Below are 57,671 nucleotides of genomic sequence, written 5' to 3'. Positions count from 1 at the left end.
GTCAATTAAGCCTTTTATCGATAAGATTCCCTTCTTGCAATCGTCCAGTGAGTTTATTTCGGTATTTCTGGTTGTGATCGGAATTTCCTACTTCTCCCTTGTTCTGGGTGAACTGGTCCCAAAGTCCCTGGCCCTGAAATATCCTGACCAGATTGCCTTGGCGCTTGCAAAACCAGTGAACCTTCTTGCCAAGATATTGCGCCCCTTTGTCCGCGTGCTGACGGCTTCAACTCGGATTTTTTTAGGCTCGGAGGGAGGGAGGATTGTTTCTGGAAGTTATATCTCAGAAGATGAAATCAAGCTGATGTTAAAAGAGGGGAGGGAAAAAGGGGTCTTTGACGAGACGGAACAGGAGTTGATCCACAGTGTATTTGAGTTTACGGATACCTCGGTCAAGGAAGTCATGGTTCCGAGACCGAAGATTCTTTCCATCCAGATCGACACCCCTTCTCAGGAAGTTCTGGAATACGTCACCGAGAATAACTTTTCCAGATACCCTGTGTTTAAAACCAACCTGAATGAAATTTCCGGGATCCTTTATTTTAAGGACTTACTCGATATCCTGCACCGCGGCAAACCGGTGGTTGTGAAAGACCTTCTTCACCCGCCCTATTTTGTTCCGGAGACAATGCAGGTCAGCGTCCTTCTTAAAGAGATGCAGCGGAGGAGAACTCAGCTCGCGATTGTCGTTAATGAGTATGGCAGTGTCGAGGGATTGGTCACGATGGAAGACATCATCGAAGAGATTGTTGGGGAGATTCAGGACGAGTTTGATACGGAAGACCGCCCTGTAGAGCGTATGAAAGACGGGTCATGGGTTGTCGATGCTTCTCTGAATGTAAGAGATTTGAGAGGCGAATATGGTTTTCCCGTCCCGGAGTCTGCTGACTACGAGACCTTGGGTGGATTTGTTCTTTCTCAGCTTCAGGGCATGCCAAAGGGGGGAGAGAATATTCGCTATGGGGAGTACAAATTTACCGTTGTCGACATAGACGGTCGGCGTATCTCGAAATTGAAGGTCGAAAAAAAGCCTGTCAGGGAGAAGGCCTCCCCCAAGGCTTAGGAGCCTGTCGGACTTAGGTGATCGTAGCGAGAGAAAGCCATTTTGAGTCCATTTTTTTGATCATTTGAGGCGAATATCTGGCATATTTAACGAAAATGATCTGGAAAATGGGCCACAAAGGCTTTTTCGTAGTAGATTCATTCTAAGTCCGACAGGCTCCTAAGCCAACCACCTCCTTGAATGCCTGATGGAGCCTGCGTGTCATCCCGCCTGGTAAGCCTGTCCCGATCTTTTTCCCGTTGACCTTTGTCAAGGGCATCAGTTCCAGACCGGTGTTCGTTAAGAAAGCCTCCTCGGCGCCGAGAAGCTCTTCAGGGAGGTAACAGCCTTTTTTTAGGGAAATCCCCGTCTTTTTTGCCAGACCAAGAACCACACCGCGCGTGATTCCCTCTAAAATAGACGCCCTGGCCGCGGGGGTTTTGATCACGCCATCCTGAAGCCAAAAGAGATTGCTCGTTGTTCCTTCCGAAAGGCGTCCTTTCAGGTCGAGGAAGATCCCTTCAAAAGCCCCCTTCTTAGTTGCCTCTATTTTTGCCATGACGTTGTTTAGAAAACTCAAGGATTTTAGTGCGGGGTCCAATGCATCGGGTGAATTCCGGCGCACTGAGACGATGGCCGCGCTGACTCCATTTTTATAGTATTCAGCAGCATATCCGTCAAACAGGCGGGGTGTAATCACCAGGGTTGTTTTGGCCTTAGGCCTGGAATTCGGGGCGAGGCCTATGCCCGCTTCGCCCCGAGTGATCGTGAGGCGGAGCATGGCATTGTTGAGTTGGTTTTGTCTGAGTGTTTCATACAGAAGGGTCTCGAGCGATGCGCGAGGGGGAAGTAAAATTTCCAGGCGGTCTGCGGAGTGCGATAGCCTGTCCAGATGTTCTGAGAGGGCAAAGATTCGCCCAGAGTAAGCCCGGACCGTCTCAAACAGACCATCTCCATAGAGAAAGCCATGATCGAAAATGGAGACCTTTGCCTCTTCTTCAGGGACAAAGCGATCGTTCAGGTAAATCCACATCGTCAGTTGGTCCCTAAGGCCTTCATCAAGGCTGCTGCTTTCTGAAGCGTTTCTTGATATTCCAGTTCGGGAATGGAATCAGCGACAATTCCCGCACCGACCTGCATGGAGATCTGATCTTTCGTCCGCACCCAGGTACGAATTGCAATGTTCAGATCCATCTCTCCTCCAAATCCGATATAGCCGATCGCGCCGGTATAGATTCCTCTCGCGCGTTTTTCCAACTCTGCAATGATTTCCATACACCGGATTTTTGGGACCCCTGTAATGGTGCCTCCCGGGAAAAGGGCTTTCAGGACTTGAAGCGGCGTGGTTCCTGGAACCAGAGTCCCGGTGATATTGGAAACGAGATGAAAGACATGGGAGTATTTTTCCAGGGTCATCATGGTGTCGACAGTGACCGAGCCATATCGGCAGATCTTTCCGAGATCGTTCCGCGCCAGGTCGATGAGCATCAAGTGTTCCGCCCGTTCCTTTTCACTGCCGTAAAGCGCCTTGATCATTTGTTGGTCCTGAAGAGAGGTCCGACCTCGGGGCCGCGTCCCTGCAATGGGCCGCGTCTCGACGATATCACCATGGAGGGATTTCCTGACCCGTACCAGTCTTTCCGGAGATCCTGAGGCGATCTGGATTATTCCCAGATCAAGGTAGGCTGAAAAAGGGGAGGGATTAATCTTCCAGAGTTGTCTGTATACCTCTAAGAGGGAGGTGTGGGAGTCCTGAAAACTAAGGCAATGAGAGAGATTGGCCTGAAAAATGTCGCCTGCCGAAATATAGGCCTTTGCTTGCCGGACCATCTCCATGTATCTTTCCGGAGAACAGCCCGTTCTGCCCTGTGAGGGGAAGGTGGGGCCTTCAAGCTTGTCCTGTGGTGTCGGCCCGGCCAGACCCTCACAGACCCTGTCTATTTTCTCCCGGCCTTCCTGATAAACTTTTTCACGGGTTTGTCCTAGGATCATCTCTGGGGCCGGATTGTATATCACGTGAAGAGAATCCTGTGCATGATCGAAGATGACGAATAGATTTAAGAAAAGGAGGTCGATATCCGGGAGATCCGGATCTTCCGCTTCCGGCGGCGGGAGGGTTTCAAACTGCCGGACGAGTTCATAGCTAAAAAAGCCAACGACCCCTCCATCGAGAAAGGGGATTTCTGAAAAAGGGCGATCTGCTTCCACTCTGGGTCTAAATTGGTCAAGCCAGTGCTGTAGGTGAAGCAAGGGATTTTCATTGGAGGATGTCGACTCCTTTTTTTCGGGATGGAGTGTGGTGAAGCGGCTGGAATCTCCCTTGCTTTGAAAGCGGGCAAAAGGGGAGCCCCCCAAAAGAGAGTATCGGCCGTCAAACCAACCCCCCGCGGAGCCATCAAGGAGAAAGAAAGCCTCTTCCCATCTTCCCTTTTGAAGAGTGTCGACCGGATGAAGACCCTGGGCTTGAACTGTTCTGACAAGTGGGAGGGGCCAGTGCTTCAACGACTCCAATTTGCTCTTTGATTTAATGGGGGAACGATCAAAATCGGTTCGGGTGTGATTTAACTGGGTCGAACGCATCGAAAGCCGACGTCGTTAATGGTTGCATCTGGGGGCGCAAAGAGTCGAAAGGTGACCGTGGAGTGATGTTTAACCAGCTCGCTATGGATTTCTTCCGGAAAGTGTCCAATGCTCGACCAGGAATTTCCCCGGAGTACCTTGATTCGTCTTCCATAGTCCTTGCTCTTGTGCTTGCTTCCGGGGTAAGGCTGATACCAGTCGGCGGTCCATTCCCACGCGTTTCCGATCATGTCAAAGACCTCATAAGGGCTCTTTCCTGCAACATAGCTCCCGACGGGCTTGAGATCTTGTGACGACCCCCCGACATTCACTTTTTGAATATCGAATTCCGTTCCCCAGGGATAGGGTCTTCCATCTACCCCTCTCGCGGCTTTTTCCCATTCGGCTTCGCTCGGAAGGTGTCCCTCTTTTGAACGACAGTAGTCTTGTGCCTCTCCCCAGCTGACCATGACCACGGGGAAGTGATCACCCCCTTGCGGGTAGCGTCCCTTTTCCCAGTAGGGCGGAGGGTCAACTTTCTCGGCAAGGACATATTCGGCATATTCCGCGTTCGTCACCTCATGTTGGTCGATATAGTAAAGGGGAAGAAATATTTTGTGGGAGGGGCCTTCGTCGACAAACCAGGGTTTGACAATGCCTTGCTCTGCCGCAAAGTTCGATTCATCTACCTCATCGGTCCCCATGATGAATTCTCCGGCCGGAATGGCGACCATCCCCTCCGGCGGGCGGCTGAAACAGGCCCCCAGCAGGGCGAAGAGGACAATGATGAGGAATATTCTCGGTTTCAATTTCTGCCTCTGTTCTTCCCAGTCAATGGCGCGACCAAAACGCTTCAGCATGCTCATATTTTTCTCGGGGTAAGGCGCGAGGAACGGAGAACCGGAGCGTAGTGTTACTACGCGAGGATTCGAGCACCACAGCAACGCCGCCATGGAGGAAAAGATGGGTGTGCTGAAGCGTTACGGGTGATTCTACTTAATTGCCGATACAGAGTCAAATTCAAATCAATAACCATGAAAATTCCATGATTAGTGAATCAGAACCTTTGAACCCGGGTCATTTTGACTTTTATCGCAAAGGTGTGGTAGTGTGCATACCAGATTGGCAGTTACCGCCAATGTATTATATGTTAAACATCAAATTGATACGTTTATCCTGCCATAAGGGCACCCGAAAGGTGCTTCAGTATCCCTTTGAGGCGAAGCGGGGCCTGTCTCCGTATACGGTATCGAAGGGGGTATGGAATGCAGGGGTTCATAATGTCCGATCAACCGATGTACGCTTCAGGGCGAGACGAGGCGAAGCTTTCAGGTCCCGCCGTATACGAAAAGATTCAGCCGATTCTGCAGGTGTTTTCGGAGCATGCGGAATCGCTACACCCTTCTTCCGATTTTCTTGACCGCCTCTTAAATCAGATAAAAACGTCGATGGGAGCAGACCTTCTCCTTCTCTTCGGACGCGAAGAAAAGGGGGAAGAGTGGCGTCTTGTTTCCCACCAGGGGATGCCGAAAGGCTTTGGCGAGGATGGTCCCATCCTTCGAGCCTGGCAATCCCTTCCGAGTATTGTTCTTCAGGAAGCCCAGGGTCTTTTTTCGGATGATATTTCAAAAGATCGCAAATTTGTAGGTCAGGTCATCCGAGGATTGGGCGTCCAGAGCTTTGCGGGGGCGACGCTTTGTTCGGAAGAAAAAGTGTTTGGCTCGCTCTCGATTGCTTATTCAAGGCCGAATGCCCTGACCCCGGCAGATCAAGAAACCTTCCTCCTGATTTCAAATCTAATCTGTCCTTTCCTCCTCCAGAGAATGCGCGGAAAAGAAAAACAACAAAAAGAACAAGTTCAAAAAGAACAAGAAGAGGATCCGCTTCTCAAGGTATCGCTTGATCGTTATGGTCGTATCCTTGAATTAAACTCCCCATTTTCAGATTATTTAGGGTATGGGGTGGAAAATATTTCAAATCTTCCCCTTTCCCGGTTCCTGACACCCAACGGAATGGCATCTTATTCCGATCAGGTCAAGCGATTGAAATCAGGAAAGAAAAGCCAAGTGTCCTTCGATCTGGAGGTTTTAAAAAAGGGTGCCTTGAAAGGGGTCTTGTCGGTAGAGCTCACATCGATACAGAAGGGGAAAAATCCTCTTGTATTTGAGTTGAGCGGACGGGATGCGACAAGCATTCAGACCTTGGAGAAGGAGCTTGTCCGTAAAAATATCGAGCATGGGATCGTTGAATCGACCCTTTCCATATTAAGCCAATGTGTAAAGGAGGAGGAGGTCCTCCAGAGGGCACTGGAAGAGATGCTCACCTCCGTGGATATGGATGGGGGCTACCTCTTGAAACTGGAGGAGAAAAGCCATCGACTCTTTCTGGCAGCGCATCATCATATTTCGGAAGAGACAGCGGAACGCTTGGAGAAACATGGAATAAAAGTCGGAGATGCGGGTATCGGAAAAGTCATCATCCGGAAAGCGCCGACCTTGATGGTTGCGGAGGAAGCGAAAACGCCCTTGAAAGAAAAGCTGGTCGGAGAAGAGGGGCTTCGTTCCTACATGGGGACTCCGATAAAGCTATCCGGAAGTTCCTGGGGAATCCTTTGCCTTTTTAGCCGGAGCAGAATTTTTACAAAAGATGATGTCGTCGTCCTGGGTCGGGCGGCAAATGCCTTTGCCTTCTCACTTGACAGCATAAAGATGTTTGCTGACATGGGAAAACAGGTTTCTGACCTCAAGATTATCAATGAGGTTGGACAATCGATTGCGAAGAGCCTCCATCTGGAACAACTTCTTCCTTCGATTGCGAATAGTCTTAAGCAGATGGTCGGGGCCAGCAACTGCTACATCTTTTCAGTAGAGGATAAAAGAAGTCTTCTTCTGGGGGTTGCCGGGTCAGACCATTGTAGTGAAGCCATTCGGAAGATCGAGTATAAGATGAATGAGAATACACTCATCCCGCTTACTGCGAGAGATCGGCATCCGATCGTTGTCGATAATGCTCCTCATGACGCGCGGGTCGGTAAAAAGTGGATCAAGACCTTTAAATCGCGCTCACTCTTTTCGATCCCCTTGATCAAGAAGGAACGGACGGTCGGTATTGTTCTTCTCGATGAAACGCGCTACTTCCGGAATTTTTCTAAAGAGGAGGTTGAAAGAATTGAGAGTATGGCGGGCCAGATTGCGCACGCCTTCGAAAATGCAGTAATACACCAGGCCGTGCAGAAACATATGGAACGGTTACAATCCCTCTCGTTTGCGATGGCGAATATCCAGGAAGAGGAACGCCGACGTATCGCAAAAAAATTAAGAGACGAGTCGGGAAAAAACATGAAAAACATTAAAAACACACTGGAATGTATGAAGAAAGAGCTTGGAAACCCCGAAGAAGCACTTCGTGCCCGTCTTGACCAGATCATTGAGCAGACCGGGAAAACCCTCGAAGGGGTTCAGAAAATCTCCCATGATTTACGCCCTGCGATTCTTGATGAATCCGGGCTCATCGCGACGCTTCAGTGGACGGCCGATACGTTTTCAAAACAGACTGGAATAGGAGTACATCTCCAGCTCTCAGGGTCTAAAAAGAGATTTTCTGCCAGGCTTGAAACCCTCCTTTACCGCATTGTACAGGAAGCGATGAACAACGTTTCCAGACATGCCAATGCAGAGTCGGTGGTGATCTCTCTGGAGAAAAAAGAGATCCATTTACATCTGTATATGACCGATGATGGAAGAGGCTTTAATGTAAAGCGTTATTTTGCCTCTCCTCCGATGTCCCGGAGGGGCATCGGCATCCTGGGAATGAAGGAACGCGTGGAACTCTCCGGCGGGACCTTCTTTATTGATTCAAGTCCGGGACATGGGACGAGGATATCGATCAAGCTTCCTCTAGTAAAACGAGGCTCATAGATAAACCGCCGATTCTCCTGAAATACTGCGTTATCGGCCTCTTTGTCTCCTCAACGTACAAAAGTACGTCTCGATCCCCAAAAAGGCCTCTGGCCTTGTCTTTCAGAAGACTTGACGGTGTCCCTTAAGTTCCAATCTAAGACATTGAGACATCTTGCCCGATCTTTCTACTTTGGCCTTTTCAGGTAGCCTTCTACGAAGATGTCGATGTCACCGTCCATGACGGACGTCACGTTTCCTTTTTCGATTCCGGTTCGATGGTCTTTGACCATCTGGTAGGGCTGGAAGACATAGGATCGAATTTGGTTTCCCCATCCGATTTCTTTTTTCTCTCCTGTTATTTTTGCCATGTCCTCCTGCTTCTTTTCCTGTTGTAGCTCATAGAGGCGCGATTTCAAAACCGTCATGGCAACCGCCTTGTTTTGAAGTTGAGACCGCTCATTCTGGCATTGTGTTACGATTTTGCTCGGAAGATGTGTAATGCGAACCGCAGAAGAAGTTTTGTTGACATGCTGTCCCCCGGCCCCGCTTGCACGGTAGATATCGATGCGAAGGTCTTTTTCATCGATGACGACATCCGGATCATCCTCAATTTCAGGAGAGACAAAAACGGAGGCAAACGAGGTATGCCGCCGTTTGTTGGCATCAAAGGGAGAGATGCGGACAAGACGATGGACGCCTGCCTCCGCCTTGAAATAGCCATAGGCGTAGGACCCCTTTGCGGCAAAGGTTACACTCTTTATCCCCGCTTCATCCCCGGGCTGGAGATCGAAGGTCTCTACACTGTACCCTTTTCTCTCGCTCCAGCGAAGATACATCCGCATCAGCATCTGAGCCCAATCCTGCGACTCGGTCCCCCCCGCGCCCGGATGAATCGTGACGATGGCATTATTGAGATCCTTGGGACCCTTGAAGAGGGTTTCTATTGTGAGCCGGTCCGTCTTCCGGCGAAGGTCATCGATCGCTGTTTCAATCTCTTTTTCAACGGAGGCATCATTCTCCTCTTTGCTCAGTTCAATCAGGAGGGCTGTTTCTTCCCAACTATCGTCAATCTGGTGCCACTGCTTTGAGACCTTTTCAAGTCTTGCCTTGAGGGCGATCTTTTTTTGTGCCGACTCCGGATCACTCCAAAAATCAGGCTCGGAAGCCGCTGCGTCCAGTTCCTTAATCTGATTCTCTATTGAGGCCAGGTCAAAGATGCCCCCTGAGTTGGTCTAGTTCAGATCGAAGGGCGTCAAGTTGTTGCTGGAGTTCATAGAGCATTGGCTTTTCTCCTTTTGCGTTGTTCAAAAATACAAAAAATGAGTGTGATTATAGCACAGGCCATCACAAAAAAATCTCCATACAGGGTATAAAGCGTCCTGCGATTTCCGGGGAGAAGTTCTTCGGAAAGGCTTGTTTCAACAAAAAGAGGGGACTGCTGTGTAATCTTCCCGGTCGCGTCGATGAATCCTGAGATGCCGGTGTTTGCGGCCCGCGCGAAGGGAACGCGGTTTTCAATTGCCCGAAAGACCACCATCGAAAAGTGCTGATAAGGGGCGGCAGATCTTCCGAACCACGCATCGTTCGTGATCGTGGTCATCAGGACCGCCCCTTTTTTAACAAATTGGCGGACCATTTCCGGGAAAATAACCTCGAAGCAGATGACCGTTCCGATCCGGGTTTCTCCAACCGCCATGAGCTTTGCCTCGCGGCCCGGGACAAAATCACCAAGTCCCTCGACCATTTTGTTAACAAAAGAAAGAAGGGAAGAGAGCGGGACATATTCCCCGAAAGGGACGAGATGCATCTTGTCATAACGGGAAAATAGGCGGTTTTCCGGTGAAAGCAGGTAAGCGCTGTTCGACAAAGAGATCCTCCCAGAGGGGAGGGTACTGTACGCCGGGCTTCCGAAGAGGAGGTGGAAGTTCCCTTTTCTGGAGAGGTCCAGCAGCGCGCTTCGATAATCTGGCTCGTCTTCAAAGAAGAAAGGGAGGGCCGCCTCTGGCCAGATCACCAATTCAGGTCTTGTTGCGCTTTTTCCCTCAAGGTTCATCAAGGAAAGGCGTTTGTAGGTCTGGAAGGTTTCCTCCCGGAATGGTGTATCCCATTTCTGAGCTTGGTCAATGTTTCCCTGGACGACTGAAACGGAAAGGGAAGGTCCGTCTCCCATGGGCTGAGATAGGCGAAACATACCGTAAAAGAGTGTAAAGGCAAGGACGCCGAAGGCTGTAGTGACCTGGGCAACAGCGATCCTTTTTTCTTTCCATCCTATATGGAGGATCTTGAAGAGTGCGAAGTTGACGAGGACGAGGACAAACCCGACTGCGTAGACACTTCCAAAATCGGCGATCTGAATCACCGGGAGAAATCTATATTGTGAATAACCAAGAAGTGCCCAGGGAAATCCGGTAAAAAGCTGTCCCCGGATGAACTCTGTTGTTGCCCAGGCGGCAGGAGCCAGGAAGAGGGCAGAGAGACGCCTGTCCGGTACGTATCGGAGTAGCGCCGTAAAGAGGCCGAAATAGACCGAGAGATACGCGAGGAGGAAGAAGGTCAGGAGAAGACTTATTCCATGGGAAATGCCGCCGTATTGGTTCAGGGTGAACGAGATCCAGGAAAGAGATCCAGAAAAGAAGATGATCCCGGTGATCCATCCCAGAAAAAAAGCCCTGGAAACGCTCTGGTCAAGGATGGCAAAAAAGAGAGGGATCAATGCGACCCATGCGAGGAGAGAGAACTCCCAGCGGGGAAAACTCAAGCAGAGAAGGCAACCCGACAAGGCGGAAAGCCCATAGGAGCCTGTCTGAGAAATAAAGGATCTACTGCGGTGATGGTAAATAAGCCCATTTTTCAGGTTATTTTCGTTAAATAGCGGGGCTATTCGCCTCAAATCACCCGCAAACTTGGCTCTATTTTCCATTCACCTCGCGACGATCCTATTTCTCAGACAGATTCCTAGGAGCGTATCTGTTTACTCATTGCGGGTTGCGTCTGTTTCGTCCCGAAATCTGTAGAGTCGATGCAGATTTATTTCGCACCGCTTGGATGGTGATCCACCCCGATATACGCCTCAATAAACCGTTTAATGCGTGCTTCATCAAAATCGTCCAGCTTGTCGATCCTTGTCCAGGCCGTCAAGGCGATGCGGGTTTCCAATCCGGCATAGGGGGCTGCAAGCAGGTGTCCGTAGCGACTGCTTTCTCCTCCCTTTTTGCTTTTCTTGAGATAGCTCCATGCCAGTTTCTCAATCTGTTTGATCAGGTCCTTGCAGTCTTTGCAATCATACTGGATCAGGACCCCGCCATCCTCAAGGTTGTGGACCTGAAGCTCGTTTGGAATCTGCTGCCGATAGACCCCCCATTTGGCAACATTATGCGTATGCGGCCCGGAAGTCGGCGGCTTGCTGTTGTAGGGCGGATGAGTCGCCCGGATCGAGGAGATATGGCGGTTTCCGAGAGAGGGAACGCTTGTCCCCGGGCCATCATCCTGCGCGTGGGTCAGGCTGAAAGGGGACAGCCCAAACAGCAAGACCAAAAATAAAACCAAGTGTTTATTCCAGTGGTCATTCATATTGAAAAATCTCCTATTATATTGACCTTTTTAAATAAGTTTATCAAATAATTTATATGAATGATAGGGTGGTTTGACTTGCCCCCCCTTTTCATGGTTTTATCCCTGATGCGATTCCCAACGATAATAAAAAGGGTGAAGAAGGTCCTTCTTTTCCCCCTGATATGGAGCGGATTTTTCTTCTCTCTCGTCTTCTGTTCAGCTTCCCTTTACGCGGCAGAACCCATCGCGGTTGTTGCCACCCTTCCGGTCCTGAAAGGTTTTACCGAAGAGATCGGGGGGGCACACGTTAAGGTAAGCTCTCTGATCAGCGGCCTGGAAAGTGAACATACCTATACCCCGAAACCGAGTGATGTGATTGCCCTTCAACGTGCTCGTCTCCTCATCAAGATCGGTCTTGGCCTGGAGGTATGGATTGATCCTCTTATTGAGAATGCTAATCGGGTGGACCTTCCGGTTGTGATCACCTCTCAGGGGGTTTCTCTCCTCAATGACAGCTCTCATGCACTGGAACATCCGGGAGAGCCCGTCGCGAACCCCCATATCTGGCTGGACCCCGAGAATGTGAAGATCATGATTCGGAATATTGTCGAAGGCTTGATCAAGGTGGATCCGGCACATGAGGATGATTTCATTCAGAATCAGTCACGTTATGTTCGGGACCTTGATCTACTGGTCAAAGAATTGATGGAAACAGTGAAGGCTCTCCCGGATAAGGCAATCATCACGCATCATCCCGCATGGCCCTATTTTTCGCGCCGATTCGGGTTTATCATCAAAGGAGACATTCTCTCTCAAATTGGCAGTCGGCCTTCCGCCAGACATATCGCCGGTCTCATCGCGTTGATCCGGAAGGAAGAGGTCCGGGTCATTGTTTCAGAGCCGCAACTCAGCCCAAAGATACCAAAGATCCTGGCGGATGAAACTGGGGCAACCATCGTTGTCCTCTCCCCCCTGCCCGGCGCAATCCCTGGAACAGAGACCTATTTCGATCTGCTTCGCCACAACACTCAGGTCCTTGTCGCGGCGTTGCGCGGGTCTTAAGGAACCTTAATGGCCGCTTCCCCTATCGTACAATTTTCTCATGCCACATTTTCCTATGCCGACCGCATCGCTCTGGAAGACATCACGCTTGACATCAAGGCCGGGGAATTTGTCGGCGTCATCGGGCCAAACGGATCAGGAAAGACCACCTTTCTGAAAGGCCTCCTTGGCCTGATGACCCCGGTTCGCGGCGAGTTGCAGATCTTTGATTGCGCCTGTGAGGCCCTCCGTTGTCACCACCGGGCACGGATCGGATATCTCCCTCAAAAGGGGATGACCGATCCAAACTACCCGATCACGGCGTGGGAGGTGGCCATGATGGGACGTTTCGGTGCCATCGGCCTTTTTAAACGGCCTTCCCGAAGCGACGAAACGATTATCTCCGAGTCACTGCAAGCCGTCGGGATGGAAACCCTAAAAGATCTCCCTTTCGGCACGCTTTCCGGGGGGGAACAGCAGCGTGTCCTCATAGCCCGCGCCTTGTCGCAACGACCGGAGATCCTTCTTTTAGACGAACCGACGACCGGAATCGATGCCACCGCGCAACATCAGTTGATCGATCTGGTCTGTCACCTTCATCGGTCCTATCATCTGACGATTGTCTTTGTGACGCATGATATCAATATGATCAGCCCCTTTGTGGATACCCTTGTTCTTCTGAAAACACGGCTATATGGGAAGGGACCTCCCCACGAAATCCTGACAAAGGAGACGCTCTCCCGCGTCTACGGCGAAGAGGTTATTATGGCGGAACGGGACCAGAGGCCCTATATCATCATTCACGATACGCACCATACCTGATCGCTTGTCCGGAGATTGCTCCATGGAGACGTTGCTACGGTGTTCGAATCCTCACGTATAAACCATACGCTCCGGGTTCTGCGCGTCTTGTGCATTACCCTGAAGCAATGTCCAGACAAGCTGTATTGTTATTACAGGGCAGGATCATTAATTTATGATTGAAATGTTGTCATACGGGTTCATGCAGCGGGCCTTTCTCTCTTCTTTCCTGATCGGATTGGTTTGTTCTGTCATTGGGGTATTCGTTGTTTTGAAAGGGCTTTCCTTTATCGGAGCGGGGACGGCGCATGCCGCCTTTGCCGGTGTGACGCTTGCCTTTCTGATTGGCGCTCCCCCACTTCTCATGGCGGTGATCTTCGGGCTTGCAACGGTCTGGATCATTGCTAAGCTTCAGGAAAAAGGAAAGATGAAGCCGGATGTGCCGATTGGTGTTTTTTATACCTTTACCATGGCACTGGCGATCCTTTTTATCGGTTTGATGGAGGGATATAATCCGGAGATTTACGGTTATCTCTTTGGGAGCATTTTGTCTGTCACCGCAGGTGACCTGCTTGTCATCCTGTTCCTGACTTTTGCCATTCTGTTGACCACCCTTCTATTCTTTAAGGAGTTTCACTTTATTTCATTTGATCAGGAGATGGCAGAGGCGAGCGGAATCCCGGCTCGGAATCTTTATTTTCTCCTGCTCAACCTTATCTCTTTAACGGTGGTGATCTCTTTAAAAGCGGTGGGGTCGATTCTTGTCTTTGCCCTTCTGGTGATTCCGGCGGCGGCGGCGCAGCAGTGGGCAAAAAGTATGAAGGGCATGATTTTCTACTCTGTCATGATCGGAGTCCTCTCGTCGTGGGCCGGGGTGGTCTTCTCGTACTGGTTTGATCTCCCCTCCGGGGCGACCATCGTTCTACTGACCACGACGATCTTTTTCTTATCGGTCCTCTATTCGCCCAAAGGCCGGGCAAAACGATTTAGACCTTAGGAACCTCTGATTAAGTCTGGGTTGAATTTTTCAGGAGACAAAATGTTTTGATTCAAGGCGAAAATCGAAGAGAATAGCCCGTAATTTTCAAGGTTTGCAACGTAGAAGCGGGACATTTTTGCCCTAAAAAATCAATTCATGACTTATTCAGAGGTTCCCTTAAGGGGGAGGCTTTGTGTTGCTTGGGGATAGGGCTTAAAAAGTAAGGTTTCTAGAGGGTTTTTTCTTTTCACTGCGGGAGACACCTGTTTCGGCGGCGGCCTTGGCGACTTCCTGTGCGACGGCTTTTGTGACCTTGCGGTCGAAAACCCCCGGGATGATGTAGTCCTCGGAAAGGTCCTCATCGTGAATAACGGAGGCAATGGCATGGGCGGCGGCCTGTTTCATCGCCATGTTGATCCGGGAGGCCCGAATATCGAGCGCCCCTCTGAAGACACCGGGAAAGGCAAGGACATTGTTGATCTGATTGGGGTAGTCGGATCGACCGGTTGCCATAATTCGAACGACCCCTTCTGCCTCTTCGGGCATAATCTCAGGTGTGGGATTGGCCAGGGCAAAGATCACCGGATCGCGGGCCATCTTCTGTATGGCCGCCCGTTTAAGAACCCCCCCGCTTGAAACCCCGATGAAGATATCTGCCCCCTGGAGGGCTTCTTCCAGGCCTCCCTTTAGATGATGAAGGTTTGTTCTTTTGACATAGTCTTCTTTGACCTTGTTCATCCCGGTTTTTCTGCCGGCGTAAAGCGTTCCTTTGCGATCGCAGCCAATGATTTTTTTGACGCCGGAGTCTAAAAGAATATCCGTAATGGAAATCCCCGCGGCACCGACTCCATTGACCACAACCTTCAGGGCCGAAAAGTCTTTTTTAACGATTTTAGCCGCATTGATCAGGGCCGCCAGCACGACGATGGCGGTCCCGTGCTGATCGTCGTGAAAAACCGGGATATCCAGCTCTTCTTTTAAACGGCGCTCAATCTCAAAACATCTGGGAGAGGAGATATCTTCCAGGTTGACACCGCCAAACCCGGTGGAAATCAACTTCACCGTCTGGATGATCTCCTCGGTATCCTGAGTCCTCAGGCAGATTGGATAGGCATCCACCTTGCCGAACTCCTTAAAGAGCATTGCCTTTCCTTCCATGACCGGCATCGCGGCTTCTGGCCCGATATTTCCCAGGCCCAGGACGGCTGATCCGTCTGTGACAATCATGACGCTGTTCTTTTTTATCGTCAGCGTGAAGGCTTTTCCCTTGTCTTCGTGGATGGCCATGCAGACATGGGCCACGCCGGGGGTATAGAGGCGTGAGAGGTCATCTCTTGTTTTGAGACGAATTTTATTTGTAATCTCGATCTTCCCGCCCAGGTGGAGGAGGAAGGTCCGGTCGGAGCGATGAAGCAACTGAACGTTCGGTATCTCCTTTATCTGGGCCACGATCTCTTTTACATGCGCTTCATCACGCGTCTTTACGGTGATGTCTCTCGAGACCATCCCGCGGTCCGCGTTGACAATATCGACCCCTTCTATATCTCCTCCGACCTTCCCGATAACGGAGGTAATCTGACCAAGGATGCCCACCTTGTTTTTAAACCTCAACCGAAGCGTGATGCTGCGACTGGCACCTGAATAAGCCATGATGATTTTATGAACCTCCTTAAGCAGAGCGTGCTGCATGTAACGCTTTATTCCGAGCGTAGGGAAGGGATCTTAAGAACGTCTTCTCATTGCAAGTGACCTGGTTGAGTCCGGAAGCGAATATAGTAAGTATACCACAAGAATATTGATCGGGACTCGTTTGACTCACCATCCTATTCCTTCTATCATACGAGGGTGAAAAGATTTCTCTTGCGGAAAAATGCCTTTAAAATGTCACTGTTTTTTCTCCTTTTTCTTTTGATTTCCCCTGGGGTCCCGGCGGAGGAAGGGGATCCAATCCGGGAGATTGCGCGTTATTTTCCCGATGAGGTGGGACGCACCTGGAAATATGAGGGGTCCGTAGTCGACGAGGTGCAACGGATCGCCTCCTATACCAATATTGCGACGGTTCAAAAAAGGATTGAGCGAAATGGGGTGGAGGTCATGGTTTTTACCGAAACCAACCAGGCAAACCGTGGATTGCGCAAGAGTTTCTTTTTGAGGGATGAGGGTGGAATTGTCTATCATGGCGGAGAGCCGACCACCCCCTTCGAGTCTCAGCTTGTTCCCTATCAGGTCGTCAAGTTTCCGATGACTTTAGACCATCCTTACTCACAGATTGAAAAGAAGAACGTTGCATTCGGACTGGACCTGGACCTTGATGGAAAGGATGAGCAGGCGGATGTCAGTGCCCACATCGTGGCAGAAAAGTTTGAGACGGTCTCTGTCCCGGCAGGGGTCTTTCCGGACAGCCTGAAGATTGTCGGAACCCTGGTTATCCGAATTACGCTTTCCGGTAATCAGGAAGTTGTAGAAATGACTGATCAAACAATCAACTGGTTTGTGATGGATATCGGCCTGGTGAAAGGGATTGAACGTGCAACCTTCCCCAGGGTCGGAGGGTTTCCCGGGACGGGCAGTATTACGATCGAAATGCTTTCAGGATACTCTAATCCAGAAACGCTAATGTTTTAGTCTTCTCCCAGCATGTCCTCGACAAGATAAGGCATGATTTCTGCCAATGTCGGGTGGATGTGGGAGATGCGGGCATATTCCGACAATGTTGCCCGAAAGTGCATGGCCACGACCCCCTGGTGAATCAGATTGGAGGCCTCCGCACCCAGTATTTGTACCCCCAGGATCTCACCTCGCACCGGGTCGGCAAGGATTTTGATAAAGCCCTCCATGCGGTCGGTCACGATAGCCTTTCCCAGGTCACTGAAGGGGAAGGTGCCGACACGGACTTCAATCCCCTGTGCTTCCGCCTCGCGTTCTGATAAACCAACGCGAGCCACCTCCGGATCGGAAAAGACCGCACGCGGAATGACGCGCGTATCTGTCTTGTCCACAGGGCCTTTGACGAGATTCTTCCCCGCAATCGCTCCCTGATAGGTCGCCATATTCACAACCTGTAGAACCCCGGTCACATCTCCCGCGGCGTAGATATTCGGATTGCTTGTTTGAAGGAAGTCATTGATCTCTATCCCTTTATCATAGCGCCTCACGCCCGCGGCATAGAGATCCAGCCCTTCAATATTCCCTGTCCGGCCGGTGGCGACCAGGATCATCTCCGAAGCCACGGTCCTTTTGTGCCCCTCCGATTCAAAAGAGACCTTCCGCTCTGTCCCGGTTTTCTCCATCCCGGTCACACGGACGCCCGTATATAGGTCGATCCCATCTTCCCGGAGATATCCACCGAGGGCGATCCCGATGTCGGGATCTTCCTGGCTCAAGATATGTTTGCTCCGTTGCAGGAGGGTGACCTTTGTTCCCATTCGGTTGAAGAATTGACCAAATTCCAGGGCCTCCGCCCCGCCGCCCAGGATGATCAATGATTGCGGAAGGGTCTCAAGATCGAGGGCATCATCGCTGGTGATGTATCCGGTTTTTTCCAGGCCGGGGAAAGGGGGAATGACCACTCGGGAGCCGGTCGCGATCAAAAATTTTTCACATGAATAATCGCTTTGGCCAACCTGGACCTTCTCTTTTGATAAAAACCGGGCTTTGCCGGAGAGGAGGGTGATGTTTGTGTTTTTTTCGATCGACTCTTTGGCGTAGTCTGCCATTTCCTGGATGAGGCGGTCTTTTCGTTCCTTTATTTCGTCAAACCGGAGGCCGACCCTCTTTCCAGGATAAACTCCGACACGCGGGGCCTTTTTCATCAGGCCGACGAGGTCTGATGAGCGGAGATAGGCCTTGGTTGGCATACATCCTTTGAGGATGCAAAGCCCCCCGAAAGGACCGGTTTCAACCAGTCCCACCTTCGCGCCACATTTTACCGCGGCCTGGGCCCCGTATCGCCCAGCGCTCCCGGCCCCTATCACCATGACATCAAATTTCTTCATATCGGAGTATCATAACATAAGAGTTTACTGAAGGTTCATAATGGGATCTTGGGACATTATTTTCGTTTGACGAATTGATTCCTCCCTGTGTATCCTGAGCTATATACCAATTCTCCTGGCATCAAGGGGGGCTTTCCTTCGTCTGGCACCTTGCGCCGAAAGGGAACAGGCATTTGTTTACACCCGATACGATTCTCCCCATCCTCTTTCGCTTGATTCATCTTGTTGCAGGTGTGATCTGGCTCGGTCTTCTCTACTATTTGAATCTGATCCAGATTCCCTTCATGAAAGAAATTGATACACCGATCCGGAAAGAGGTCGTCCTGAAACTCCTCCCCCGGGTTCTCTTCTGGTCCCGATGGAGCGCGGTGGTGACGCTTCTGGCGGGGATGGGGTTGATGGTCGGCGGGCATTTCCGGAACCCTGCGATCATGATCGGTGCTACGCTCGGCCTGATCATGTTTTTAAATGTGTGGGTCATTATATTCCCGAACCAGAAGGCGATCATACTAATGACGGCCGACACCCTCTCCGCCGGGACGCCGGTCCCTCCAGACATAGAACCCTATGTCCGACGTGTCTTCTGGGCTTCCCGGTTTAACTTCTGGCTCTCCTTCCCAATGCTCCTTTTCATGGGCGCTTCATCTCACTTTCCTCAATAAACCGTCACGCCCTTGACATCGTCCCGCAGTTTACTCTAACTTCTATTCTCCAAGTCTCAATACTTAAAGTGCTTCAAACTCTTACCGAAACCTGTGGATCGTCTGATGCGACTCGTTTCCTGGAACGTCAACGGCATTCGTGCCGCTATGAAAAAAGATTTTTCGGTGGCACTTGACGCCATGAAGACCGATGTCCTCTGTCTGCAGGAGACGAAGGCCCAGGATGATCAGGTTGCTGAGGCCCTAGCGGAAATCAATGGATTTCATCTGTACTCAAACTCTGCGGTGAAAAAGGGGTATTCCGGGACCGCGATTCTCACGCTTACGCAACCCCTGAGCGTCCGTTACGATATGGGCATTGAAGCGCATGATCAGGAAGGCCGTGTGATTGCCCTGGAGTTCGAGCATTTTTTTCTGGTGACGGTGTATACCCCAAATTCGGGTAGTGAACTCAAACGCCTTGAATATCGCAAACAATGGGATGCTGATTTTCTTGCCTACCTCAAGGACCTGGAGACGAACAAGCCTGTGATCGCTTGTGGGGACCTTAATGTAGCGCATCAGCCGATCGATCTTGCCCGCCCAAAACCAAATTACAACAAGAGCGCCGGTTATATGCAGGAAGAAATTGACGGCATGGACCATCTTATCGCGGCGGACTTCATTGATACCTTCCGATACCTTAACCCGAACAAGGTTAAATACAGCTGGTGGAGCTTTCGTGCCGGTGCACGTGCAAGAAATGTCGGCTGGAGGATTGATTACTTCCTTATCTCCCCCGGCCTGGCTGACAGCATCAAAGACGCGGACATCCTGAATGAGGTTATGGGTTCGGATCATTGTCCTGTGACACTGGATTTGAGCTCTGACTCTCCTGGATAAGGTTGTCCGGAAACTCCAGATGTATTATTGAGTACAAACTCTGTTCTTCTGAGGGGAGTTGTCCGGGTGCGGAAGACGGATGGATCTCTCTTGGCAGGAGTGTAAAAAAAACTTGACAGTTTTTCAAATCTCTATACTATGGTAGGGGTTACTGTCCTAGGGTATTCCGTTTTCTTCTGTTGAAAAGAGCCAATAAAGAGACGGAGTGGAAAAACTGGGAGATGTACACGTTACTGTCTATAACGTGATATGAGTGTGTTGTACCCCTTCAGTGAATCCAGTCTTCGTGAAGGGGGGGGGGCGTGGTTTTCACGTCGGTGGATATAATCACGATAATGGAGGAAGTGTAGATGAAATATGGGATGATAGCGTTAGCCCTGTTTGCCACCACAATATTCAGTGTCAATTTCGCCAGGTCTGAGGCAGGGGTCGAGAAAGATGTGGGTACGGCCCGTGTCCCGGAAGATGAAATGGATGAGGCCAGGGAGTGGACCAATCCCTTCAAATCCACCCCTGAAAATATTGCGAAGGGCAAAGCGCTCTTTGTGGGTAAGGCAACCTGTTTTACCTGCCACGGAAATGAGGGAAAAGGTGATGGGATTGCAGGCGCAGCCCTTGATCCGGGTCCACGAAATTTCCATAATCCATTGATGAAGAATCGGCAGGCGGGTGAATATATGTGGGTGGTCGCGAATGGGGTTGAAGGCACCGGGATGATCTCATATACGCCAGGTATCGTTTCAGAGGAAGAGGCTGCACTGATCATCCTCTTTGAAATGAGCCTTCGTAAGTAAGCCTTCTTGATCGAAGTGTCATTTGCAGGATATGCTGAAGGTGTTAAAAGGTGTTTTGTGTGGGCTCTCGGTTTTCTTAATGGTTTCGCTCTCCTATGGAGCCGAGGCCGACTTATCGAAAATACGGGTGCCGAGAGACAGGTTGAAGGAGGCCCGGGCCTTAAAGAATCCCTATCGCGCGACTTCTAAGAATATCGCGAAGGGGAAGGCCCTTTATCAGACAAAGGCAACCTGTTTTACCTGTCATGGAAAAGAGGGCAGGGGAGATGGTCTGGCTGCACCTGGTCTGGATCCCTCTCCACGGAACTTCACAAACACCGGCTTTCATGGAATGAGGACAGACGGGGAGCTTTTCTGGGTCATCCGGGAGGGCATACCCGGGACAGCAATGATGCCGATGGTGGGTAGTGTTATCACCGAAGACGAGGCATGGCTTGTCCTTTTGTATGAAAGAAGCCTGGGAAAGAAAAAGTGATTGCACATCCTTAGATTTTAAAAAAGGGGAACCTTCTGGTTCCCCTTTTTTATTATGGTGCATCTGTTTTCTGAAGTCGGCCTGACTACAGGACGGGATTCTTTAATTAAATTCATAGAGGTGGGTTTATGTTTGAGAAAGGGTGGGGGTTCTTCCCGACCTGTGATCGTATAAATATCTATGAGGTCGTTATTCTTGCCGTTTTTATTCTAGGAGGATGCGGCACCCGCGCTTCACGCGTGGACAGTTCACCTCCCGGCGTGCTGGCGGGGGGTGATGCCTCTTCTCCAGTCGAGATCTCAAAAGAAGTTCGACTCCGATTGACTGAGATTCTCAAGGAAAATAGTGTTTCTATCGGTCGCCGTGATAAAAAGCTTCAAGAACTTTTAGAAAGAGTCCGGGCGATGGCGTATCGTCTTGAAAAACGTCTGCACGGGGATAGGTTTGCGGCAAAGGCAAGGGAAAGACTGCTCGCAGGGGATTTCAAAGGTGCCGAGAAACACTTAAGTGCATCGCTTGAGAAAAACGAAAAAAGATCATCTGAAATGAGATCTTCTGCCGCTATGGACGCTTTTGACCTGGGATCGCTCAAGGCCCTGAACTTGAAGCATAAAGAAGCACGGGACTATTTTATTCGGGCAGCCGATCTGGAACCCGAAAACAGCGATTATCTGTATCAGCTGGGCTTGATGTCTGACCTCGTGGGAAGTTCAGTGAAGGCGGTCGGATATTACAACAAGGCCCTGGAGATTGATTTAAGCATTTTCGGAGAGAAGCATTCCAATGTTTCAAGGAGCTATCATCACCTGGGTTTGGCCTGGGACCGACTCGGAGACATGAACAAGGCGGCCGTATATTATAATAAGGCCCTTGAGGTAGATTTGGTCGTCTTCGGAGAGAAACACGCAAAGATTGCCGCGAGTTATGACAATCTGGGTCGGGCATGGAGTGCGCTGGGGGACAAGGATAAAGCGATAGAATATTATAATAAGGCCCTTGAGGTGGATTTGGCCCTCTTTGGGGAGAAGCATCCCAAAATTGCCACCCGATACAATGACCTGGGGGAGGCATGGAGAAAGCGCGGAGCATTTAAGGAGGCGATCCGATATTACGAGAAGGCCCTTGGGGTTCGTTTAGCCCTCTTTGGGGAAAAGCACCTTAAAGTTGCCTCTAGTTATAATGCCCTGGGTTCGGCGTGGTATGGGCTCGGAGATATGGAGCAGGCAATAAATTTCTACGAGAAAACACTGAAGATTCTCTCAAGCGCTTTCGGAGAAAATCACCCGAATGTTATCTCCACTTACAACAACCTGGGTGCGGCCTGGGATGCCTCGGGAGATTCTAAGCAGGCGATCCGGTATTACACGAAGGTTCAGGAGATTTTTGTATCCATCTTTGGAGAAAAACATCCCAATGTTGCCATCAGTTACAATAATCTTGGAGAGGTCTGGAGAAAGTCGGGGGCCTTTAAAAAGGCGGCAGAGTCCTATAGGAAGGCCTTGGTGATATTTCAAACGTCATTCGGCCCGAATCATCCAAACACAAAAACAGTAGAATCAAACCTTAGAAAAGTCAGCCCCGACAAACCTTGAGTCACAGAATGTTTTCAAAGTATTCCCTGATTTTTTTACTGACAGTTCTTTTTGCCTGTACCCTTGGCACACTGCCCTCCCTTTCGTCGAGTCAAAATGAAGCAGTTTCTGAAACCGGTTCTAAAAATAAGGCCGACGCCGGAAGAACCCTTATCGGCTCTGTTCATTTAGACCCCAGCGCGAACGCAAAAACCTATAAAGTCAAAATTAAAGAGTCTGGCCAGGTACTACATGAAGCCCGCCTCTCGGCAGGGGAGCCTTTTCGGTTCAATTCAATCGTACCGGGTCTTTATGAGCTGGTGATCGAGGCCAATGGGCATACCACTTTTGTCGAGCCGGACTTTATAAGGATTGGAAGCCAGGATGTTACACGGGTTACGGTTCAGATGAAAAAGGCACTGACCCTTTTCCTGAAGGGAGATGCTACAAGAACAATCATGTGCAGTGCCTGTCATAAAAAAATCTATATGGAACTGCTGCGAGGTGAGGGGAGTGATCTCCATACCTCCACGTGGCCTGGCCCTGACGGAACCTTAATCGATTTTCCGGATGATTTGTCGCATGAGTTCTATCCGGATTCTTCTCCAGTGCATCTTGCCTATGTCTCTCCCATTACGGTGGCGGCCATTGCCAGGCAGCCTAAAAAAAAGAGGGATGCCTGCCGACGCTGTCACGCGCCCACAGGGATTCTTCAGGGGGGGGATCGACCGACCACACCCGATCTGCGTGAGAAGAACCGGGAGGATGGGGTCTCCTGTGCGAGCTGCCATTTGGACCGAGATGGGAATGTTCATGGAAAATACGATGTCTCTTCTCCGCACCCCACGATTCAGGACCCCTTGTTCACCCCGGCCCGATCGGCCGAGATCTGCGCGGTATGCCATCAGTCGGATGAGATGGCTCCCGAGCATCAGACCTTTTTGGAGTGGAAGAGAGATTTCGCCACAGGGGGTGACCGGACCTGCCGGGACTGCCACATGCCTCCGGATGTGCGGTTACTTTCGGAGATTTTTTCTGACCGACCCAAACGCGCCATAGGAAAACACCTTTTTTTGGGTGGACATTCCGTCTCAATGCTAAAAAAGGCCGCGACCTTGTTGGTCAAACAAGACGGGTTTGATCCGAAGGTGATCCATGTTGAGATCACGAATGACGGTGCAGGCCATTCTTTCCCGACCGGTTATGGTCCAAGGGCGATCCTGCTTTATGTCGATATATCGGGTCCGGATACAAAAGTTCGTGCGGATTTAAGCCAGGAGGTGCCCGTGGCAATCTACACCGTGGATCCCGGACTTTTCCAAGGTTTGGAAGCGGTTCATCCTGCCATCCGTGCCAGGGCGACCGAAAAAGTGAGCTTAAAGCTCGGGAGTAAAGCAGGGGTTTATAAAATTAAAGCAAGGCTCTTCTATGATCTTGACGGTCTGGATGACTTTAATGATAAAAGTCTGCCCTTGATCGCGTCTGTTGAGGTTCAATTAAAACTCGGGGAGTAATTTTTAGAATCAGGTAAGAATTTACTTCTGAGGTTTTCTATATTTCTTCTTCTTTTTTTTATTATCCTCCCAATACGTGATGTCTTCGATGAGTTCTTCCAGGGTGTTGCCAGTTTTGGGTCGCTCGAGGATATGGGTATATTCTTTTTTTCCTATTGTGACTTCTTCAATCTCTTTCCCTAAAAATTCCTGAATCTCTTCAAGACGCACCTTTTCGTCTCGACTGCAAAAAGAGATGGCGATGCCTTTGTTCATCCCCCGTCCGGTTCGTCCGACACGATGAACATAATTCTCTGCTTTTTCAGGGAGGTCGTAGTTGATGACATAGTTCACGGCTGGAATATCAATGCCACGGGCAGTGATATCGGTCGCAATGAGAATTTTTGATTTTCCTGTCTTGAAGTGACGCATCACCTCCGCGCGCGTATCCTGGTCTTTTTCTCCGTGAAGCGTTTCGGTGTTAATTTCAACCCTTGCCATGGCCTTGGCCACTCTTTCGGCGCGGACCCGTGTTCTGACAAAAACAATGATCTTGTCCTCAGGGTGGTCCGTGATGAAACGCTGTAGAAAAAAACGCTTGTCATCCATCTCGACAAACATGACAAAGTGAGACACATTTTTAGCGACAAGGTTTTCCGGAGAAATCTGGATGCGAATGGCAGACCCCCTTACCTGTGAATAGGCGAGTTTTTTAATCTCTTTATTGATCGTTGCTGAAAAGAAAAGAGTCTGATGTTTGCGGGTTAGCTTTCTTTTTATATCTTGAATGTCTTTGATAAAACCGAGATCGAGCATCTGGTCTGCTTCATCAAGCACCAGCGTATTGACACTGTTCAGAAGAATATAGCCCTGGCTGATCAAATCGAACAGGCGCCCCGGTGTGGCAATCAGAATATCGATGCCATCTTGAAGTCTCTTAATCTGTGGTTCCTGGTCTACTCCGCCGTAAAGGGCGAAGGCCTTCACCTTGGTCTGCTTCGCAATATCCTTAAAAACATCCCCGATCTGATGGGCCAGTTCATGCGTCGGTACCATCACGATGCATTGAATGCCAAGCCAGCGCTTACTTCGTTTTTCTTTTTGAATCCGATCTATGATGGGGATGGCGAATGCCGCTGTTTTTCCCGTTCCGGTCTGGGCGATGGCCAGCACATCTTCTCCCTGCATAATCGACGGAATGGCTTTAAATTGGATGTCCGTGGTTCTCTTGAATCCAAGCCGATCCAGGTTTTTTTTGATCTCTTCTGAAATACGGTATTTCTCAAACTTCATTGTTCACCTAAGATTCAGGAAAAACCGTTTAAATATAAAGTGCCTCAACCCCATGTTTTGCCGGCCCTCAGCGGAGTGGAGAAAAGTCCCTAATTCCGCGATTTCGGAATTAGAAACCGTCGATTCGTCTGAAATTACTGCGTTATCGGCCAACGGACTCCTCACCGTACAGGTGAGTACGCCTCGCTCGCCCTTATGGCCTCTGGCCTTGTCTTTCAGGCGACTTGACCGTTTATCCCAAGATCCAACCGCGGATCTTGGGATAGCGAGTTTACTTGTAATTTTTCTTACAAGGGAGCATTATACCGAACTAAGGCGCTCTCTGTCTCATATGTATTTGGACGAACACTCATCAGGAGGAAATCACCATGAAGAAGGTCGGTTCGGTTATTGTCGCATTAATCATTATCTTTAGTTTTGCCACCCCGCAAATTGCCGACGCCCGGCACAAAAAAAAAGGTAAGACAAAAGGCGAGATTGTTAAGATTGAAGGGAAGCTTGTAAAAGGACAGGAAGGTACCGTTACCTTGAAGGATAAGAAGGGAAAGCTTCACACCTTTCAGTTTGACGCGACAACCGAGTTGAAAGGGAGGATGGGTGCGAATACCGGGGTGAAGATTGCGATCGTATCGGAAGAAGGCGGCCATGCAAAGTCAATCGTCGACAAGTTAAAATTTGAAGAGGTGTTTATGCCTGACTTTCTATTTCTAACTCCTCCTCCGCCCAAGGACAAGGCCAAGTAGGATAAAGGAAAACCGACCGATTATCTTTAAGAGAAGACGGGAGTGAAAGATCCCCTCGCTTTGTGGCAGGATCTTTCACTCCTATGGTCTATCCGCATCAATCAGTCATTATGACTCGTGGTTGAAGCAATAATGACTTCATGGTGTTCCAGCCCACCACCCTCTAAAAAGGCCTCTTTTGTCATTGGGTTTTGATGTGCGACTTTAAAGTCATCGCTGCCCACCCAGTTCTGAAAGGCTTGTTCGTCTTTCCAATGCGTCAAAATGATATACGGCGTCTTTTCTGCCTTGGGTCTTAATACTTCCATCCGAACAAAACCGGGTTGTTTGTCGATTTGACCCGCACGCTTTCTAAATCGCTCCTCAAATTCCTGCCCGTATTCCTGCTTTACAAACACTCTATTTGCAACCACGTAATTCATTCGTTACCTCTTTCATTGCTTATGTTTTATAATAAATCTGCGAACCTCACTCTGCCCTCAAAATGGCGAGGGGTTTTTCTCCCAGGATTCGGTAGGTGCTCAGGAAGCCGGTCAGGAGAGTGAGCGCCACGGTGCCGCTGGTCCCGACGAGTAGGATGCCCCATTCGATCTGCCAGGGAATATCGAGGAAAAAATGAACCACTCCCCAGGAAACGGCGATAGAGAGGCTCCCTCCCACAATGGCGGCAACGACCCCGAGGAGGGCATACTCTACCGCCATGATTGCGATCAAGGTTGGCCGGGTTGCGCCGAGCGTTTTAAAGAGGACCATTTCATGGACGCGCCTGGCGCGCGTTGCTACAATCGCCCCTGAGAGGACAATCAGGCCGACCAGTAAGCCAAGGGCGGCCATGACTTGAATGGTTCGCGTGATCTCTGTCAGGATGCGTGCGATTGTTTCAATAAACTCCCGGATCGGAATCACGGTCACGTTTGGAAATGCCCCAATGATCGCGTTCTGAACCGGGAGATCATTTTCCGGTTCCGTCGTCACGGTGGCGACAAAGGTTTCCGGCGCGCCAGCCAGGGCCGATGGAGAAAAAATAAAGTAGAAATTGGTCGTCATGCTCCCCCAATCCACTTCCCGGATGCTCGTTACCTTGCCCGATACCTGAACGCCCTGGATATCGAAGGTGACGGTCGAGTCAATATCAACTCCAAGATGGTATGCGACATCCGAATCGACTGAGATCAGAGCTTCGGTCTCTCCCTCCTTCCACCATTGGCCGCGCAGGATAATGTTATGTTCCGGAAGGTCTTCCTGATAGGTCAAGACATATTCCCGTGTGAAGTACCACGCATCCGGGCGGTTCTCTGCACCGATTTCTGAGATCTTTTCCCCATTGACCGCGTGGAGCCGCGACCGGATCAGGGGAGTCAATTCCGGAGTGATCTCAAACCGGGGAGTGCTCAACATCGCCTCGAGAGGTTCCTTCTGGTCGGGTTGTATATCGATGAAGAAGAGTCCCGGTGCATTTTCTGGAATGTTTTGTTGCAACTGGGCCATGAGTCGTCTTTCCACCTGGAACAGGGTGAGAAGGACCATGATGCCGACCCCAAGTGAGAGGATGATGGTCATGATTTGCCGTCCCGGACGGTACAGGTTTTTAATCCCGTAACGCAGGATCAATGAATCGGGAAGGGGGATTTTTCTCGCCAGAATGAGCATCCCTTTCCCCCCGGTCATCAGAAGGAGAATGGCTACCCCCACTGAGATAACGACCCATATTCCCATGCGCCATGATCCGGCCTGCCAGACAGAGAGCCCGATCCAACCGAGGGCCATGCTCCCGCCAATCAAAATCTGCTTTAACCACTTATTCCGGGTCATTTGAATGGCCTTCTCCTCGACCTCATGACGGAAGATGCGCAAGGGGGGAACCGCTGAGACCATTCTCAAGGGCCAGAGCGCGAAGAGAAAGGTGGTCAAGAGTCCCATCGTGATTCCCCGGAAAATGGGGGTGGCTGTCAGTTGAAAGACAAACCCGGGCGGTAGAAAGCCGGAAAGGAGTGATTGCAGGATGAGGGTGATCCCCAGGCCAAGGAGGACCCCTCCCAAAGCGCCGATCCCGCCCAGGATGAGGGCAAGGAGAAGATAGATGAGGGTGAGGGTACGTGCACTGGCCCCGAGCGATTTTAGAATTGCGATCGTTTCGATCCGTTCTGTCAGAAAGGCGTGTATATGACTGGCCACGCCGATTCCGCCGATCATCAGCGTAATCAATCCGACCAGGCCGAGGTAGGTTGTGAAGTTTCCCAGAAAACGGCTTAATCGGGGTTGGACTTCCCGGTAGGTCTTGATGCGGACAGACTCTCCTGCCCACTTTTTATTGAGCAACTCTTTGAGTGCTTCCGGTGTTCTCGATGTGGCCTTGATCAGAAGCCGGTGTCGGATTCGGCTTCCGGTTTGCACCAGTTCTGTCCGCTCAAGTCCTGCCTGGGAGAGTAGAACCCGCGGGCCGATGCGAAAAGGTCCGACGACCCGATCTGGTTCTTTCAGGATCTCGCCCCGGATGACAAAGGACGCCTCTCCAATCTTGACCTGATCCCCGACCGCAAAGCGAAGACGGAGGAGGAGGCCTTTCTCTACCCAGACCTCTTCTGGCCCCAGCAAAAGATCAGCAGGCGGCGGATCGATTTGAAGACGGCCATAAAAGGGATATCCGGCCTCTATCGCCTTAAGTTCGACCAGTTGCGTCTCTCCCGAATCGCTGTTGATGGCCATCCCTTTTAATTCGGTAATACGGATCGACGAAAGGCCTTCTTGAGTCAGTTCTGTCAGGACCGCTTCTCCAGCCGTCGAAAGAGGGCGGATTAAGCGGGCTTCGAGATCCGCAGCCAGGAGGTTCCGTGCCTCAAGGTGGGTCATCGCCTCGAAGTTTGCGGCCATGTTGCCGACCCCGACAATTGAGGCAACACCCAAGGCGATTGAAGTGAGAAAGAAGAGAAAGCGGTGAAGCCCGCCTCGTGCCTCGCGCCAGACCATTTTCAGGATAAAATCAATCACCCGATGCCCTCAGTTCATCCCCGACAATACGGCCATCCCGCAAGGAGATAACCCGGTCGGCAAGCGAGGCGAGCGAGGGGTCGTGGGTGACAAGAATGAGGACGCTTTCCTGCTCCCGATGGAGACGAAGGAGGAGATCGATAACGAGACGGCCATTTTCCGAGTCGAGATTCCCGGTCGGTTCATCCGCCAGGAGGAGTGTGGGGCTTCCGGCGTAGGCCCGTGCGACGGCGACCCGCTGCTGTTCCCCTCCCGAGAGTTGAACCGGATAATGATGCTTCCGTTCTGCAAGACCGACCGCATCCAATAAGCGCTGAGCCTGCTCGGTGGCTTTCAAGTCTCCTCGAAGCTCCAAAGGGACCTGAACATTTTCCACGGCGGTCAGTGTAGGGATCAGATGGAAGGACTGGAAGATCATCCCGACCTTTTTCCGGCGGAGGCGGGCGAGATCATCTTCAGAGAGATCGGAAAGAGACGTTCCGTTGAAGGTGACGTTTCCTGAAGTGGGACGATCCAATCCCGCAATCAGGCCGAGCAAGGTCGATTTTCCACTCCCGGACGGCCCGACAATCGCGAGGAACTGTCTGGCGGGGATCTGAAGGTTGATATCGTCGAGGATGGTGATCGGATGACCCCCGCTGCCCAGGCGCATTGTCAGTTTGGAGATCTCGATCATGGTCTCGTCAACCTTTCCTCCCTCTAAAGGGGAAGGGCGCTGTTGGAATATGAAGGAAAGCCCGATCGGGCAGAGACGACACTGGATCCGTTACCGCTTGAATTGCTTGCTGAGAGAGAGGCCCTGGCATTGATATGAAGAGCCGATCCCGACACCGTATATCTTTTCGGGCCGGGCGAGGAGCCTTTCATAGATTAAGCGGCCGACCACCTGTTCATCTTCAAGGAGAAAGGGAACCTCATGGGACCGGACTTCCAGAACCGCAGGGGTCCCCTCGATATCGTTGTCCCCATAGCCAAAACCGGGGTCAAAGAATCCCGCATAGTGTATTCGGAATTCACCGACGGAGGGATCGTAAGCAACCATTTCCGCTGCAAAATCAGGTGGAATCCGAAGTTTTTCTTTTGAGATCAGAATGTAGAAGTCGTCCGGGTTCAGGACAATACTCTTTGTCCTTGGTCGTGTGATCGGTTCCCAGAATTCCAGCGGGTCATAATGATTGATTCTGCTCAGGTCAATGAGCGGGGCGTGCTGTTTCGCCTTGTATCCAATGATCCCAGATCCGTGCCGCCCTTCCAAGTCAATCGATATGCGTATCCCTTCTGAGATCAAGGGGGCTTTCGGGTGACCATCCGCAAGATAGACCAGTGTTTCCAGTTTGTCGAGTTTGTCTAACTTGGAATCCGTCGGTGGTGTATCCGTGCCCTTGAAAAACCGCAGTTGATTGAGCTTGGTCCCTTCCCGGACCAGGATGCTGAAGGTTCTCGGCGCAATTTCCACGTAGAGCCTTCCCTTGTATCCGGCCTCGACCCGCTCGAACTCCATGCCGTAGTCGCTGATCAATCGGGTGAAGACATCCAATCGTCCTGTCGTGCTTTTTGGATTTGCCTTGGCTGAGATTGTAAGGGGAAGGCGAAGTTCCTCCATGAGGGGGACGATATAGACGCAGCCCTTTTCCAGGACGGCCGATTCCGTCAGATCAATTTGATGCATCTGGAGTGTTTTAATCTTCTTCGCGACGGGTGTATGCTTGCCTGTCAGAAAGCTGGCCCGCACCCGGTATGCGACCGCCCCCAGCCTGAGGTCGATACTCGAGGGCTGGATTTGATCTTCTGAGATCGGGTTCTTGCTGCGGATATGCCCGGCTTCAATCAGTGCCTTGATCTTCTGGACAGGCAAGACCCCTTTGGTATAGGAAACGAGATCCTTCTGAAGTTCCGGAAAGAGGCTGGCGGTTTGTTCGAACATCAGCTTATGGCTCCTTACGGGGGAGAATCTTAACGGAAAGGGAACATTTTAGCAAGTAGAGGGCCCTGAAATCCCAGTCGTCTTGAGGGCAATTCTAAAGTCTCCCTCTAAGGCATGACCAGAATGATGTCTTCGTGTACGGCGAAGGAGTCTCTTGGCAGAAACGCAGGATTCTTAGGGACCCTCTGAGGGACCCTCTGAATAAGTCATGAGTTATTTTTTCAGGGCACTTATGTCCCGCTTCTGCGTTGCAAGTCTTCCAAATAGCGAGCTATGGCTTCGCGAGAACCATCCTCTGCGATTTTCGCCTTGAATCGAAACATAAGATCTCTTGAAAAACTCAACCCAGACTTAATCCGAGGTTCCTTAGACAATTCGGAGGTTTATGAGGGTATTCTGTCCCAGTTATGTGGTTGAACCGAGGAGATTATGTTATTATGTGTTCAGTGTTTAATAACTTCGGCCAGGAAGGGCGAGGGTTCTTCTCCCTGAAATAAAAAAACCGATTTATTTTTATTCGCTCGCCGAACTCTGCTCTGGAAAGGCGGGGGTTGCGCTCGCTGTACGTGTTCAAGAGGATGGGATGATTTGGGTGGGTTTGACCGGCGGAATTGCAAGCGGGAAAAGTACCGTCTCCCGGTTTTTGCGTCAATCAGGGGCTTTCATTGTCGATGCGGACGAAATTGCCCATGACCTGATTAAAAAAGGGAATAAGGCCTATCAACCGGTCATAGACGCCTTTGGTAGGGAAATCCTGGACAGCTCTGGTGAGATTAACCGATCTAAACTCGGTAAGATCATCTTTCAGGATGCGACCCGACGTCAGATGCTCAATCAGATTGTTCATCCCGGCGTTTTTGAAAGCGCCCTATCCGAGAGAGAAGTCATCTCACAAAAATACCCGAAAGCAGTCATTATTTTTGATGCAGCACTCCTGATTGAGACGGATGCCTATAAAGAGATGGACTGGCTGCTCCTTGTGTATGTAGATCGCATGACGCAAATTGATCGGTTGACTCGGCGGGAGGGCCTGACACGGTCAGAGGCCACACTTCGCATTGATACTCAAATGCCGCTCGATCAAAAACTTCCCTTTGCAGATGAGGTTATCTGCAATCAGGAGAAAGTCCCCAAGGTTAAAGAGGCGGTTAACAGAATCTACCTTCGGCTTCGGGATCGGGCGGCCGAGGAGTTTGTCTGAGAAATAGGATCCTAATGATTCGCGACTGGATCTTGCTCAACGGTTAAGTCGACTGGAGTTTACTTGACTTTGTTTCGTTACCTGCAATAGAATTCTGCTTTTAGGAGGTAAAGTATGCTGGCACGTCAGATCACAAAGGCCGTCATTCCGGCGGCCGGACTCGGAACCCGTTTTCTTCCGGCGACCAAGGCCTCTCCGAAGGAGATGCTCCCCCTTGTCGATAAACCCTTGATTCAATATGTCGTAGAAGAGGCCGTTTCTGCCGGGATTACACAGATCATCATTGTGACCGGTCGAGGGAAAAGGGCTATTGAAGATCATTTTGATATTTCCTTTGAATTGGAAGAAGCGCTCAAACAGAAGGGAAAAGAAGACCTTTGGCAGGATCTCAGAAAAATATCAGATATGGCCGATTTCTGTTATGTCCGGCAGAGTGAGGCCCGCGGCTTAGGCCATGCAATCCTCTGTGCAAAGAACCTGATCGGGGATGAACCTTTTGCGGTCTTACTTGGGGATGACATTATCGACCACTTCCCCTCCGCGCTCCAACAGATGACCTCAGTCTATGAGCGGAACCAGGCGCCGCTCATAGGGGTTCAGCGCGTGCTGAAATCAGATGTACACCAGTATGGTATCCTGGATGCTGAACCGGCCATTGACGGACTCTACAAAATCAATGATATGGTAGAAAAGCCCTCACAGGAAGAGGCTCCTTCCGACCTTGCCGTGATTGGACGCTACATTCTCATTCCGGAGATCTTTGAGCTTCTTGAAAAAACGGCACCCGGGAAGGGGAATGAGATTCAATTGACGGACGCCCTTAAGGAGCTGGCAAAGATACGAAATATGTATGGATATATCATAAAGGGGAACCGTTATGATGCCGGAGACAAATTGGGGTTTCTTAAGGCGACCGTCGAAATGGGTCTTAAAAATAAAGAACTTGGAGAGGCGTTCAAGGCGTATTTAAAGAGCCTCACGCTATAAATAGAAGGAGTTTTATTTGTCTGGATCAAGTCGTCAGGAAGCAAAAGAAATTGAAATTCCGAAGGAGCTCCCCCTTCTCCCGGTAAGAGATATCGTTGTCTTCCCCCATATGGTTCTTCCGCTCTTTGTTGGGAGAGAGGCCTCAATCAAGGCTATAGAGAAGGCGGTTTCCGGGAATAAAATGGTATTTCTTTCCGCACAGAAATCACTGGAAGTCGAGATCCCGAAACCGGAAGAGATCTATTCGATGGGAACGGTCGGGACAATTGTTCGCATGCTGAAGCTCTCGGACGGAAGGGTGAAGATTCTGGTCCAGGGACTGGTGAAGGCCAGAATTGAATCTTTTGCCAGCCTTACCCCGTATTACCAGGTCAAAATTAAGAAGGTTGTTGAACGGAAGAAGGCGAAACCTTCCCTTGAGGTGGAAGCGTCAACCCGGATGGTCAAAGAGCAGGTGGAGAAGACGATTGCCTTTGGAAAACTTCTGGTTCCCGATGTGATTTCCCTGATTGAAAATCTTGAGGATCCCGGTCGTTTATCCGACCTGGTTGTCTCAAATCTGGGGCTAAAGGTCCCCATCGCACAGGAGGTTTTGGAGACCCTCGACCCTGTTGAGCGGCTTCGTAAGGTGAGCGATATCCTGGCAAAAGAACTAGATGTCCTTTCGATGCAGCAGAAGATTCAGACAGAAGCAAAAGGTGAGATGGACAAGACCCAGCGGGAGTATTTCCTGAGAGAGCAGTTGAAGGCGATCCAAAAAGAACTCGGTGAGACAGATGAACGGGCGGAGGAGATTCAGGAGTTTCGCACCAAGATTTCCGAGGCGAAGATGCCGGAAAAAGTGATGAAGGAGGCGGAAAAACAGCTCAAACGTTTGGAGCGGATGCACCCTGATGCGGCAGAGGCTTCTACAGTCCGCACCTACCTTGAGTGGATGGTAGAACTCCCGTGGAGCATCACGACAAAAGACACTCTCGATACGATTGCCGCAAAAAAGGTCCTGGATGCAGACCACTACGATCTGGAAAAGGTGAAAGAGCGGATCCTAGAATATCTTGCTGTCCGGAAGCTAAATGAAAAAACGAAAGGGCCGGTCCTCTGTTTTGTCGGTCCTCCCGGTGTGGGAAAGACCTCGCTGGGGAAATCAATCGCGCGTTCCCTTGGGCGAGAGTTTGTCAGGGTTTCCCTGGGAGGAATTCGGGATGAAGCCGAAATTCGGGGGCATCGCCGGACCTATGTAGGATCATTGCCGGGCCGCATCATCCAGGGGATGAAGCAGGGGGGCACGAGCAACCCGGTCTTCATGATGGATGAGATTGATAAGGTCGGGATGGATTTTCGTGGAGACCCTTCCTCCGCCTTGCTGGAGGTCCTGGACCCGGAGCAAAACAATAGCTTCTCAGATCACTACCTCGGAGTTCCCTTTGATCTTTCCAAGGTCATGTTCATCACGACCGCGAATCAGATCGACCCCATTCCTGCGCCTTTACGTGACCGGATGGAGATTATTGATATCGCCGGATATACAACCGAAGAAAAGGTTGGCATTGCGCGGAATTTTATTATCCCTCGCCAGATCACCGACCATGGAACCCCGCTTAAAAAAGTACAATTCAGCAATGCCGCCATCGCACATATTGTCACGCAATACACACGCGAAGCGGGCGTTCGTCAATTGGAACGGGAAGTAGCCCGGGTCCTTCGAAAAATCGCGCGACGCATGGCCGAAGGGGAAAAGAAGCAGTTCAAAATTACGCCGAAAAATGTTGATAATTTTCTCGGTATCCCCAAGTTTCTTCCGGAAGCGGAAGAGGAAAAGGATGAAGTCGGCCTTGCAACCGGTATGGCGTGGACGCCGACCGGTGGGGATATCATCCGCGTCGAAGCAACCATCATGAAAGGGAAAGGTGGGCTGATCCTCACTGGCTCTCTTGGAGATGTGATGAAAGAATCGGCCCAGGCCGCACTATCCTATATTCGATCTAAAGAAAAAACGCTTAAAATCAATGCTGATGTTTTTTCGGAAAATGATATACATATCCATGTCCCCTCGGGTGCTATTCCAAAAGATGGCCCTTCAGCCGGAATCACAATGGCCAGCGCTCTTGCTTCGGTGTTTACGGGAAGACCGCTCCGCCATGAGGTTTCAATGACTGGAGAAGTGACCCTCCGTGGCCGGATTCTCCCGGTGGGCGGATTGAAGGAGAAGATCCTTGCGGCAAAGCGGGCCGGGATCAAAACGATTATTATTCCAAAGCGAAATGAAAAGGATATCGACGAGGTTCCCCGGCATCTCCAGCGAGGTCTCAAGTTTGTTTTTGCAGATCACATGGATACCGTCCTCAAAACGGCATTACGCGGAGTACCCGCTTCAAAAAAACAAAAATCCCGAAAGAAGAAGTAAGTGGCATAGTAAGGATGGGTCTTCAAGAGATCGGTGAGTTTGGCTTCATCAGAAGGATCAGAAAGAAGTTCCCTCTTTCCTCGACGGTCCCCATCGGAATCGGTGACGACACAGCCGCCATTGTCCCTTCTGGAAATAAGTATCTCCTCTTAACGACGGACAGTTTACTCGAAAGCATTCACTTTGATCTCTCGTTTTCAAGTTTTTATCAGATCGGTTATAAGGCGGTCTCCGTCAATATCAGCGATGTCGCGGCAATGGGCGGGACCCCCCGTTATTTCCTCATCTCCCTTGGTTTGAACAAGCGGGTCGACGTGGGGGATCTGGATCGTCTCTATGGGGGGATTCGAAAGGGGGCGAGAGAAACGGAGACAGAACTCATCGGGGGGAATACCGCTTTCTCGAAAGGCCCTTTCTTCATCTCGCTGACGATGGTTGGCGACGTTCCCCGGAAAGAAGTTGTGAAGCGGAGTGGGGCGAAGGCGGGAGATGCCCTCTATGTCACAGGGACTCTCGGAGAAGCTTCGGCCGGTCTGGAAATGCTCAAGAAGGAAATCTCACCGAAATTGTTCCCACGATTGGTGCGTCGGTACCAGACCCCGCAGGCACGCTGGCGTGAGGGGAGCCTTTTGGCCAGAAAGGCGATTCCTTCGGCCATGATCGATCTCTCCGACGGTCTTGTGTCTGACCTGAATCATCTGGCAGAAGAGAGTGGTGTGGGGGCAGAACTCGATCTGAAGGCGATCCCGATCACCCCTTCGCTCAGGCGGTTTGCTCACCAGGCGGGGAGGAATCCTTTAGAATATGCCCTCCGTGGAGGTGAAGACTACGAGTTGCTCTTTTCCGTTCCCCCAAAAAAAATCAGGAAATTGGAGAGTCTCCTCCAGGATAGATTGATTCGTGCAACAAGAATCGGTACCATTACGAGGCGGGGGCTGTTTGTCAGGAGTGAGGGGAAGTTGCAGCGAATTGAGCCGCATGGGTATGATCATTTTAGGAGCCCCTGATTAAGTCTGGGTTGATTTTTTTAGGGGATAAAATATTTCGATTGAAGGCGAAAATCGCAGAGGATGGTTCTCGCGAAGCCATAGCCCGCTATTTTCAAGATTTGTAAAGTAGAAGCGGGACATAAGTGCCCTGAAAAAATAATTCATGACTTATTCAGAGGTTCCTTTACACAAAGCGCTGGGTAACAGCGAATGACGAATAAGATGAGGCTGCATCATGGAGAAGAGCTACGACCAGCTTAGCGCATCGCTCCTCTACTGCAATAAATGTGGCCGGGCGATGCCGGTCCGGGAAAAGCTCCTCCTCATCCTCCCGGATGGAGAGCTTTTCGATTATCTGTGCCAGGGATGCGGAAGCTCTGTCGGTTCTAAAACGGAAAAGACATTGTCGAAGGCAGCAGTGGTAACATCTCGTGAGATCTCGAACTTTCCGTAGCTGAGAAGTCCACATAATCAACAAAATAAGTAATTCCCTTCCATGCCCCCGACCCTCAATCCGGAGAGAAGTTATTGAAAGATCGTCCCGAACCCTGTGAATTTGTGCCGGCATGGTGGTGTCGCGGCCGCCATCTTCAGACGGTTTGGTGAAGGCTGTTTAGTGAGACCTTAAAGCTCCCGGTGAGGCGGGAGCGGTGGGAGACGCCGGATGATGATTTTCTTGATCTGGACTTCTTTGATCCATCTTCTTCAAACCGTGATCTGTATCAGTCTCCGACCATTCTCTTGCTCCATGGTCTGGAGGGTTCTTCCAGGGCGGAGTACATCCTGGGAATGCTTCGACATGTCTATCGGATGGGTTGGCGGGGCGTGGCGCTTAATTTTAGGTCTTGTTCCGGGGAGATCAATCGCCAGGAACGTTTCTATCACTCCGGGGAGACAAGTGATCTGGATTGGGTCGTTGGACGCTTGCATCAACTCCGGCCGGAAAGTCCTCTCTTTATTGTTGGATTTTCATTAGGGGGGAATGTTCTCTTAAAATGGCTGGGAGAAAACGGGGAGACCTGCAATCCAAGGGTTCGGGCGGCCGTGGCGATTTCAGTCCCGTTTGATCTGGAACTTGCAGCCCATCGGGTCGATCAGGGCGTCAGCCAGATCTATGGGAGGATCTTTTTAAAAACGCTCAAACAAAAAGCCCTGCTCAAAGAAAGGCGGTATCGGGGTCTGGTTGATCCTGATGTGGTCAAGAGGATCACATCATTCGCTGAATTTGATGACAAGGTGACAGCGCCCATTCACCACTTCAAAAGTGGGCTTGATTACTGGAGCCGGAACAGCTCAAAAAAGTTTCTCTCCAGTATCCGGCTCCAGACCTTGATTATCCATGCGGAAGACGATCCCTTCCTGCCGGGTCCCTTCCTCCCGACAGAGATCATTATTCAATCAAAATGGCTGGAGGCAGATATTTCCCCTGCGGGAGGACATGTCGGGTTTGTGCAGGGGAAATGGCCTTGGAAGGCAATGTACTGGGCTGAAACCCGGACCATGAACTTTCTTTCCTCTTTTGTTGAGCCACTCATATCTTGAACCCGTATCGCGAGTGCATTCCTCGTCCTATCAGGGCCGGGTTCTTCAAAAACCCCTTCCCGCTATGCTGTCATAGTGTGTTTTAAATTTTCCTTAAAAAGGGTACACATATTTTTCTCAAAGTCGCACAATTTTGATTCTTCATGTACACTATATGGCATTGGTTGTGAGAGGGAGGTGGAATGTAGGAAATTCGAATTGCCGAGCTGATGTCAAAGAAGGTCACCTGCGTCAGTTCTGAGGTAACACTGAACGAGGTGATTCGCTTGATGCGTCAGGAGGATTGTCCCTGTCTGATCGTGGCGGAAAAGAATATGCCGGTCGGGGTCATCACGGAACGGGATTTGTTCCCCGTCTTGGCTGACCGAATCGATCAACCGGATTCTGAGATCCTTTGCGCTTCCGAAATAATGTCCTCGCCTCCTGTGGTACTCAATCTGAGTGCCACTCTTTTTAAGGCGCTTGCCATCGCCCGCAGCAGAATCATTCGCCACTTCCCCGTGGTGAACACGGGAGGCGAAGTTGTGGGTCTTGTGACGGAGACTGATCTGGTCCGGGCTCATTTCCGGGTGATTGAATCACAGCGTGAGATCATAGAGCGTGCGGTGATCACACGAACAGAGGAATTACAAAAGGCCAATTACGAGCTCAAGGAACTTGCGCTGGAAGATGTCTCCCTTGGGATCGGAAATCGCCGTGCCATGGAGGTTGACTTACAGCATACCCATGAGACCGTCTTGCGCTATAATCGATCTTACTCGGTCGTTCTCTTTGATATAGATTATTTTAAGGAATACAATGACAGCTACGGGAAGTCGGAGGGAGATAATGCCCTCAGAGAGGTGGCATGCTATCTCAAGGGCCTGATTCGTCAGGCGGATCGTCTCTATCGGTATGAGGATGCAACCTTCCTGCTTCTTCTTCCGGAGACGGCGTGTGAGCAGGCCGATGTTCTGGCACGGCGTATCATTGGAAGCCTTGCCGACCTGGCAATACCCAATTGTGAAAGCCCCCTCAAGATTCTTACCCTCAGCGGTGGCACTGCCTCTGAGGAGTTCGGAATGGCCGGGAAAAATTCATGGGAAGAGGTCATTTCCGAGGCGGCCCGAGGCTTAACCCGGGCGAAGCTTAACGGCAGGAACCAGATCGAAGCCGAGAAGCGAGAGGTAAACGCCGGGATGGCGGAGGGAGAGGCCTGATGGGACTTCTCGCTAAAGCAACCCGTAATAATGTTGACTATTCAATAGGTTGATCTCACTGCGAAGAAAAGATCGAATAAGTGGCTGGGGCGCCAGGGTTCGAACCTGGGAATGCGAGATCCAAAATCTCGTGACTTGCCACTTGTCGACGCCCCAAAAAGAGTCAGAGAAAGCACCCGCCTTAAAAGGGCACGCGTTTTAACACCTTTGTCACCCAAACCTGCAATGAGGACTGTTCTTTCATGACGCCGGCAGCTTTCTTCGCCGCTGCATATTCTGGAAAGAGGCCAAAGAGGGTTGGGCCACTTCCGGACATCAGAACCCCTGTTCCGCCAAGGGTCTTCAGTCTCTTTTTAATGGCAAGCAATACCGGCAGTTTCTGTAGGGTTATTTTTTCTAAGTCGTTGTAAGGCCTAAGAAATACTTCCTCTATTGCTGGTTTTTGGATGTTTAGTTTCTTAATACTAATATTTGATTTCTTGTTTGTCAACACGAATGTCTTTGAAAAGTCCTCAAAAACTTCGGCGGTTGAGACCGACATACCAGGATTGACCAGAACCGCCCACCCATTAAAGACGGCATTCACCTTTTCGACTTCTTCTCCTCTTTCGGTGACCCAGGCCGTCGGACCATGAAAGAAGAAGGGGAGATCACTCCCCAAGCCTTCTCCAATCTTTGCCAGCTTTTTCCGGGACCAATGAAGTGACCAGAGGCGGTTGAGACCAAGCAGAGTTGCTGCTGCATCACTGCTTCCCCCTCCCATTCCTGCAGAAACCGGGATGTTTTTAATTAAGGTGATCTTTACCCCTTTTCTTCTTCCCTTTTGGCTTCTTTGTAATTCTTTCTGAAGGGTTTCGGCTGCTTGTACGACGAGATTATCCTGGCCGGATGAAAGAGGGGAATTTTCAATATACAAACGAATCCCGGTGGGTGCTTCCTGAAAGGTGAGATGGTCATAGAGCCCGACCATCTGCATCAGGGAACAAAGATTATGGTAGCCATCCTTTCGTTTATTTCTTACCTTGAGATAAAGATTTATCTTGGCAGGTGCCTTAATGGTGATACTTCTGTAACGATTCAGCGCGCCCATTCTTTTTCTTCTTTCTGTATTGGGCGGCAGTTCTGTGCTACTCGAATTTTCACATACTTTTTAAGGGGTATCATCAATGCGGATTAATCAAAGCCTGGATATGACGTGAATTCTTCCTCTGTAGTCGGACCTTCCGAATCTTCCGGGTCGACTATTTCAGTCCCATCTTTATTCCGTTTGATGCCGTGCTTTTGTAGTCGATAGCGAAAGGAACGGAAATTAATTTGGAGAAGTTTTGCCGCTTTTTTTTTTACCCAGTGCGTTTCGTTTAGCGCTTTTAGGAGAAGTTCCTTCTCAAGCTTGTCGATCAGGCCTTCCAGGTCAAGACCTTCCTGGGGGATTGATGCTGGGATCGGAATCGATTGAGAGGGTTTCAGGAAACAGCCACTGAAGTCTTCCGTTGTTAAGACCTTACTGGATGACAGTGCTATGATTCGTTCAATGGCGTTTTCAAGCTCCCGGACGTTTCCTTTCCATTCCTGGTTGACCAAGAGGCGTATCGCTTCTTCGTCTATCCTCTCAATCTCCTTTTCCATGCTCCGATTGAATTTCTGAATGAAAAAATCGACAAGAGGCGGGATATCTTCGGGTCTCTCGCGCAAGGGTGGAAGAATGATGGGGATCACATCAAGACGATAATAAAGATCTTCACGAAACCGGCCCTCTTCGACCAGCTTTTCGAGCTTTTTATTTGTTGCGGCAATAATTCGAACGTCAACTTTGATGTCCTTGCTTCCTCCAACGCGTCGAAACTCCTTTTCCTGAATCACACGTAATAGTTTTACCTGGATAGATAAGGAGGTTTCTCCAATCTCATCAAGAAAGATACTCCCTCCATGGGCGATCTCAAAGAGCCCTTCCTTATTGCTGATGGCCCCGGTAAAAGACCCCTTCATATGGCCGAACAGTTCGCTTTCCAGAAGTGCTTCAGGGAGTGCACCGCAATTGACAGTCACCAGGGGAGCATGCTGCCTCCCGCTATTGTAATGGATGGCCCGTGCAATCAATTCCTTTCCCGTTCCGGATTCGCCATAGATCAGGACATTACTTTTACTGTCAGCGACTTTCATAACCAGATCAAGGACCTTCTTCATTTTTTCACTTCTTCCAATGATCTTTGTAAAGCTCGATTGTCCTTTCAATTCACGCCGAAGTTGGATATTTTCTTTCTGGAGTCTTTTTCGCTCCAATGCGTTTTTGATGATTAGCTTGACTTCGTCAACCTGGAAGGGTTTTGTTAAGTAGTCGTAAGCGCCCTCCTTCATGGCTTCAATCGCCGTTCCGGTTGAGGCATAGGCCGTCATCATGACGGTGATGGTTTCAGGAGAGATGACCTTCAAGGCCTTGAGGAGTTCCAGACCACCCATCTTTGGCATTCTGATATCTGTGAGAACCAGGTCAAAGGAATCCTTCTCCAGGTCTTTCAGGGCTTGCTTCCCGTCTTCTGCCGTGGCAACGGAATATCCTTCCTTGCTCAGGACAATAGCGAGAAACTCCCGCATACTGCTTTCATTATCGACGACCAGAATTTTTCCCATATACTATTGTAACCTCAAGTTGTGGCGAGTGAACACCGCATCTCCGGTTGTTCTGGTTTGAATACGCATAGTCTGTTCATAAGAGTTACGAGGTCCTCTTCATTTCAGGTCGAAGCATCCTGACCGCTGCGGATCGGTTCTTCAATGCGAAGGGGTTCATCGTTGTTGGCCTGGACCTCTCCTGAAATAGTATGTGCTGTTTCTGATACCGGCTTCGAGGCAAGTTCATCCAATGGTAATAATATGTGAAAAGAGGTTCCTCCGGGTTGACTTCTTACCTCAATCTTTCCGAAATGCTCCTCGATGACTCGCTGGACAATTGAAAGTCCTAAACCTGAACCTGAGTTTTTTGTTGTGAAAAAGGGATAAAAGATTTTATTGAAATTTTCTTTTTGAATGCCTTCTCCGGTATCCTTAAAAATAATTTCTACCTGATCCAGGTCGACTGCACTTCCGCTGTCGGTCCCTCTTGGAGGATAAAACGAGTTCTCTTTTTTTGAAGAAAATCGTCGGGCCGAAACGGACAGCGTCCCTCCGCGCGGCATCGCCTGGAAGGCATTAATCGCGAGGTTCCAGAAAACCTGTTTTATCTGGTCAGGATCAATCAATATCATGAGCGGGGTTGTACTTTTTTGCAGTGTGACGTTAATCCGATCATTATATTCGGGATTGTTCTTGATCAGCTTAGTTGTTTCTGACAAGAGAGCATGAAGATTGACCCGTTGACGTTGTGGAGGCGAGGGCTTTGCGTAAAGGAGGAACTGCGTAATGATGGTATTCAGCCGTTCAGTTTCTTTGACGGCGATCCTGAGGAGTGTTTTTTCTTCATCATCCAGCCGAAGTTCCTTATTAAGCACTTGAATCGATCCGCTCAAGGATGCGAGGGGATTTCGTATTTCGTGTGCCATCCCCGCAGCCATTTCCCCAATCGTCGCCAGACGTTCTTTCTCTTGGATGGCTTCTTCCAGGTTTCTGATTTGAGTTAAATCTTGAAAGGTTCCAATAATCCCGATTTGTTTGCCCTGTTCATTGCGTAGTGCGGAGATGGTCACACCCAGCAAGGTGCGTTCTCCCTTCTTATTGAGGATCTCTCCCTCAAATCGTTGCGTCGTCCCGGAGGTTTCAAAATCGTGGTAATGGTCCTGAATGTCATCCCACGAAAATCGTTCCCACCAGATCTTGCCGAGGATATCTTCAGATTCAAATCCGGTTATTTCTGTTGCCGATCGGTTGAATGAAGTAATCCTTCCGATCATATCGGTTGTAATCAGGCCGCTGGGCATGCTCTGGACGATGACTTCCTGGAAGACCTGCAGGTCCAGGAATCCGACTTCCTTGTCATGTAGTTTTTTAGAAAGTCGGCTGCTCAGGATTCCGACCGTAAAAAAGGTGATCATGTAGAGAGAAAGGATGTAATAGAGATCCCTTCCCGTTAACCCGCCTGAAGATTGGAAGGGTGGAACCTGGAAGTATTGGAGATTGATCAAGGTTCCGAAGAGAAATGTGGCACCCGAGGCCACCAGAACACCCCCATTTTGACGGAAGAAGATGCTGCTCGAAACAATCGTGATGATGTATAGAAAGACAAAGGGACTCTGGATCCCTCCGGTGACTGCGATGAGAGATGTTTCAAAGAGGAGGTCGATTGTAAGCTGGACAAAGGCGAGAGACAGAAGAGCCTTTTTTCTGTACAGTGCTAAGATGTAGAGAATGGTTAAAAAATAGGTCGACCCGATCAGAAAATAGAAGGTGCGGATGGACCATCCCTTCTGGAGCGCTTCCAGGTTGAGCAGGAGCGGCAGCCCGAGCAGGGCAGTGACCAGTACCACCCGGAATACGATGAGCCACCGGATCTTGCCGGCCAGGCTGGCCCCTTCCTTATCCATAGATCATATCCCTAAGTATGTTTTTCACTGCCTATCCGACGATGGCGGCCATCTCGAAAATAGGTAGATACATGGCAATAACAATGGTTCCAATCGTGATCCCCAAAAATACCATCATCATGGGTTCGAGCATGGAGGTCAGGGCGGTGACCGCGGCGTCGACTTCATCATCATAAAAATCAGCAATCTTACTCAGCATGCCGTCGAGTGCCCCTGTCGTTTCTCCCACGGCGATCATCTGGACGACCATGGGGGGAAAGACCTTGCTTTTCTCAAGTGGGTCTGAAATTGTTTTTCCTTCACTAATGCTTTGGCGTGCATCGAGCAATGCGTGTTCAATGACCTTGTTCCCTGATGTTTTTGCCACAATGCCGAGTCCTTCCAGGATGGGAACCCCGCTTGCAATCAATGTGCCCAGGGTTCGTGTAAAATTGGCCACACTTGCTTTTCGAATCAGTTCACCAACCACGGGGATCTTCAAGGCGAGATTGTCTAGGGCCTTATGTCCTCCGTCTGTGCGATAGTACTTCTTAAGACCACGTGAAAAAAGAAAGAGTCCTCCCGCGATGTATAAAAAATTCCGCTGCAGAAAATAGCTTAAATCAATGACCATCTGGGTGAGTCTTGGCAGAGAACCTCCGAAATCTGTAAACATTTTTGCAAAGACCGGAATGACGAAGACCAGAAGAATGACGACGACGGTGAGCGCCACTCCGAGAATGGTGATGGGATAAACCATTGCGGATTTGATTTGCTTTTTGAGCTTCATGGCCTTCTCGATATGCTTTGCCAGACGGTTAAGAATGGTATCGAGAATCCCTCCCGCCTCACCGGCAGCCACCATACTGACATAAAGCTGATTAAAGACCTTAGGATGCCTTGCGAGAGAATCGGCATAGGTCGCTCCTCCTTCAACATCAAGACGGACTTCTTTGATTGTTTTTGCCAAGACGGGGTTCTCCGTTTGATCAGAGAGGATTTCAAGACATTGGACCAGGGGGAGCCCGGCATCGATCATGGTCGCGAATTGTCGGGTAAAGATGACGATGTCCTTATCGGTTACCTTCTTCTCAAAGCCAGGGATTGTAATTTCTGTTGGTTTTTTCCGAACCGAGGTGACGAGAACATTCTGTTTTCTGAGAACGCTGATGACTTCGTCCTTGTTTTTTGCGGTCAGTTCGCCTTTTTGAACCGTTCCCTGCCTGGTCCTTCCCGACCATGTAAATGTTGCCATAGATTACTCCTTATTTGGTTCTGCCTCTATTTCCTGTCCGGATCTCTTTACCGCCGTACCATTCTCCCCGGTTCGCGTATGCCGGGCATGGGACTCCCTCCGCGATTCAGCATCGTGACCAGTTCGTCCGGTTGGCTGGACCGGCCAATCGCATCCTCATGAGAGATGTGGCGTTTGGAGCAGAGATCATAGAGGGATTGGTTCATGGTTTGCATTCCATGTTTCCCCTGGCCTGTCTGCATCGAGGAGTAGATTTGATGAACCTTATCTTCTCGAATGAGGTTGCGAATGGCAGGGGTAGGGATCATGACCTCTATGGACATGGCCCTCCCATGACCATTTATCTTTGGGATGAGCTGTTGAGAAAGAACCCCTTCTAAAACGAATGAAAGTTGTGCGCGGACTTGTGATTGTTGGTGCGGCGGAAAAACATCAATAATCCGGTTGATCGACTGAAGCGCAGAGTTGGTATGGAGCGTTGCAAAAGTTAGATGCCCTGTCTCTGAGATTCTTAACGCCGCCTCAATGGTTTCCAGATCCCGCATCTCACCGATCAGGACAACATCCGGATCTTGTCTTAAGATATATTTTAAGGCATTTTGAAATGATTTTGTGTCAGAGGAGACCTCTCGTTGGTTGACAATGCAGTTTTTGTGGGGATGAAGAAATTCAATCGGATCTTCAATCGTAATGATATGCTCATGGCGGTCGGTATTGATGTGATCGATCATCGATGCCAATGTGGTCGATTTTCCGCTTCCTGTCGGACCCGTGACCAGGATCAGACCTCTCGGCTTCTTGACGAGTTCGTCGACCACCGCGGGGAGTCCCAAGTCCTTAAAGGTCCTGATCTCAAAGGGGATCGTTCGAATCGCACCGGCAACGACTCCTCTTTGAACGAAGATATTTCCCCTGAAGCGACTCAGGCCCTTCAAGCCGAATGAGAAATCAAGCTCGTTCTCTTCTTCAAAACGATGCTTCTGGGCTTCGGTCAGGACACTATAAATAAGCTGTTTGGTCTCGGCTGCAGTGAGGGCAGGAAAATTAAGGGAATCAAGTTCTCCGTTGATCCTGACCTTGGGAGGGACTCCTGTCGTCAGGTGAAGATCCGAACCTCCTTTTTCGACCATGATTTGAAGCAACTTCTGCAGGTTGGCCATAAACTTTCCCTCCTGAATTGTTGAACAGGTGGAGCAACTGCGATATTTTCCCTTTTAGGGGGTTTCTCATTTCTTGTCGTGTCAGGAATCGGGGAAGGTGTTGTTCAGGATTTCTTCAAGGGTGGTCATCCCTTCTTTCACCTTTTCGAGCCCACTCATCCGTAGTGTTCTCATCCCACTTGCCATGGCCTTTTTCTTGATGTCATCCGCAGAGGCTCCCTGCAATATCTGATCACGGATGACCTCTCCGACCGGCATGACCTCATATAGGGCGACCCGGCCTTTGTAGCCTGTATTGCTGCAGAAGTCGCAACCCTTTCCTTTATAAAGCGTCAGATTTTTGATTTCTGCTTCTTTGAATCCTGCCCGGAGGAGTACTTCATCCTGAACCGGGAGGACCTCTTTACATTTGGTGCAGATTCTTCTGGTCAGTCTTTGTGCAACGATTAAGATGACTGAAGAAGCGACGAGAAAAGGTTCGACCCCCATATTCAAGAGTCGGTTGATTGTACTGGGCGCATCATTCGTATGAAGTGTGGAAAGGACCAAATGCCCGGTCAAAGCGGCCTTGACCCCGATTTCCGCTGTTTCGAAATCACGAATTTCACCGACCATGACCACGTCCGGATCCTGCCTGAGAAAGGAGCGAAGTGCCGCCGCAAAATTAAGACCGATCGCATCTTTCATTTGAACCTGATTGATCCCGAGGAGATTGTATTCTACCGGATCTTCCGCCGTCATGATATTAATTTCTTGTGTATTGATTGTACTCAAGGCCGAGTAGAGGGTGGTTGTTTTTCCACTCCCGGTCGGTCCGGTGACCAGGACCATGCCATAGGGGGAATCGATCGCTTTCTTAAAATAGCTCAGGGCTTTTTCTTCAAAGCCGAGTTTGGTCATATCGAGGTTTAGATTCCCTTTGTCTAAGATACGCATGACGACCTTCTCGCCAAAAAGACAGGGGAGTGTGGAGACACGGAAATCGACTTCTCTCTTCCTTCCGAGTTTCAGCTTGATTCGACCATCCTGTGGAAGACGTCGTTCGGCAATGTCCAACTTTGACATGATCTTCAGCCTGGCGACGACCGGATTTTTAATCCGGGTGGGGAGATTCATCACGGTCTTCATGACCCCGTCAATTCTAAATCGAATGCGAAAGACGGTTTCAAAAGGCTCGACATGGATGTCACTTGCTCCAACCTTGATGGCATTGACCAGAATTCCGTTGACGAGTTTGACAATCGGGGCTTCAACGTCTTTACCGAAAAAATCATCCTGCTGTTCTTCGACGACGTCAATATCGTCCAGGGCATCTCCGACGACCGTATCAAAGTCATCCACAGAGACCATTGGGGCATCTTCTGTAAACAGGTCCTTCTTCAGAGTCATATCTGGATCTGATAAGGTGTAGTCTTTTGCCTCGATGACGGAGGGGCTATTCTGTTTTATCCCGCCGCCATAAAATTTATTAATCGCGGCGATCACGGTTGCTTCTGATGCAATATAAGGTTCGACGTTATAGCCGGTTGCAAACTTAACATTGTCAATCGCATAGACATCACTTGGATCGACCATGGCCAGGCTCAAGGATGACCCGAGGCGTTTTACTGGGATAACGAGATGTTTCTTGGCGATCTCGGCAGGAACGAGTCTTGTGACTGCAGGGTCAATTTTTGTCTTGTTGAGATCGATCAGAGTGACGCCGTGTTGCTGACTCAGGCATTGGAGAAGGTGGGATTCATCAACAAATCCCAGACGGATCAGAATTTCCCCAAGCCTGCCTCCATCTCTCTTTTGGGTAAGCAAGGCCTTTTGAAGCTGATCTTCCGTAACAAGATTCGCGTCAAGAACCACTCTCCCCAGTTTTTCTGCAATCAACAGTGTCAATCCTTTTTTAGGTTAATGCTTGTGTGTGCATCTCTGTTTCAGGGATATATCGATTGTTTCTCGAGGGTATCTGGCTTAATCAGAGCTTCCTTAACGATGCACCCGTAAAAAGTCGTCACTCCGGTGAAAATCGGAGTCCAGAGAATTTATAACTATTTGAAAAGACTGGATTCCGACCTCCGCCGGAATTACGAATACGGGCATCGTTCGACTTTTTACGAGACCATCCTTAATGATGTCAACATCTTATCCGATGATCTGGACTCTGTCAACAGAATCCCCGTTCCAGAATTCCGGGATTACGCAGTAGAACATGCGGTGTGAGCGCAGTTTCCGTCCTTCCAGAGCGGTGCAGGCTATTGTGTATCAGGAGGAGAGAGCGCCTCTTCCAGGGCATCCTTCATGATGCTGAGAGGGGCTTTTTCCCGGGTCCATATTTCAAAGGCCAGGGCGCCCTGGTGGAGCAGCATTCCGATACCAGGCACTGTAAGCGCGCCGACCTTTTTTGCAGCGGAGAGCAAGGGAGTCTCTGTGGGACGGTAGACCAGGTCTGAAACGATCCAATGCGCTTCGATCCAGGGGAGAGGAAAGGGGGTCGGGTCTTCCTCCTTCATTCCGAGTGGTGTGCAGTTGATCAGGAGCGTTGCGCGATCTTTTTTTTGAAAGGTACGTCGTTCGGAATTCATCTCAACGACCAAAATCGGTACATCGGGAAAGAGGGCGGAGAGCTGTTTGACAAGGGCCTTTCCGCGATCGAGACGCCTGACCATGAGTATTAACTCCGATATCCCCGAAGACAGGACTGCGACCGCAACCCCTTTTGCCGCTCCTCCCGCACCGATCATGAGAACCCTTTGCCCCCTGAGATCAATATCCAGGGCTGCCACAGATGCAAGGTAGCCCTTTCCATCTGTGTTATGGCCGATCAGCCGCCCGGAGGAAACCTCGATGGTATTGACGGCACCGATCTTCCTGGCTTCTTCATCAAGTGAATCGAGAAAAGGGATGATGGTTTCTTTGTGAGGAATGGTAATGTTGACCCCTTTGATTCCCAGCGGAAGTATCGACGTTACGGCGTTCTTCAAAAAAGCGGGGTCTATTTCAAAAGGAATGTAAACCGAATTTAGATCGTAGGCCTTGAAGGCGGCATTCTGCATCGGCGGGGAAAGGGTATGCGCGATTGGATATCCAAAGATCCCGAAAACCCGGGTCTGGCCAGGCTCGGGTTTGGAACTTTTTTCCTGAATCCTGGTTTCTGGTTCGTTCATTGTATTAAGGAACCTCTGATCAAGTCATGACCTGTTTTTTTAGGGCAAAAAGTCCCCGCTTCTGCGTTGCAAATTTGGGAAATAGCGGGCTATTCCCTGCAATTTACGCCTTGAATCAGGAAATTTTATCTCCTGAAAAATTCAACCCAGACTTAATCAGAGATTCCTAAAGGAATAATTTAAAGGAACAAAAATTTATTGGTGAAGCAGTTCAGGGATATTCTGAAGAAAATTAATGAGTCCTCCGGCATCTGAAGGCAGCACATGTACCAGTGTATTGATTTCCCGTGCAAGGTCCTGGGGTGTCGTCCCATCCAGGAAAGAGTCTCCTTCATCGTTCAGAGCGACTGAAGGGATGAGGAGGATTTCGTCGTCCGGTCCCAGGAGTGTGTTCATCCTGCGGTTCTTTACCGCTTGGATGATATCGCCCCCGGTGAGCAAACCCGTTACCGTCACAGAATCCCCAAAAAAGTGGTTTGTCACAGGGATCACCTCCAGGCTGAGACCCTTGAGATCAAGGTTGTTGACGCAGTCTTCCAGATAGGAAGAGAAAGAGGTCCCGGTGGCAAGGGAGATCCGGGATGGCCCGGAAAATGTCTGTGGGAGGTCAGAAGCAAGCGATTGAAATTCTTTCATGAAAAGTGGAACCATCCCAACCCCATTTTCAAGCTGCGGAAGATCCAGATAGCGCTCCAGGGGAGGGAAAGGGATACGACCTTTTACAAACCATTCATCTGCCGCGAAGACAAAGGGTGTTCCGATTTCTCTTTGAAAGCGTTCCTGCCAGGCAGGCAAGTTTTCGAGGAAGCGCTTTGCGTAGTCCACCGTGACTTCTTCAATCTCAGGAAGCCCTTCGCGGTGCCGTGTAAGCCCGACCGGGACAATCGCCAGCGAGGCGACTGCGGGGTAAAACCGGGCAAGGTCTTCTATGCTCTTTGTGAGGGCGGCCCCGTCGTTGACCCCGGGACAGAGGACGATCTGCGTGTGGAGTACAATGCCGTGATCGGTCATCTCTTTAATCTCAGTAAGGATGTCACGCGCATGCCGGTTCTTTAAGAGTTCCCGGCGCAGTTCCAGGTCGGTGGTATGCACCGAGATGTAGAGCGGGCTCATCTTTTGCTCAAAGATTCTGGCTTTGTCTTTGCGGGTGAGGTTGGTCAGGGTAATATAGTTTCCAAAAAGGAAAGAAAAGCGATAATCTTCGTCCCGGATGTAGAGGCCCTTGCGTTGTCCTTCTGGCATCTGGTCGACAAAGCAGAAGGCACATTTATTCGGACATTGGCGAATCTTCATCTCCTCAAAGCCGATCCCCATGTCCTCGTCATGGCCTTTTTCGACATCCACTTCCCAGACTTCGCCGTTGGGCTTGATCAATTCTAACCGGAGTTTTTCCTCATCGACCCAGAAACGGTAATCGAGGATATCCTTCATCTCCCGGCCATTGAGGGTGATCAGGCGGTCGCCGGCCTCAATCCCGGTGTCTTCTGCGATACTGCCCTTTTCAACCAACGTGATGGTCAGTCCACCTTTTTTCGAATGTTGGAGATTTTGATGATCAGCCATGATTTTCCTATATTGGGAAGGACCCCTTTATGAATGATTAGCCCCGCAGGGGATTTTAACCTGCAGGGTGGATTATAAGGGACAGCCTCCTGGAAAGTCAACGAAGCCACTTACATCAAGATCAGCGGTTGGATCTTGGTATAAACCGACAAGTCGCCTGAAAAACAAGGCCAGAGGTCATCGGGACAACCGAAGCGTACTCACCACCACTTCAGGAGCCGGCTGGGCCCGGACCGAAAGCGTACCAAACAGGCAGAAAACCGTGGTAAACAAGATCGTGCGTAGGATCCAGCGAACCGGACGCCGTCTAGAAACCAACTTCCTCTTCCTCACGACTCTGGAAAAAAATAAACCTAGCAGGGTAATGGTCTGACCTAAGAACAGAATTAAAAGTAGCTCTTTCATTGCGTTCCCTCCACGTCACTCTTATATTTAAAATGTTTAACATGGGAGAAAGCAATTCCTATGCCAGAGTTTCAGCAGTAAATTAAAATCGGGTAACCATTCATATCTTATTGAAATGTATTACTTATTTATCTAGGAAACATTTTTATGGATAAATTTTGAAGAAGGAACGGGCGAAATCACAATTCTTTTAGGGGATTTCGCCCAATCATCCAGATTGACCATTACCCGCCCAATATTCTACATCGGATTTTAGGCCCAACACCCCGTTAGTAAAGGAGAAGTCAACGGAAGAAATGTTTCCCTTCGTTCCTCATCTGGAAGTTTAGTCTGTTTTGGAGAAGAAGCGAAAATCTGACCGAAAGATAATGCCGCGCAGTACGATCCATCACAGCGGGATCATTCCTCCGTAGGAGGTACGAGGTCGAATTTTTCCATGCGATAGCGGAGGGTATCACGCGAAAAGCCAAGGGCTTTTGCCGCCTTCGTCACATTCCATGCGGACCGTTCCAGGGATTGAACGATAAAGTCCCGTTCAACATTTTCCATAATAATGCCTTGTGACGGCAAGATGAATTGATCGCCAGATATCTCATTATTCCCTTCGCTGCCCCCTTCTTGTCTGGCATTTCCGAAAACAGGGTTAAATTGGATCTGATCCTCTCTGATGGTCTCCTGCTGGGAACAAAAAACCGTCTGCTCAATAAAATTGTGAAGTTCCCGTACGTTTCCAGGCCATGGGTGTCTTAAGAGCAGCTCTTTGGCCTTGAGGCTTAAACGTATCTCTGGCTTTCTGTAGCGCTTACACTGTTTTTTTAGAAAATGCTCAGCTAGGAGCAAGATATCTTTTTCTCTTGTTCGTAATGGAGGTGCCTTCAAATGGATAATGTTGAGACGGAAATATAGATCGGATCGAAACTTCCCGATGTTAATCAGTTCCTCCAAGGATTGATTGGTCGCCGTGATAACCCGGATATCAACCTTTTTGTCACGGATACCCCCCAACCTCCGAATCACCTTTTCTTCCAAACATTTTAGTAACTTGGGCTGAAGTGAGATGTCGATCTCACCGATTTCATCAAGAAAGAGGGTTCCCTTATCCGCCACCTCAAAGAGACCCTGCTTCTTTGTCTTTGCGTCTGTAAATGCGCCTCGTTCATAACCAAAAAACTCCGACTCCAGAAGGTGATTCGGGATAGATGAACAATTGATTTCCACGAAAGGCTCCTCCTTGCGGGGCCCATTAAAGTGAAGGGCTCGAGCGATAAGTTCTTTACCGGTTCCTGTCTCTCCGGTGATGAGAACCGACGGGGGTGGGCCTTCCGTTAAAGCATGTTCTGATGCATTCAGTTTTCTTATCTGTTCTTTCAACGAAAGCATCGGCTGAGATTCACCGATCAGGGCCGAAAGGTCGTTTCCGCCGGCATATTTCTTCTGATAGTATGAAAGGGTCCCCTCGATTCGCGATAGTCCCACGGCTTTATCGAGTATTACCTTCACCTCAGCCAGGATAAGAGGTTTCTCCAGAAAATCGTATGCCCCCATCTTCATCGCATCAACCGCTGCATGGACATTTCCATGTCCAGTCATGATGATCGTATGGATTTGAGGATCGATATTCTTTATCTTGGGAAGGATTTCAAGTCCATTGCAGTCAGGAAGCTTGAGATCCAGCAAAATCATATCTGGTTTAAATGTCTCAACCTGATGAAGCCCTTCTTTGCCATTCTCTGCAATCTGGACGTCATATCCATTTAGCTTCAGATATCGTTTAATATTCTTAGCGAGCGTCACCTCGTCTTCAATGATTAAAACACCCTGCGTCATAAGCTACCTCTATTCTGAGATTGGAATTTGAAGTGAAAGCGTTGTCCCAACACCTTCCCGGCTTTCCAATCGGATGGTTCCATGATGACGAGCTATAATCCGCTTGGCCAAGGAAAGCCCTACCCCAATCCCCTTCGATTTAGTCGTGAAAAATGGGGTAAACACATCTTTTAGCTTATCCTTCGGGATGCCCTTTCCCGTATCTATTATTTCTAATTTAACCCACCTATTAATTGTGTCAAAGCGTGTTCTCATGGTTATTTTGCCCCCATCCGGCATTGCCTCAACTGAATTCGAGGTTAAACTGACAAACATTTGGTGCAGAGAAAGTTCGTCACCTTTGATCTCCAAAGCGGATTCCTCCAAGTCAAGGATGACTTTAATCCCAAGATTTTCCATCCTTGCTCCAGATGAGTCGAGTACGGATCGAATCATATTGTTGATTTGGATTGTAGTAAATTCCCCCCTGGAAATCCGTGCATAGGTCAGAAGTTCCCTGATCCAACCGCTTAAGCGATCGGCCTCTGTAATGATGTCTCCCGCTGTAGTGGCAAACAGTGAGGAGGGGTCGTCTTCATCTTCTTCAAGTACTGCCTCTTTAATGGATCGATCGGGGCCTAACCTCCCAGAGTCCTGATACAAGACACTGGCTTGTTCCAATGCCACCTCCGCAGAAGATCGAATAGAAGCAAGTGGGTTTCGGATGCCGTGTGCGATAGCCTCTGTCATTTCACCAACCAATGCCGATGTCTGGGACTCAAGCAGTTCTTCATGCTGACTGTGGATGGTTTCATCGGCACGCCGTACGATCCAAAACAGAAAAATATACAAGAAGACCCCTCCCAGCGCAGCACTTGCCCAGATCAGGGCTTTGCCCCGCTGAAGGGTATTGAATAACGCCAGAGGCTCTTTGTATATCTCAACCACCCCAACGATCCTGCCATCATTATTCCGAATAGGTACGTATACCTCAACAAAAAATGGGACCTCTTTATCAAAGACATGCTCTCCCTTGGTCGGCTTTCCGGATGTCCCGCTTGTACTGGCCAGGGTCCCCGTGAGGGCAGTAATCAGGTCCAAATTCGGCATAAAGTTATGTCCGATCATCCGTTCATCATCTGACCAGAGGACGTTTCCTTGTTTGTCATACACATTCGCCCGAACAACTTCCGGCATTGATACAATATGCATAAACTGCTCTTCGAAATAATCCTCAGCAATTCCAGAGTCTGCTTCTTCGAAGAAAAGAGTGACATCCCCCTCTCTGGTGTGGCTCTGGACAAAATCCCTTACTTCCACCGCGTCGAGTTGAAGAATGGTGTTGGTAAGAAACTGGGAAAGAAAAAATGCCGAAACGGAAGAAATAAGGGCAATACAGATGAAGCTCAGGAACGCAAACCAACGAAGAAGATCAAATGGTTTTTCATTTTCAAATAATTTCATCTTATCGATCCCCAGATTTAGAAAGATCTTTTCCTTCATAATTCACACTAAATTTATAAGGATATAGGAGGATTGGGTTCTTGTCCACCCGCGAATCCGCCTTAATCCCCCTAGGAAGCTATTGGAGAAATAATGAATCTAGCCCCACGATGGCCATTCGGCCTATATTCTAAGATCAATCTCGATAATTAACCGAATTATTCGGCTCAAACCACCCATTAAACTCGACACTATCTCCCATTCACCTCGCTGCGATCCTATTTCTCTGAAAGATTACAGGTCTTGTCTTTCAGGCGACTAGACGGTTTATCCTAATATCCAATCGGGGGTCTTACCCCTACCTTCTCCCAGCCGGAGTGGGGGGGGGGCCCTCAACCAGCGTGATTTCCCCCACTTAAACACACATTCCTCTTTAAGGCCCGTATCTTTTTTTGATAACATTTCAATGAGTTACTTCACGTCTCATCTTTTTCATACTAAAGGCATGATACTTGCTTGCACTTAGATGCAATATCTTTTCACTGGCGGAGAATAAAGAGCATTTTGATAATCTCAGGTTAAGACAACCATGATGAGAGACAGACATTCTTCATTTTGAGAAATACCGAATGGGACTCCACTTATGGACACTGAAAATAATTCAAAACTTATACAGATATTAATTGTAATCGCTGGTGTCATCTTATCCGGTATGAGTGGTTGGTCTCTTTATAAATCGGAAGAGAAGGCAATAATTAGCGAATTCCGTAAAGATGTCAATGAGCGGGCAGCCTCATTACATCGTGAGGTGGCAATCAATTTTGAAACCTTAAACTCGTTGGCAATATTATTCAACGGAGACACTATACCTGATTTTAAACAATTCAGCCTTGAGGCCAAAAAGATTCTGAGTCGTCATAAAGATATCCAGGCACTTGAATGGATACCGCGTGTCCTTCATTCGGAAAGGGCTGTATATGAGTCTAAACAACGGCAAACATTCACCACATTTGGATTTACGGAACAAAAAGAACAGGGACACATGGTGAGTGCAGAAGAAAGAGAAGAGTATTTCCCTGTGTATTTTGTTGAACCACTGGTGGGAAATGAGGAGGTCTTTGGTTTTGACCTTTCATCCAACCCTCCCCGGGTGAAGGCACTCGAAATATCGAGAGATACCGCAACACCTCAGGCGACCGCCAGTATTACTCTTGTTCAGAGGAACGACAACAAAAAAGGATTTATGGCATTCGTTCCTATTTATGAAGGAATTCCATCAACAATGGATATGCGCAGGGAACACCTGAAAGGATTTGTTTCGGGTGTCTATCAAATCGGAGCTATCTTTGCCAGTTCCGCCTTAAGCGATGTGCCACTAGGAATTGAACTGAAGCTTGTTGACGAGACTTTACCCTCCGGAAATGACATTCTTTATACGTATCAATCACGTGCTGGCATTTCAGCCGATGAAAGTATTACATACAGGAGAGAACTTCCTGAAATCTGGGGGAGAAAATGGAGTCTGATTGGATCGCCTACATTACGATATATTGCTGACAGGAGGGACATGCTACCCCAGACAATATTTGTTTCTGGTATCATCTTCACTTTATTCATAGCTTTATATATCCACATAATTTCAAAACGTTCGGTCACTATCCAGAAAATAGTTCTAGAAAAAACGAAGGCGTTAAGTGAGACGAACAAGAAGCTGAAAGTGCTTTCTCGTATTGATGGTCTAACGGGCGTCGCTAATAGAAGGCATATGGATGAATATCTTGATATAGAATGGCGCCGAGCAGCCCGAAGTAAATCATCGATATCCTTTATCTTAATGGATATCGATTACTTTAAATTATACAACGATAACTACGGTCACCTTGAAGGGGACGAAGTCGTGAAAAGGGTTGCAGGAAAACTCAAAACCATGGTAAATCGTCCTGGTGATCTGCTCGCTCGATACGGGGGTGAGGAGTTTGCTCTTGTGCTTACTGAAACAGAAGATGCAGAACTTGTGGCAAATAGTTGTCGAAAGGCCATTGAGGAATTACGGGTCCCGCATGAATTTTCTAAGGCCGCAGATGTAATAACAATAAGTGTTGGTTTCTGTACGATTATTCCTCAAAAAGGAACTGACCCGAGTTGGGTTATTAATTCTGCCGATAAAGCCCTCTATAAAGCCAAGAAGGCTGGTAGAAATAGAGTCGATAAATTTCGAGTCAATTATCCTTCATCAATATCAAAAATACCTCGGAGGGAATAACTCTCCAAGTGGAGATGCACTAAAATATATATCCAATTGCCTTGGATCACACTAACATAGGAGTAAATAAGACCATTAAACCGTTTCTTAGATAAGAATATTTCTATAGGAGAATCAAATGAAAAAAATGATTGTATTGATCATAATCATATCTGTTTTAGGTGTCTATTCCGTCAGTCGTGCGGCAAAGGTAAATAACGGGGCGGGAGTCCAGGGAGCATTCGGAAAGATGACCCTTGGATTGGAGTACGATCCGATTTCCAATCAAAAGATTGAATTTGATAGTGGATCTAGTACAGAACCTGGTGAAGTAGGGCCATTCCCAGAGCCTGGGGTCACGATTACGGGTGGGCGTTTTGCATCCACTCGCGTCTTGTTAAGCGGATCGGTAGGGCTTGCACCCTGGGTTGATCTATTCATCAAGCTGGGGTTTGCCGATGCCGAACTGACTTATCAGTTGAATGAAGGTGTTGGCCCTCCTGAAACAATCACATTTGAAGGTAATTCAAGCCTCGCTTACGGCCTCGGGCTAAAGGCGGCGATCGGAGATCTGAATGGTTATCAATTCTACTCGACTCTTCAGATATTTTCCTCCAAATCCAATGGAAGTTACTTAGTCGCTGGCCATGCGCCTGAACCCACAGAAGCCAAACTGCTGGAGACACAAATCGCCTTCTTCGCAGCCAAGACCCTTGGTATGTGGACACCCTATGGGGGGTTAAAATTCTCAGAGTCGATGCTGGAAATTGATCACTCGATTCCTGTGCTAGGCGGCATTGCGAGGACTCATGAAAAACACACGCTAGATGCCAACGTCGGTATCTTTGTCGGAACGGATGTTGTGTTGGTTCCCGGAACGAGTGCAAACATTGAGTTCAGGTTTGTCGATGAGGAAGCTTTGAGTCTGGGTTTAAATTGGGCGTTTTAACTTCAAATAACTGAAGAGGAGCGGTTATGATAGGATGCGAATTCAGGTTTGAAGTGTAACGGTTAAAGAAGTAAAGGTATTAAGGATATAAATCTGGTATCGTTCCTCTTGGAGTTATAACTGAAAGTGGTGTATTGAGTACTTGAAAAAAAGCGGCGTATCTGGTTGATTTGAAACTGCGAATG

Annotated in this window: 45 protein-coding genes and 1 tRNA gene (1 of these 46 running past the window's edge); 22 read left to right on the top strand and 24 right to left on the bottom strand. The window is 49.4% G+C overall.

Translation table 11 applies throughout. The annotated features are described in order from the left end of the window. Positions 1-1,063: the 3' portion of an HlyC/CorC family transporter gene (locus EYQ01_07485; GenBank protein ID HIE65637.1), read on the top strand. 245 nt of this gene lie to the left of the window's left edge; only the last 1,063 of its 1,308 coding nucleotides appear in the window; the start codon falls outside the window, past its left edge; the stop codon is at positions 1,061-1,063. A 142-nt stretch (positions 1,064-1,205) separates the two neighbouring features. Here the strand turns inward: EYQ01_07485 and EYQ01_07480 are convergent, their stop codons facing one another. From EYQ01_07480 to EYQ01_07470, 3 genes are read right to left on the bottom strand one after another with little or no spacing between them, the layout of a single operon-like run. Next, positions 1,206-2,075, bottom strand: coding sequence for a branched-chain amino acid aminotransferase (locus EYQ01_07480; protein HIE65636.1), 870 nt, complete (start codon positions 2,073-2,075; stop codon positions 1,206-1,208). A 2-nt stretch (positions 2,076-2,077) separates the two neighbouring features. Continuing rightward, positions 2,078-3,622 (bottom strand): anthranilate synthase component I family protein, encoded by a 1,545-nt coding sequence (locus EYQ01_07475; protein ID HIE65635.1) that lies wholly within the window; start codon positions 3,620-3,622, stop codon positions 2,078-2,080. Then, positions 3,604-4,554, bottom strand: coding sequence for a formylglycine-generating enzyme family protein (locus tag EYQ01_07470; protein ID HIE65634.1), 951 nt, complete (start codon positions 4,552-4,554; stop codon positions 3,604-3,606). The genes EYQ01_07475 and EYQ01_07470 overlap by 19 nt, the downstream gene beginning before the upstream one ends. Positions 4,555-4,866: 312 nt before the next feature. Between EYQ01_07470 and EYQ01_07465 the strand changes: the two genes are divergently transcribed. Beyond that, positions 4,867-7,518, top strand: coding sequence for a GAF domain-containing protein (locus EYQ01_07465; GenBank protein ID HIE65633.1), 2,652 nt, complete (start codon positions 4,867-4,869; stop codon positions 7,516-7,518). Between the two features lie 167 nt (positions 7,519-7,685). Here EYQ01_07465 and prfB read toward each other — a convergent pair. The 3 genes from prfB to EYQ01_07450 all read right to left on the bottom strand — a co-directional run bounded on the left by prfB (position 7,686) and on the right by EYQ01_07450 (position 11,070). Further along, positions 7,686-8,781 (bottom strand): peptide chain release factor 2 gene (prfB, locus tag EYQ01_07460; GenBank protein HIE65632.1). Its coding sequence is split into 2 segments (ribosomal slippage): positions 7,686-8,711 and positions 8,713-8,781, totalling 1,095 coding nucleotides; the frame shifts between segments, so codons are not numbered across the junction. Beyond that, positions 8,771-10,420, bottom strand: a complete 1,650-nt coding sequence (lnt, locus tag EYQ01_07455; protein ID HIE65631.1) for an apolipoprotein N-acyltransferase — start codon at positions 10,418-10,420, stop codon at positions 8,771-8,773. Before lnt ends, prfB begins: the two co-directional genes overlap by 11 nt. Before the next feature lie 107 nt (positions 10,421-10,527). Then, positions 10,528-11,070, bottom strand: coding sequence for a DUF3105 domain-containing protein (locus EYQ01_07450; GenBank protein ID HIE65630.1), 543 nt, complete (start codon positions 11,068-11,070; stop codon positions 10,528-10,530). Positions 11,071-11,130: 60 nt separating this feature from the next. On the opposite strand from EYQ01_07450, the gene EYQ01_07445 reads away from it, so the two are divergent. The 3 genes from EYQ01_07445 (at position 11,131) to EYQ01_07435 (ending at position 13,891) form a co-directional block, all read left to right on the top strand. Beyond that, positions 11,131-12,114 (top strand): zinc ABC transporter substrate-binding protein, encoded by a 984-nt coding sequence (locus EYQ01_07445; GenBank protein HIE65629.1) that lies wholly within the window; start codon positions 11,131-11,133, stop codon positions 12,112-12,114. Between the two features lie 9 nt (positions 12,115-12,123). Further along, positions 12,124-12,915, top strand: coding sequence for a metal ABC transporter ATP-binding protein (locus EYQ01_07440; GenBank protein ID HIE65628.1), 792 nt, complete (start codon positions 12,124-12,126; stop codon positions 12,913-12,915). Between the two features lie 154 nt (positions 12,916-13,069). After that, complete coding sequence (locus EYQ01_07435; GenBank protein HIE65627.1) at positions 13,070-13,891, top strand: metal ABC transporter permease; 822 nt, start codon at positions 13,070-13,072, stop codon at positions 13,889-13,891. 195 nt (positions 13,892-14,086) lie between these two features. Here the strand turns inward: EYQ01_07435 and EYQ01_07430 are convergent, their stop codons facing one another. Then, the gene (locus tag EYQ01_07430) at positions 14,087-15,523 is read right to left on the bottom strand and encodes an NAD-dependent malic enzyme (protein ID HIE65626.1); all 1,437 of its coding nucleotides are present in this window, start codon (positions 15,521-15,523) and stop codon (positions 14,087-14,089) included. 231 nt (positions 15,524-15,754) lie between these two features. On the opposite strand from EYQ01_07430, the gene EYQ01_07425 reads away from it, so the two are divergent. Further along, positions 15,755-16,498, top strand: a complete 744-nt coding sequence (locus EYQ01_07425; protein HIE65625.1) for a hypothetical protein — start codon at positions 15,755-15,757, stop codon at positions 16,496-16,498. Here the strand turns inward: EYQ01_07425 and EYQ01_07420 are convergent. Further along, positions 16,495-17,868 (bottom strand): dihydrolipoyl dehydrogenase, encoded by a 1,374-nt coding sequence (locus EYQ01_07420; GenBank protein ID HIE65624.1) that lies wholly within the window; start codon positions 17,866-17,868, stop codon positions 16,495-16,497. The genes EYQ01_07425 and EYQ01_07420 overlap by 4 nt on opposite strands. A gap of 173 nt (positions 17,869-18,041) precedes the next feature. Between EYQ01_07420 and EYQ01_07415 the strand changes: the two genes are divergently transcribed. The 6 genes from EYQ01_07415 to EYQ01_07390 all read left to right on the top strand — a co-directional run bounded on the left by EYQ01_07415 (position 18,042) and on the right by EYQ01_07390 (position 23,766). Further along, positions 18,042-18,530, top strand: coding sequence for a hypothetical protein (locus EYQ01_07415; protein ID HIE65623.1), 489 nt, complete (start codon positions 18,042-18,044; stop codon positions 18,528-18,530). A gap of 105 nt (positions 18,531-18,635) precedes the next feature. Further along, a complete protein-coding gene (gene xth / locus EYQ01_07410; protein ID HIE65622.1) occupies positions 18,636-19,412 on the top strand; it encodes an exodeoxyribonuclease III in 777 nt (258 codons plus the stop codon). Positions 19,413-19,882: 470 nt separating this feature from the next. Then, positions 19,883-20,206, top strand: coding sequence for a cytochrome c (locus EYQ01_07405; GenBank protein ID HIE65621.1), 324 nt, complete (start codon positions 19,883-19,885; stop codon positions 20,204-20,206). A 31-nt stretch (positions 20,207-20,237) separates the two neighbouring features. After that, entirely contained in the window at positions 20,238-20,681 is a 444-nt protein-coding gene (locus tag EYQ01_07400) for a c-type cytochrome (protein HIE65620.1), read from the top strand. A gap of 128 nt (positions 20,682-20,809) precedes the next feature. Then, the gene (locus EYQ01_07395) at positions 20,810-22,273 is read left to right on the top strand and encodes a tetratricopeptide repeat protein (GenBank protein ID HIE65619.1); all 1,464 of its coding nucleotides are present in this window, start codon (positions 20,810-20,812) and stop codon (positions 22,271-22,273) included. An 8-nt stretch (positions 22,274-22,281) separates the two neighbouring features. Beyond that, positions 22,282-23,766, top strand: coding sequence for a hypothetical protein (locus tag EYQ01_07390; protein ID HIE65618.1), 1,485 nt, complete (start codon positions 22,282-22,284; stop codon positions 23,764-23,766). A gap of 21 nt (positions 23,767-23,787) precedes the next feature. Here EYQ01_07390 and EYQ01_07385 read toward each other — a convergent pair whose 3' ends face one another. Then, on the bottom strand, positions 23,788-25,038 hold the full coding sequence (locus tag EYQ01_07385; protein HIE65617.1) for a DEAD/DEAH box helicase: 1,251 nt from the start codon (positions 25,036-25,038) through the stop codon (positions 23,788-23,790). Between the two features lie 368 nt (positions 25,039-25,406). On the opposite strand from EYQ01_07385, the gene EYQ01_07380 reads away from it, so the two are divergent. Further along, positions 25,407-25,781, top strand: coding sequence for a hypothetical protein (locus tag EYQ01_07380; protein HIE65616.1), 375 nt, complete (start codon positions 25,407-25,409; stop codon positions 25,779-25,781). A gap of 101 nt (positions 25,782-25,882) precedes the next feature. On the opposite strand, the gene EYQ01_07375 is transcribed toward EYQ01_07380, so the two are convergent. From EYQ01_07375 to EYQ01_07360, 4 genes are all read right to left on the bottom strand, one after another. After that, entirely contained in the window at positions 25,883-26,203 is a 321-nt protein-coding gene (locus EYQ01_07375; GenBank protein ID HIE65615.1) for an antibiotic biosynthesis monooxygenase, read from the bottom strand. A gap of 46 nt (positions 26,204-26,249) precedes the next feature. Further along, a complete protein-coding gene (locus EYQ01_07370) occupies positions 26,250-28,769 on the bottom strand; it encodes an FtsX-like permease family protein (protein ID HIE65614.1) in 2,520 nt (839 codons plus the stop codon). Continuing rightward, the gene (locus EYQ01_07365) at positions 28,762-29,445 is read right to left on the bottom strand and encodes an ABC transporter ATP-binding protein (protein HIE65613.1); all 684 of its coding nucleotides are present in this window, start codon (positions 29,443-29,445) and stop codon (positions 28,762-28,764) included. Before EYQ01_07365 ends, EYQ01_07370 begins: the two co-directional genes overlap by 8 nt. A gap of 90 nt (positions 29,446-29,535) precedes the next feature. Continuing rightward, positions 29,536-30,693: a 2'-deoxycytidine 5'-triphosphate deaminase gene (locus EYQ01_07360; GenBank protein HIE65612.1), complete on the bottom strand. Its 1,158-nt coding sequence runs from the start codon at positions 30,691-30,693 to the stop codon at positions 29,536-29,538. A 583-nt stretch (positions 30,694-31,276) separates the two neighbouring features. Between EYQ01_07360 and EYQ01_07355 the strand changes: the two genes are divergently transcribed. The 7 genes from EYQ01_07355 (at position 31,277) to EYQ01_07325 (ending at position 39,015) form a co-directional block, all read left to right on the top strand. Further along, positions 31,277-31,894: a dephospho-CoA kinase gene (locus EYQ01_07355; protein HIE65611.1), complete on the top strand. Its 618-nt coding sequence runs from the start codon at positions 31,277-31,279 to the stop codon at positions 31,892-31,894. A 114-nt stretch (positions 31,895-32,008) separates the two neighbouring features. Further along, complete coding sequence (galU, locus tag EYQ01_07350; GenBank protein ID HIE65610.1) at positions 32,009-32,881, top strand: UTP--glucose-1-phosphate uridylyltransferase GalU; 873 nt, start codon at positions 32,009-32,011, stop codon at positions 32,879-32,881. 109 nt (positions 32,882-32,990) lie between these two features. Beyond that, positions 32,991-35,285, top strand: a complete 2,295-nt coding sequence (gene lon, locus EYQ01_07345; GenBank protein ID HIE65609.1) for an endopeptidase La — start codon at positions 32,991-32,993, stop codon at positions 35,283-35,285. A 14-nt stretch (positions 35,286-35,299) separates the two neighbouring features. After that, positions 35,300-36,292: a thiamine-phosphate kinase gene (gene thiL, locus EYQ01_07340; protein ID HIE65608.1), complete on the top strand. Its 993-nt coding sequence runs from the start codon at positions 35,300-35,302 to the stop codon at positions 36,290-36,292. 217 nt (positions 36,293-36,509) lie between these two features. After that, positions 36,510-36,728, top strand: a complete 219-nt coding sequence (locus EYQ01_07335; GenBank protein ID HIE65607.1) for a cytoplasmic protein — start codon at positions 36,510-36,512, stop codon at positions 36,726-36,728. 155 nt (positions 36,729-36,883) lie between these two features. Further along, on the top strand, positions 36,884-37,816 hold the full coding sequence (locus EYQ01_07330; protein HIE65606.1) for an alpha/beta fold hydrolase: 933 nt from the start codon (positions 36,884-36,886) through the stop codon (positions 37,814-37,816). A gap of 209 nt (positions 37,817-38,025) precedes the next feature. After that, positions 38,026-39,015 carry a GGDEF domain-containing protein gene (locus tag EYQ01_07325; GenBank protein ID HIE65605.1) on the top strand — a complete coding sequence of 330 codons (990 nt, stop codon included), beginning with the start codon at positions 38,026-38,028 and terminating at the stop codon, positions 39,013-39,015. 81 nt (positions 39,016-39,096) lie between these two features. On the opposite strand, the gene EYQ01_07320 is transcribed toward EYQ01_07325, so the two are convergent. The 11 genes from EYQ01_07320 to EYQ01_07270 form a co-directional block, all read right to left on the bottom strand. Further along, positions 39,097-39,171 (bottom strand) — tRNA-Gln (locus tag EYQ01_07320). A gap of 25 nt (positions 39,172-39,196) precedes the next feature. After that, complete coding sequence (ispE, locus tag EYQ01_07315; protein HIE65604.1) at positions 39,197-40,105, bottom strand: 4-(cytidine 5'-diphospho)-2-C-methyl-D-erythritol kinase; 909 nt, start codon at positions 40,103-40,105, stop codon at positions 39,197-39,199. An 83-nt stretch (positions 40,106-40,188) separates the two neighbouring features. Further along, positions 40,189-41,643: a sigma-54-dependent Fis family transcriptional regulator gene (locus EYQ01_07310; GenBank protein ID HIE65603.1), complete on the bottom strand. Its 1,455-nt coding sequence runs from the start codon at positions 41,641-41,643 to the stop codon at positions 40,189-40,191. Between the two features lie 104 nt (positions 41,644-41,747). Continuing rightward, positions 41,748-43,529, bottom strand: coding sequence for a PAS domain S-box protein (locus tag EYQ01_07305; protein HIE65602.1), 1,782 nt, complete (start codon positions 43,527-43,529; stop codon positions 41,748-41,750). A gap of 31 nt (positions 43,530-43,560) precedes the next feature. Further along, complete coding sequence (locus EYQ01_07300; GenBank protein HIE65601.1) at positions 43,561-44,763, bottom strand: type II secretion system F family protein; 1,203 nt, start codon at positions 44,761-44,763, stop codon at positions 43,561-43,563. A 47-nt stretch (positions 44,764-44,810) separates the two neighbouring features. Beyond that, a complete protein-coding gene (locus EYQ01_07295) occupies positions 44,811-45,923 on the bottom strand; it encodes a type IV pilus twitching motility protein PilT (GenBank protein HIE65600.1) in 1,113 nt (370 codons plus the stop codon). 81 nt (positions 45,924-46,004) lie between these two features. Then, positions 46,005-47,801: a type IV-A pilus assembly ATPase PilB gene (pilB, locus tag EYQ01_07290; GenBank protein ID HIE65599.1), complete on the bottom strand. Its 1,797-nt coding sequence runs from the start codon at positions 47,799-47,801 to the stop codon at positions 46,005-46,007. Positions 47,802-48,166: 365 nt separating this feature from the next. Then, a complete protein-coding gene (locus EYQ01_07285) occupies positions 48,167-49,078 on the bottom strand; it encodes a shikimate dehydrogenase (protein ID HIE65598.1) in 912 nt (303 codons plus the stop codon). Between the two features lie 195 nt (positions 49,079-49,273). Beyond that, a complete protein-coding gene (locus EYQ01_07280; GenBank protein ID HIE65597.1) occupies positions 49,274-50,641 on the bottom strand; it encodes a DUF512 domain-containing protein in 1,368 nt (455 codons plus the stop codon). Between the two features lie 804 nt (positions 50,642-51,445). After that, positions 51,446-52,873, bottom strand: a complete 1,428-nt coding sequence (locus tag EYQ01_07275; protein ID HIE65596.1) for a sigma-54-dependent Fis family transcriptional regulator — start codon at positions 52,871-52,873, stop codon at positions 51,446-51,448. A 9-nt stretch (positions 52,874-52,882) separates the two neighbouring features. After that, the gene (locus tag EYQ01_07270) at positions 52,883-54,355 is read right to left on the bottom strand and encodes a hypothetical protein (GenBank protein ID HIE65595.1); all 1,473 of its coding nucleotides are present in this window, start codon (positions 54,353-54,355) and stop codon (positions 52,883-52,885) included. Positions 54,356-54,938: 583 nt separating this feature from the next. On the opposite strand from EYQ01_07270, the gene EYQ01_07265 reads away from it, so the two are divergent. Together EYQ01_07265 and EYQ01_07260 are read left to right on the top strand one after the other, a co-directional pair. Beyond that, a complete protein-coding gene (locus tag EYQ01_07265) occupies positions 54,939-56,558 on the top strand; it encodes a diguanylate cyclase (protein HIE65594.1) in 1,620 nt (539 codons plus the stop codon). A 118-nt stretch (positions 56,559-56,676) separates the two neighbouring features. Continuing rightward, positions 56,677-57,486, top strand: coding sequence for a hypothetical protein (locus tag EYQ01_07260; GenBank protein HIE65593.1), 810 nt, complete (start codon positions 56,677-56,679; stop codon positions 57,484-57,486). The last annotated feature ends 185 nt before the right edge of the window (positions 57,487-57,671 follow it).

The organism is Candidatus Manganitrophaceae bacterium (assembly GCA_012960925.1).
GTDB lineage: Bacteria > Nitrospirota > Nitrospiria > SBBL01 > JAADHI01 > DUAG01.
The sequence above is the reverse complement of the archived record's forward strand: the minus strand, read 5'-3'. Positions and strand labels throughout refer to the sequence as shown.

Coding starts and splice junctions, on each gene's coding strand:
- EYQ01_07480 (HIE65636.1), bottom strand. CDS start 2,075: ATGTGGATTTACCTGAACGATCGCTTTGTCCCTGAAGAAGAGGCAAAG.
- EYQ01_07475 (HIE65635.1), bottom strand. CDS start 3,622: ATGCGTTCGACCCAGTTAAATCACACCCGAACCGATTTTGATCGTTCC.
- EYQ01_07470 (HIE65634.1), bottom strand. CDS start 4,554: ATGGCGGCGTTGCTGTGGTGCTCGAATCCTCGCGTAGTAACACTACGC.
- EYQ01_07465 (HIE65633.1), top strand. CDS start 4,867: ATGCAGGGGTTCATAATGTCCGATCAACCGATGTACGCTTCAGGGCGA.
- lnt (HIE65631.1), bottom strand. CDS start 10,420: ATGGAAAATAGAGCCAAGTTTGCGGGTGATTTGAGGCGAATAGCCCCG.
- EYQ01_07450 (HIE65630.1), bottom strand. CDS start 11,070: ATGAATGACCACTGGAATAAACACTTGGTTTTATTTTTGGTCTTGCTG.
- EYQ01_07445 (HIE65629.1), top strand. CDS start 11,131: ATGATAGGGTGGTTTGACTTGCCCCCCCTTTTCATGGTTTTATCCCTG.
- EYQ01_07440 (HIE65628.1), top strand. CDS start 12,124: ATGGCCGCTTCCCCTATCGTACAATTTTCTCATGCCACATTTTCCTAT.
- EYQ01_07435 (HIE65627.1), top strand. CDS start 13,070: ATGATTGAAATGTTGTCATACGGGTTCATGCAGCGGGCCTTTCTCTCT.
- EYQ01_07430 (HIE65626.1), bottom strand. CDS start 15,523: ATGGCTTATTCAGGTGCCAGTCGCAGCATCACGCTTCGGTTGAGGTTT.
- EYQ01_07425 (HIE65625.1), top strand. CDS start 15,755: ATGTCACTGTTTTTTCTCCTTTTTCTTTTGATTTCCCCTGGGGTCCCG.
- EYQ01_07420 (HIE65624.1), bottom strand. CDS start 17,868: ATGAAGAAATTTGATGTCATGGTGATAGGGGCCGGGAGCGCTGGGCGA.
- xth (HIE65622.1), top strand. CDS start 18,636: ATGCGACTCGTTTCCTGGAACGTCAACGGCATTCGTGCCGCTATGAAA.
- EYQ01_07405 (HIE65621.1), top strand. CDS start 19,883: ATGGATGAGGCCAGGGAGTGGACCAATCCCTTCAAATCCACCCCTGAA.
- EYQ01_07400 (HIE65620.1), top strand. CDS start 20,238: ATGCTGAAGGTGTTAAAAGGTGTTTTGTGTGGGCTCTCGGTTTTCTTA.
- EYQ01_07395 (HIE65619.1), top strand. CDS start 20,810: ATGTTTGAGAAAGGGTGGGGGTTCTTCCCGACCTGTGATCGTATAAAT.
- EYQ01_07390 (HIE65618.1), top strand. CDS start 22,282: ATGTTTTCAAAGTATTCCCTGATTTTTTTACTGACAGTTCTTTTTGCC.
- EYQ01_07385 (HIE65617.1), bottom strand. CDS start 25,038: ATGAAGTTTGAGAAATACCGTATTTCAGAAGAGATCAAAAAAAACCTG.
- EYQ01_07380 (HIE65616.1), top strand. CDS start 25,407: ATGAAGAAGGTCGGTTCGGTTATTGTCGCATTAATCATTATCTTTAGT.
- EYQ01_07375 (HIE65615.1), bottom strand. CDS start 26,203: ATGAATTACGTGGTTGCAAATAGAGTGTTTGTAAAGCAGGAATACGGG.
- EYQ01_07365 (HIE65613.1), bottom strand. CDS start 29,445: ATGATCGAGATCTCCAAACTGACAATGCGCCTGGGCAGCGGGGGTCAT.
- EYQ01_07360 (HIE65612.1), bottom strand. CDS start 30,693: ATGTTCGAACAAACCGCCAGCCTCTTTCCGGAACTTCAGAAGGATCTC.
- EYQ01_07355 (HIE65611.1), top strand. CDS start 31,277: ATGATTTGGGTGGGTTTGACCGGCGGAATTGCAAGCGGGAAAAGTACC.
- galU (HIE65610.1), top strand. CDS start 32,009: ATGCTGGCACGTCAGATCACAAAGGCCGTCATTCCGGCGGCCGGACTC.
- lon (HIE65609.1), top strand. CDS start 32,991: ATGGTTCTTCCGCTCTTTGTTGGGAGAGAGGCCTCAATCAAGGCTATA.
- thiL (HIE65608.1), top strand. CDS start 35,300: ATGGGTCTTCAAGAGATCGGTGAGTTTGGCTTCATCAGAAGGATCAGA.
- EYQ01_07335 (HIE65607.1), top strand. CDS start 36,510: ATGGAGAAGAGCTACGACCAGCTTAGCGCATCGCTCCTCTACTGCAAT.
- EYQ01_07325 (HIE65605.1), top strand. CDS start 38,026: ATGTCAAAGAAGGTCACCTGCGTCAGTTCTGAGGTAACACTGAACGAG.
- ispE (HIE65604.1), bottom strand. CDS start 40,105: ATGGGCGCGCTGAATCGTTACAGAAGTATCACCATTAAGGCACCTGCC.
- EYQ01_07310 (HIE65603.1), bottom strand. CDS start 41,643: ATGGGAAAAATTCTGGTCGTCGATAATGAAAGCAGTATGCGGGAGTTT.
- EYQ01_07305 (HIE65602.1), bottom strand. CDS start 43,529: ATGGATAAGGAAGGGGCCAGCCTGGCCGGCAAGATCCGGTGGCTCATC.
- EYQ01_07300 (HIE65601.1), bottom strand. CDS start 44,763: ATGGCAACATTTACATGGTCGGGAAGGACCAGGCAGGGAACGGTTCAA.
- EYQ01_07295 (HIE65600.1), bottom strand. CDS start 45,923: ATGGCCAACCTGCAGAAGTTGCTTCAAATCATGGTCGAAAAAGGAGGT.
- EYQ01_07285 (HIE65598.1), bottom strand. CDS start 49,078: ATGAACGAACCAGAAACCAGGATTCAGGAAAAAAGTTCCAAACCCGAG.
- EYQ01_07280 (HIE65597.1), bottom strand. CDS start 50,641: ATGGCTGATCATCAAAATCTCCAACATTCGAAAAAAGGTGGACTGACC.
- EYQ01_07275 (HIE65596.1), bottom strand. CDS start 52,873: ATGACGCAGGGTGTTTTAATCATTGAAGACGAGGTGACGCTCGCTAAG.
- EYQ01_07270 (HIE65595.1), bottom strand. CDS start 54,355: ATGAAGGAAAAGATCTTTCTAAATCTGGGGATCGATAAGATGAAATTA.
- EYQ01_07265 (HIE65594.1), top strand. CDS start 54,939: ATGGACACTGAAAATAATTCAAAACTTATACAGATATTAATTGTAATC.
- EYQ01_07260 (HIE65593.1), top strand. CDS start 56,677: ATGAAAAAAATGATTGTATTGATCATAATCATATCTGTTTTAGGTGTC.